This window comes from Streptomyces zaomyceticus (assembly GCF_014656215.1).
In the GTDB taxonomy this organism is placed as follows: Bacteria; Actinomycetota; Actinomycetes; order Streptomycetales; family Streptomycetaceae; genus Streptomyces; species Streptomyces zaomyceticus.
This window is the reverse complement of sequence record NZ_BNBZ01000001.1, coordinates 55,328-112,998: the sequence shown is the minus strand read 5'-3', so window position 1 is coordinate 112,998 and position 57,671 is coordinate 55,328. Positions and strand designations below refer to the sequence as shown.

General features: G+C 72.0%; 46 protein-coding genes (2 of these 46 running past the window's edge). 23 read left to right on the top strand and 23 right to left on the bottom strand.

Features of this window, described 5'->3' with window-relative positions:
- Positions 1–2,220: the 5' portion of an FG-GAP repeat domain-containing protein gene (locus tag IE311_RS00525; RefSeq protein WP_229901648.1), read on the bottom strand. It extends 849 nt beyond the left edge of the window; the window shows 2,220 of its 3,069 coding nt (coding positions 1–2,220); the start codon lies at positions 2,218–2,220; the stop codon falls past the left edge of the window.
- Between the two features lie 342 nt (positions 2,221–2,562).
- Here IE311_RS00525 and IE311_RS00520 point away from each other — a divergent pair, with 342 nt between their 5' ends.
- Positions 2,563–8,862 carry an RHS repeat domain-containing protein gene (locus IE311_RS00520; RefSeq protein WP_229901647.1) on the top strand — a complete coding sequence of 2,100 codons (6,300 nt, stop codon included), beginning with the start codon at positions 2,563–2,565 and terminating at the stop codon, positions 8,860–8,862.
- Positions 8,863–8,948: 86 nt separating this feature from the next.
- Positions 8,949–9,476, top strand: a complete 528-nt coding sequence (locus IE311_RS00515; protein WP_189829484.1) for a hypothetical protein — start codon at positions 8,949–8,951, stop codon at positions 9,474–9,476.
- Between the two features lie 24 nt (positions 9,477–9,500).
- On the opposite strand, the gene IE311_RS00510 is transcribed toward IE311_RS00515, so the two are convergent.
- Positions 9,501–9,926 (bottom strand): MarR family winged helix-turn-helix transcriptional regulator, encoded by a 426-nt coding sequence (locus IE311_RS00510; protein ID WP_189829483.1) that lies wholly within the window; start codon positions 9,924–9,926, stop codon positions 9,501–9,503.
- 104 nt (positions 9,927–10,030) lie between these two features.
- Between IE311_RS00510 and IE311_RS00505 the strand changes: the two genes are divergently transcribed.
- The 5 genes from IE311_RS00505 (at position 10,031) to IE311_RS00485 (ending at position 15,169) form a co-directional block, all read left to right on the top strand.
- Positions 10,031–11,050, top strand: a complete 1,020-nt coding sequence (locus tag IE311_RS00505) for an NADP-dependent oxidoreductase (RefSeq protein ID WP_189829482.1) — start codon at positions 10,031–10,033, stop codon at positions 11,048–11,050.
- Positions 11,051–11,114: 64 nt separating this feature from the next.
- Positions 11,115–11,537 (top strand): organic hydroperoxide resistance protein, encoded by a 423-nt coding sequence (locus IE311_RS00500; protein ID WP_189829481.1) that lies wholly within the window; start codon positions 11,115–11,117, stop codon positions 11,535–11,537.
- A 120-nt stretch (positions 11,538–11,657) separates the two neighbouring features.
- Positions 11,658–13,469, top strand: a complete 1,812-nt coding sequence (locus tag IE311_RS37030) for a serine/threonine-protein kinase (RefSeq protein WP_189829480.1) — start codon at positions 11,658–11,660, stop codon at positions 13,467–13,469.
- Between the two features lie 27 nt (positions 13,470–13,496).
- On the top strand, positions 13,497–14,336 hold the full coding sequence (locus tag IE311_RS00490) for an EI24 domain-containing protein (RefSeq protein WP_189829479.1): 840 nt from the start codon (positions 13,497–13,499) through the stop codon (positions 14,334–14,336).
- A 14-nt stretch (positions 14,337–14,350) separates the two neighbouring features.
- Entirely contained in the window at positions 14,351–15,169 is an 819-nt protein-coding gene (locus IE311_RS00485) for a pectate lyase (protein WP_189829478.1), read from the top strand.
- On the opposite strand, the gene IE311_RS00480 is transcribed toward IE311_RS00485, so the two are convergent.
- Complete coding sequence (locus tag IE311_RS00480; RefSeq protein ID WP_189829477.1) at positions 15,160–16,164, bottom strand: LysR family transcriptional regulator; 1,005 nt, start codon at positions 16,162–16,164, stop codon at positions 15,160–15,162. The two genes, IE311_RS00485 and IE311_RS00480, sit on opposite strands and share 10 nt — an antisense overlap.
- 147 nt (positions 16,165–16,311) lie before the next feature.
- Between IE311_RS00480 and IE311_RS00475 the strand changes: the two genes are divergently transcribed.
- Complete coding sequence (locus tag IE311_RS00475) at positions 16,312–18,501, top strand: M4 family metallopeptidase (protein WP_229901646.1); 2,190 nt, start codon at positions 16,312–16,314, stop codon at positions 18,499–18,501.
- A 174-nt stretch (positions 18,502–18,675) separates the two neighbouring features.
- Here the strand turns inward: IE311_RS00475 and IE311_RS00470 are convergent, their stop codons facing one another.
- Both IE311_RS00470 and IE311_RS00465 read right to left on the bottom strand, forming a co-directional pair.
- Entirely contained in the window at positions 18,676–19,389 is a 714-nt protein-coding gene (locus IE311_RS00470; RefSeq protein ID WP_189829476.1) for a carbon-nitrogen hydrolase family protein, read from the bottom strand.
- Positions 19,390–19,396: 7 nt separating this feature from the next.
- Positions 19,397–20,368 (bottom strand): LysR family transcriptional regulator, encoded by a 972-nt coding sequence (locus IE311_RS00465; protein ID WP_229901645.1) that lies wholly within the window; start codon positions 20,366–20,368, stop codon positions 19,397–19,399.
- Between the two features lie 58 nt (positions 20,369–20,426).
- Here IE311_RS00465 and IE311_RS00460 point away from each other — a divergent pair, with 58 nt between their 5' ends.
- Entirely contained in the window at positions 20,427–21,269 is an 843-nt protein-coding gene (locus IE311_RS00460; protein WP_189829474.1) for an NAD(P)-dependent oxidoreductase, read from the top strand.
- On the opposite strand, the gene IE311_RS00455 is transcribed toward IE311_RS00460, so the two are convergent.
- Entirely contained in the window at positions 21,266–21,874 is a 609-nt protein-coding gene (locus IE311_RS00455) for a TetR/AcrR family transcriptional regulator (RefSeq protein ID WP_189829473.1), read from the bottom strand. The two genes, IE311_RS00460 and IE311_RS00455, sit on opposite strands and share 4 nt — an antisense overlap.
- A 174-nt stretch (positions 21,875–22,048) precedes the next feature.
- Between IE311_RS00455 and IE311_RS00450 the strand changes: the two genes are divergently transcribed.
- The gene (locus tag IE311_RS00450; protein ID WP_189829472.1) at positions 22,049–24,505 is read left to right on the top strand and encodes a beta-glucosidase family protein; all 2,457 of its coding nucleotides are present in this window, start codon (positions 22,049–22,051) and stop codon (positions 24,503–24,505) included.
- A 60-nt stretch (positions 24,506–24,565) separates the two neighbouring features.
- Here the strand turns inward: IE311_RS00450 and IE311_RS00445 are convergent, their stop codons facing one another.
- Positions 24,566–25,483, bottom strand: coding sequence for an SGNH/GDSL hydrolase family protein (locus IE311_RS00445; protein ID WP_189829471.1), 918 nt, complete (start codon positions 25,481–25,483; stop codon positions 24,566–24,568).
- A 258-nt stretch (positions 25,484–25,741) separates the two neighbouring features.
- On the opposite strand from IE311_RS00445, the gene IE311_RS00440 reads away from it, so the two are divergent.
- A complete protein-coding gene (locus IE311_RS00440; RefSeq protein ID WP_189829470.1) occupies positions 25,742–26,236 on the top strand; it encodes a DUF3145 domain-containing protein in 495 nt (164 codons plus the stop codon).
- Positions 26,237–26,287: 51 nt separating this feature from the next.
- The gene (locus tag IE311_RS00435; RefSeq protein ID WP_189829469.1) at positions 26,288–27,802 is read left to right on the top strand and encodes an outer membrane protein assembly factor BamB family protein; all 1,515 of its coding nucleotides are present in this window, start codon (positions 26,288–26,290) and stop codon (positions 27,800–27,802) included.
- 96 nt (positions 27,803–27,898) lie between these two features.
- Here the strand turns inward: IE311_RS00435 and fabF are convergent, their stop codons facing one another.
- The 5 genes from fabF to fasR all read right to left on the bottom strand — a co-directional run bounded on the left by fabF (position 27,899) and on the right by fasR (position 32,786).
- On the bottom strand, positions 27,899–29,161 hold the full coding sequence (gene fabF, locus IE311_RS00430; RefSeq protein ID WP_189829468.1) for a beta-ketoacyl-ACP synthase II: 1,263 nt from the start codon (positions 29,159–29,161) through the stop codon (positions 27,899–27,901).
- A gap of 79 nt (positions 29,162–29,240) precedes the next feature.
- A complete protein-coding gene (locus IE311_RS00425; RefSeq protein WP_030220891.1) occupies positions 29,241–29,489 on the bottom strand; it encodes an acyl carrier protein in 249 nt (82 codons plus the stop codon).
- A gap of 58 nt (positions 29,490–29,547) precedes the next feature.
- On the bottom strand, positions 29,548–30,579 hold the full coding sequence (locus tag IE311_RS00420; protein WP_189829467.1) for a ketoacyl-ACP synthase III: 1,032 nt from the start codon (positions 30,577–30,579) through the stop codon (positions 29,548–29,550).
- Positions 30,580–30,597: 18 nt separating this feature from the next.
- Complete coding sequence (locus IE311_RS00415; protein ID WP_189829466.1) at positions 30,598–31,515, bottom strand: ACP S-malonyltransferase; 918 nt, start codon at positions 31,513–31,515, stop codon at positions 30,598–30,600.
- Positions 31,516–31,604: 89 nt separating this feature from the next.
- Positions 31,605–32,786, bottom strand: a complete 1,182-nt coding sequence (gene fasR, locus IE311_RS00410; RefSeq protein WP_189829465.1) for a fatty acid biosynthesis transcriptional regulator FasR — start codon at positions 32,784–32,786, stop codon at positions 31,605–31,607.
- 105 nt (positions 32,787–32,891) lie between these two features.
- Here fasR and IE311_RS00405 point away from each other — a divergent pair, with 105 nt between their 5' ends.
- The gene (locus tag IE311_RS00405) at positions 32,892–33,590 is read left to right on the top strand and encodes a pirin family protein (RefSeq protein WP_189829464.1); all 699 of its coding nucleotides are present in this window, start codon (positions 32,892–32,894) and stop codon (positions 33,588–33,590) included.
- Between the two features lie 49 nt (positions 33,591–33,639).
- On the opposite strand, the gene IE311_RS00400 is transcribed toward IE311_RS00405, so the two are convergent.
- Positions 33,640–34,809, bottom strand: a complete 1,170-nt coding sequence (locus IE311_RS00400; RefSeq protein WP_189829463.1) for a L,D-transpeptidase family protein — start codon at positions 34,807–34,809, stop codon at positions 33,640–33,642.
- A gap of 207 nt (positions 34,810–35,016) precedes the next feature.
- Here IE311_RS00400 and IE311_RS00395 point away from each other — a divergent pair, with 207 nt between their 5' ends.
- From IE311_RS00395 to IE311_RS00375, 5 genes are read left to right on the top strand one after another with little or no spacing between them, the layout of a single operon-like run.
- On the top strand, positions 35,017–36,192 hold the full coding sequence (locus IE311_RS00395) for a lipid II:glycine glycyltransferase FemX (protein WP_189829462.1): 1,176 nt from the start codon (positions 35,017–35,019) through the stop codon (positions 36,190–36,192).
- A complete protein-coding gene (murJ, locus tag IE311_RS00390) occupies positions 36,189–37,838 on the top strand; it encodes a murein biosynthesis integral membrane protein MurJ (protein WP_189829461.1) in 1,650 nt (549 codons plus the stop codon). The genes IE311_RS00395 and murJ overlap by 4 nt, the downstream gene beginning before the upstream one ends.
- A gap of 51 nt (positions 37,839–37,889) precedes the next feature.
- The gene (locus tag IE311_RS00385) at positions 37,890–38,573 is read left to right on the top strand and encodes a response regulator transcription factor (protein WP_189829460.1); all 684 of its coding nucleotides are present in this window, start codon (positions 37,890–37,892) and stop codon (positions 38,571–38,573) included.
- 8 nt (positions 38,574–38,581) lie between these two features.
- The gene (locus IE311_RS00380; protein ID WP_373313708.1) at positions 38,582–40,093 is read left to right on the top strand and encodes a sensor histidine kinase; all 1,512 of its coding nucleotides are present in this window, start codon (positions 38,582–38,584) and stop codon (positions 40,091–40,093) included.
- A 20-nt stretch (positions 40,094–40,113) separates the two neighbouring features.
- The gene (locus IE311_RS00375; protein WP_189829459.1) at positions 40,114–40,863 is read left to right on the top strand and encodes a hypothetical protein; all 750 of its coding nucleotides are present in this window, start codon (positions 40,114–40,116) and stop codon (positions 40,861–40,863) included.
- A 42-nt stretch (positions 40,864–40,905) separates the two neighbouring features.
- On the opposite strand, the gene IE311_RS00370 is transcribed toward IE311_RS00375, so the two are convergent.
- Positions 40,906–41,736 (bottom strand): serine hydrolase domain-containing protein, encoded by an 831-nt coding sequence (locus tag IE311_RS00370; protein WP_189829458.1) that lies wholly within the window; start codon positions 41,734–41,736, stop codon positions 40,906–40,908.
- A gap of 51 nt (positions 41,737–41,787) precedes the next feature.
- Here IE311_RS00370 and IE311_RS00365 point away from each other — a divergent pair, with 51 nt between their 5' ends.
- The 3 genes from IE311_RS00365 to IE311_RS00355 are packed head-to-tail and all read left to right on the top strand — an operon-like array spanning position 41,788 to position 43,752.
- The gene (locus tag IE311_RS00365) at positions 41,788–42,198 is read left to right on the top strand and encodes a MerR family transcriptional regulator (protein ID WP_435811728.1); all 411 of its coding nucleotides are present in this window, start codon (positions 41,788–41,790) and stop codon (positions 42,196–42,198) included.
- Positions 42,195–43,220: an aldo/keto reductase gene (locus IE311_RS00360; protein ID WP_189829457.1), complete on the top strand. Its 1,026-nt coding sequence runs from the start codon at positions 42,195–42,197 to the stop codon at positions 43,218–43,220. Before IE311_RS00365 ends, IE311_RS00360 begins: the two co-directional genes overlap by 4 nt.
- Positions 43,221–43,257: 37 nt before the next feature.
- On the top strand, positions 43,258–43,752 hold the full coding sequence (locus IE311_RS00355) for an SUKH-3 domain-containing protein (RefSeq protein ID WP_189829456.1): 495 nt from the start codon (positions 43,258–43,260) through the stop codon (positions 43,750–43,752).
- Between the two features lie 73 nt (positions 43,753–43,825).
- Here the strand turns inward: IE311_RS00355 and IE311_RS00350 are convergent, their stop codons facing one another.
- From IE311_RS00350 to IE311_RS00320, 7 genes are all read right to left on the bottom strand, one after another.
- Positions 43,826–45,031 carry an acyltransferase family protein gene (locus IE311_RS00350; RefSeq protein WP_189829455.1) on the bottom strand — a complete coding sequence of 402 codons (1,206 nt, stop codon included), beginning with the start codon at positions 45,029–45,031 and terminating at the stop codon, positions 43,826–43,828.
- Positions 45,028–46,008 carry an alpha/beta hydrolase gene (locus IE311_RS00345; protein ID WP_189829454.1) on the bottom strand — a complete coding sequence of 327 codons (981 nt, stop codon included), beginning with the start codon at positions 46,006–46,008 and terminating at the stop codon, positions 45,028–45,030. Before IE311_RS00345 ends, IE311_RS00350 begins: the two co-directional genes overlap by 4 nt.
- A gap of 182 nt (positions 46,009–46,190) precedes the next feature.
- Positions 46,191–46,871, bottom strand: coding sequence for a response regulator (locus IE311_RS00340; RefSeq protein ID WP_189829453.1), 681 nt, complete (start codon positions 46,869–46,871; stop codon positions 46,191–46,193).
- On the bottom strand, positions 46,868–48,343 hold the full coding sequence (locus tag IE311_RS00335) for a sensor histidine kinase (protein WP_189829452.1): 1,476 nt from the start codon (positions 48,341–48,343) through the stop codon (positions 46,868–46,870). The genes IE311_RS00340 and IE311_RS00335 overlap by 4 nt, the downstream gene beginning before the upstream one ends.
- Positions 48,344–48,616: 273 nt before the next feature.
- Positions 48,617–49,519, bottom strand: coding sequence for a DUF4429 domain-containing protein (locus tag IE311_RS00330; RefSeq protein WP_189829451.1), 903 nt, complete (start codon positions 49,517–49,519; stop codon positions 48,617–48,619).
- A gap of 65 nt (positions 49,520–49,584) precedes the next feature.
- On the bottom strand, positions 49,585–50,802 hold the full coding sequence (locus IE311_RS00325) for an alpha/beta hydrolase (RefSeq protein WP_189829450.1): 1,218 nt from the start codon (positions 50,800–50,802) through the stop codon (positions 49,585–49,587).
- A gap of 314 nt (positions 50,803–51,116) precedes the next feature.
- Positions 51,117–51,776: a TetR/AcrR family transcriptional regulator gene (locus tag IE311_RS00320; RefSeq protein WP_189829449.1), complete on the bottom strand. Its 660-nt coding sequence runs from the start codon at positions 51,774–51,776 to the stop codon at positions 51,117–51,119.
- Positions 51,777–51,893: 117 nt separating this feature from the next.
- Between IE311_RS00320 and IE311_RS00315 the strand changes: the two genes are divergently transcribed.
- Together IE311_RS00315 and IE311_RS00310 are read left to right on the top strand one after the other, a co-directional pair.
- Entirely contained in the window at positions 51,894–53,519 is a 1,626-nt protein-coding gene (locus tag IE311_RS00315; protein WP_189829448.1) for an MFS transporter, read from the top strand.
- Between the two features lie 135 nt (positions 53,520–53,654).
- On the top strand, positions 53,655–54,029 hold the full coding sequence (locus IE311_RS00310) for a peptidase inhibitor family I36 protein (RefSeq protein WP_189829447.1): 375 nt from the start codon (positions 53,655–53,657) through the stop codon (positions 54,027–54,029).
- Here the strand turns inward: IE311_RS00310 and IE311_RS00305 are convergent.
- Both IE311_RS00305 and aceE read right to left on the bottom strand, forming a co-directional pair.
- Positions 54,010–54,804: a potassium channel family protein gene (locus IE311_RS00305; RefSeq protein ID WP_189829446.1), complete on the bottom strand. Its 795-nt coding sequence runs from the start codon at positions 54,802–54,804 to the stop codon at positions 54,010–54,012. The two genes, IE311_RS00310 and IE311_RS00305, sit on opposite strands and share 20 nt — an antisense overlap.
- Before the next feature lie 145 nt (positions 54,805–54,949).
- Positions 54,950–57,671 carry the 3' portion of a pyruvate dehydrogenase (acetyl-transferring), homodimeric type gene (gene aceE / locus IE311_RS00300; protein ID WP_189829445.1) on the bottom strand. It continues 11 nt past the right edge of the window, so only the last 2,722 of its 2,733 coding nucleotides appear in the window; its start codon lies beyond the right edge, outside the window; the stop codon is at positions 54,950–54,952.

Genomic DNA, 57,671 nt, shown 5'->3' with positions numbered 1-57,671 from the left:
GGCGATGCCGTCGCCGTTGAGGTCGCCGTCCTTGTCGCGGGTCTTGGGGCCGTTGGCGTAGAACCAGTAGCGGGTGGTGTCCGAGATGTTGCCGCCCAGGTCGACGGCCCGGACGCTCAGGGCGTGCCTGCCCGTGCTGGGGGGAGTGAGTTTGAGATCGGCCAGGGCGCCGCCGAGGAAGCCGAGTTCGACCTTGCGGATCGTCGGGTCCCAGTCGGTCCAGTACTCGAAGGCGGCGGCCGGTTCGGGGGCCTTGTTCGTCACCCGGAACGTTCCCTCGGAGCGGGCCGTCCCGGTGGTCTCGGGCCAGCCGTCGGAGCCGTCGGGGAACTGACCGGAGGCCACGCTCGGCGGGGAGCTGGGGCGGGTGGCGTCGAAGTTGAAGCGGCAGACGGGGCTCCAGGCGCTGGTGAGTTCGCCGTCCTCCGCCCGCGCGTGCCAGGAGAAGGTGCCGGTGCCGGTGACCCCGGCGTCGGTCAGGAGCTGCTTGAGCTTCGTCTTGAGGATGGGGAGCTTCGCGCCCTTGCCCGTGGGGACCTCCACCACCTGGTTGACCTCGTTGGAGGGGCCGCCGTAGCCGGTGGGCCAGAGGGTGAACCGCGCCTTGACCGTGCCGCCGTCGGGGTCGGAGAAGGTGCCCGCGAGGGTGAGGTCGGTGTTGCCGATGGTCCGCAGGATGTAGGGGCCGCCCAGGCAGCCGTCGGTGTTCGTGTCCGGGGTCGTGTCGAGGCCGGTGGGCGGGTTGGGGTAGGTGTTGTACTCCGTGGAGAGCACGGCCGTCCCCGCGTCGAACTTCTTCCACGCGTAGGTGTCGGTCTCGGACGCGGCGCGGAGCCCGAGGGTGATGTTGTTCCACTTCTTCGTCACCGCGTCGTTCGCCGCGGAGGTGACGTCGAAGGCGATGTTGCCCCCGGGGCAGTCGGGGCCCCAGCCGAGCGACTCGTCCTTGTAGTCCAGCTGCCGTGCCCACATGGAGCTGTTGTCCTGGCTGCTCCAGGTGGTGGACGACGAGATGCCGCCGGTGAGCCAGACTTCGACCCTCTTGTCGGTGCAGGAGTAGGACCAGACGTTCTTGATCCGGAAGGTCGAGCTCTTGATCTTCTTCTTGGTGTTCCAGAGGTTGTTGGAATCCATGCGGAAGAAGGATCGGCCGAGACCGTTGGTGACGTTCTCGTAGCCCACGCGCGCCTGGTTGGTGCCGACGCTTCCGTCCGCGTTGTGCCAGCCGGCACCGTTGTAGTACGCGGTGTTCGGCGTGGCCTTGTAGGCGATGGCCCATGCCTCACGCGCGCCGGGGGCGGCGAAGGTCGGGTCGATGAACACCGGGTAGGTGGTGTTGTCGCCGGTGAGCAGCGGCTGGTCGGGGGCGAGGGTGAGGGAGCTCTTGCCGAGGGACAGGCCCAGGTCGGCCGCCTTCGCGCCGGGGCCGGGCTCGAACGAGTCGGTCGGCGGCGGGGTTCCTCCGGCGGCGGCGAGCGAGGCCCTGCCCGCCCCGGCCGCGGTGGAGCTGTCCCACATGCGGGGGGTCGGAGCGGTGAAGACCTCCTGGCCGGCCGCGTCGACGGCGGTCAGGTTGCCGTGCGTGTCGGCGGAGACCTTCAGGCCGGCCGTGGCCATGGAGAACCGGATGCTCTTGAGGGCCGGGTTCGCGGCGGCCTCCGGCGTCTTGACGACGAGCAGCTGACTGAATCCGACATTGCCCGCGCGCAGCTTCAGGTCGACTCCCGGCAGTACCTCCGGGTATGTCGCGGTGTCGCCTTCGGTCCGCGGCTTCGGCAGCGGAGTCGGCCAACTGAGCGAAAGCTTTCGGCCGTCTCGCATGATGCTGACGGCGGGTCCTGTGCCGCCCGCGGAGAACGAAATGCCGACAGAGGTGGCCTTCGGGCTCACCCGCCCGTCCGCGGTCGGCGCGAGCTCCGTGTCGATGGAGACGAGCTTGTTGTCCTGCCGCGTCCACCGGGGCATCGCGTACTGCTCTTGCGTGAAGCTGCCCGACGGGTTGGCGAAGAGCTGTGACGTCTCGGTGCGATCGGCCAGAACCTCGACGCGGCTGCCGGTCTCCTTGGCCTTGCTGCTCGCGCTCTCCTGTGGCGTCGGTGCAGGTGAGGCGCTTGCGTTGGCTGCGGTTGCCGATGCCGTCGCCGCAGCCGCGGTGGCGGCACCGGCCTGTGCCTGCGGTGTGAGCGCGGTGCCGAGAACGGCGGCCGTGGTGACGGCCACGACGGCGGCCGCGGATCTTCCGGATCTCTTTCGGGTGTTCCGATTCCCCATGATTTCCCCTCCCAGGATTCGGTCGCCACGCACACTAGATCGTTTCTCGGTCAACATGCGGGTTTATGTTCGAGTCGACATTTGGTTGGCTTGAATTGGCCCGTCTCCCTCGAATTCCGCCAGGGATTTCTCCGCTCGGTGCCACCCATGTCGGACATGGCGCAAGCGACTTGACTGACTGAGCGATCATTTCTTTCCTTCTGATCAACCTTGATCGATCCCCTTGTTACTTTCCGTCGGTTAGTGATGTGTATGTGACACATTTGTCCATAGGGGTGGGGAGAAGTACACGTGAGTGGGCTCGAGAAGAGCAGAACCCTCATAGGCAGAAGACGGGCCAAGACAGTCGCCGCACTGACCGCGGGGTTCCTCTCCGCAGGTCTGCTGGGGGGGCCGGTGGCGGCGGCCGTCGCCGAATGGCGGCCCGAAGGCCCGGAGAGGATCGATCCCGTACAGGTCGAGCCGGTCGCTCCCAAGCAGCGGAGTGCCCGTCAGAAGGCGGCGGAGACCACGCAGTGGCGGACGCCGCGCGTGAACTGGCCGGCCCAGGCATCGGCCGACCAGAGCCTCGGCAGGGCGTCCGTCGCGATCCCGCGGGCCGGGAAGAACGCCGTCCTGTCACCGCTCGCCGACCCGGCGGTCTCCGGTGTCCGGGTCTGGAAGCAGAACGCGAAGGCCGCCGAGCGGACGCGCGTGAACGTGCTCGGCCGGGACACGGCGCGGCGCCTCGGCGTCGAAGGGGTCGTGCTCTCCGTGCAGCCCCTGCAGAAGGCGACCGGTGAGGTACGCGTCGAGCTGGACTACGACGCGTTCCGCGATGCCTACGGCGGCGACTGGGCCTCCAGGCTGCGGCTGAGGACGCTGCCCGCCTGTGCGCTGACCACGCCCGAGGCCAAGGGCTGCGGCGTGGGCAGGGAACTGGAGACGGTCAACGACGTCGAGGCGGGGAAGCTCACCGCCCCGGTGACGCTGTCCGCGGCGGCCGGAGAGGCCACCGTACTCGCGGCCACCGCCGCGGCGTCCGGCTCGACCGGCGACTTCAAGGCCACCTCGCTCGCCGCGTCCGCGTCCTGGTCGGCCGGCGGCGCCAACGGTGGTTTCTCCTGGAACTACGGCATCGACGTCCCGGACGTCCCGGGCGACGTGAGCCCGGAGCTCAAGGTGGGCTACGGCTCGCAGTCCGTCGACGGCCGGACGGCCGCCACGAACAACCAGCCGGGCGGCATCGGTGACGGCTGGTCCATGGAGCCCGGCTACATCGAGCGGCAGTACATCCCCTGTACGGAAGACAAGGCGAACAGCAACAACACCACCGCCAAGGTCGGCGACCTCTGCTGGAAGAAGGACAACGCGGTCCTCAACCTCGGCGGCCGCACCAACCAGCTGATCTGGGACACCGCGTCGAGCACGTGGAACCTGGAGACCGACGACGGCACCAAGATCGTCAAGGCCACGTCGTCGGCCGCCGACAACTACGGCGACAACAACGGCGACGACAACGGTGAGTACTGGAAGGTGACGACGCCGGACGGCACCCAGTACTACTTCGGCGCCAACCGGATGGAGGGGTGGGCCACCGGAAAGACGGAGACCCGTTCGACCTGGACGGTCCCCGTCTTCGGCAACCACACGGGCGAGCCCTGCTACAACGCCGCGTTCAAGGACGCCTGGTGCCAGCAGGCCTGGCGCTGGAATCTCGACCTGGTCGTCGACCCGCACGGCGACGCCATGACGTACTACTGGGGCGAGGAGGCCAACTCCTACGGCCGCAACGTCAACCCCGACACCGGCGCCTCCACCGCGACCCCGTACGACCGGAGCGGCTACCTCAAGCGCATCGAGTACGGCCTGCGGGACTCCAACCCCTACGGTCAGCCGGCCGCGAAGGTCGAGTTCACCAACACCGAGCGCTGCCTCACCGGCTGCACGACCTTCGACAAGACCAACGCGAAGAACTGGCCGGACGTCCCCTTCGACCAGTACTGCGCCTCCGGGACCGAGTGCAAGGACCGCTACTCGCCGTCCTTCTGGACCCGGATGAAGCTCTCCACGATCGCCACCTCCGTCTGGTCCGCCGGTGCCTGGAAGCCCGTCGACAGCTGGGCCCTCGACCACGACTTCCCGGTGACGGGCGACAGCTCCACCTCGCGGCCGCTCTGGCTCAAGTCGATCACCCGCAGCGGTCACACCGGCACGGGCCTCGTCAAGCTGCCCCCGGTGACCTTCAACAGCGTCGCGATGCCCAACCGCGTCGAAGGCGCGACCACGGGCGGCGAGCCCGACCCGGTCCCGGCCATGTGGCGCCTGAGGGTCTCCGCCGTCAACACCGAGACGGGCGGCACCATCGGCGTCGGCTACACGCCGACGGACTGCTCGGCCACGAGCGTTCCCTCCCCGACGTCCAACAACCGGCGCTGCTACCCGGTCAAGTGGTCCCCGCCGGACGCCCCGGCCGCGGACTACGAGCCCTACCTCGACTGGTTCCACGCCTACGCCGTCAACCTGATCGTCGAGAACGACAACACCGGCGGGGCGGCCGCGAAGCGCACCGAGTACTCCTACCCCGAGGGCATGGCCTGGGCCAAGGCCAAGGACGACGAGTTCACCACCGCCAAGCACCTCACCTACGGCGACCGCAAGGGCTTCGGTCTCGTCCAGGTGCGGACCGGCGCGTCCCCCTTCCCGCGCACCCTCAAGGAGTACCGCTACTTCCGCGGCATCCCCGGCGCCGCCGTGAAGGACAGCGAAGGCATCGCGGTGACCGACCACGAGGCCTTCGCCGGCATGACCCGCGAGGAGGCCACGTACAACGGTGACGGCGGCCGCCTGGAGTCCACCAGCAGCTTCACCCCGTGGGTGTCGTCGGCGACCGCGACGGAGGACCGCGGCGAAGGCCTTCCCGACCGCCACGCGTACATCACCGGCGGTCAGAAGGAGAAGGCCCGCACCGCCGTCGGCCAGGGCTGGCGCACCACCGAGACGCACCGGAGCTTCGACGCGAACGGCCATGTCCTCACCGAGTCCCGGCTCGGCGACACGGCCGTCAGCGGCGACGAGGAGTGCACCACCACCACCTACGCCTCCGGTGCCCTCCTGGGGCTGCCCTCCGAGGTCAGGACCGTGGCCAAGCCCTGCGGCACGGCGCCCGGCCTGCCCGACGACCTGATCTCCGTGGAGCGCCGCTACTACGACGGGGCCACCGCCCTCACCACCGCGCCGGTCAAGGGTGATGTCACCCGGATCGACGAGCAGGACGCGGCGGGCACCGGCTACGTCACCACGGCGAAGCACAGCTACGACCAGCACGGACGCGAGCTCACCGACACCGACGCGCTCGCGCAGACCACCACCACCGCCTACAGCCCGACCACCGGCATCCCCACCTCGATGACGGTGACCAACCCCCTCGGGCACGCGGCGGTCACGACCTACGACCCGGTGCGCGGTGTCGTCGTCGCGTCCGTCGACGCCAACGGCAAGCGCACGGACGCGGTCCACGACGGACTCGGCCGCGTGCTCAAGGTGTGGCAGCCCGGCTGGACGAAGGCCGACCACGCCACCCAGCCGTCCGCGGAGTACGCGTACAAGATCTCCGCGACCCAGGCCAACGCGGTCACCACCAAGACCCTCAAGCAGGACGGCACCTACCGGACCACGTACGCCCTGTACGACGGTCTGCTGCGCGAGCGCCAGGCGCAGGCCCCGGCCGGCGGCACCCAGCACACGATCATGACGGAGACCCGTTACGACTCGCGGGGCTGGGTCTGGAAGAGCTTCGCGCCGTACTACGCGGACGTCGCCCCGTCCGCGACGCTCTACACGGCGAAGGAGATCCACCAGGTCGACAACGCCACCGAGAACCTCTACGACGGCCTGGGCCGGGTCACCGACGCCGTGTCGCTGTTCCGCGGCGACGAGAAGTGGCGGACCGTCACGGCCTACGGCGGCGACCGGGTCACCGTGACCCCGCCCAAGGGCGGCACCGCCACCACCACCGTGACCGACGCCGCCGGACGCACCACCGAGCTCATCCAGTACGCCGGCGCCGGGAAGACCCAGCCCCAGTCGACGACGTACACCTACGGCAAGTTCGACGAGCCCACGACGGTCACCGACCCGGCGGGCAACGTCTGGACCTACACGTACGACAACCGGGGCCAGAAGACCGAGGTCGACGACCCCGACAAGGGGAAGACCGTCCTCACCTACGACGCCAACGGACAGGTCGTCACCGGCAAGGACGCCAGGAACGTCACCCTGACGACCCTCTACGACAAGCTCGGCCGCAAGACCGAGGTCAAGAACGGCGCCACGACCCTCTCCAAGTGGACCTACGACACCCTCGCCAAGGGGCAGCTCACCAGCAGCACCCGCTACGACGGCACCGTCGCGTACACCATGGCGAACGGCGGATTCGACGACCGCTACCAGCCGACGTCCACCAGCTTGACCGTGCCGACCGCGGTGAGCGGACTCGAAGGCACCTACACCTGGTCGTACGGCTACAGCGCGGAGACCGGCGCACTGCAGTGGACGCTCAACCCGGCGGTCGGGGACATCCCCTCCGAGCGGGTCGTCACCGAGTACAACAGCGACGACCAGCCGTTCCGCACCACGCGGGCGGGAGTCGTACTCGTCGCCAACGTCCAGTACGACGTCTACGGACGCCCCGTCGGCACCGAGTTCGGCCACGACCTCGACAAGAAGGTCTTCCGGACGCAGGCGTACGACGAGCACACCGGCCGGCTCCTCGAGCGGACCACCGACCGGGTGCTGGCCCCGAGGCGCGTCGACCGCTCGCTCTACGCCTACGACGCGGCCGGCAACGTCACCGGGATCACCAGCACCACCGGCCAGGACGCCACCGCGTCCACCGACCGCCAGTGCTTCACCAACGACGCCCTCGGCCGGCTGACCGAGGCGTGGACGGCGAAGACCGACTGCGCCACGGCACCGACCCCGACCGGCGTCGGCGGCCCGGACGCGTACTGGCTCACCTACGGCTACGACAAGCTCGGCAACCGCACCGGACAGAGCGACAAGCTCGCCGGGGCGACGACCGACTTCACCCACCCGGCGGCCAAGGCCGACCGGCCGCACGCCGTCCAGCAGGCCACCGTCACCGGCGGTCCGGACAACGGCCGGGTCAGCACCTTCCAGTACGACGCCACCGGCAACACCACCAACCGCACCATCGGCACCAAGGTGCAGGACCTGACCTGGGACGCCGAGGGACACCTGGCCACCCTCACCGAGGGGACCAAGACCACCAGCTACCTGTACGACGCCGACGGCGACCGGCTCGTCACCCGGAACGCGGACGGCAGCACCGTGCTGTCGCTGCCGAACGGTGACGAACTCAAGCGGGCGGCGACCGGCACCAAGACCGCGACCCGCTACTACACCCACGGCGGCGAGACCGTCGCGGTCCGTACCGGCGCGACCGTCTCCTACCTGGTCGGCGACCACCAGGGCACGGCCATGACCGCCATCGACACCGCCACCCTGGCCGTCACCCACCGCAAGCAGCTGCCCTTCGGCGCACTGCGCACGGCCCAGTCGGGAACCTTCGGCACCCGCGGCTTCGTCGGCGGCACCAACGACCCGACCGGCCTGACGCATCTGGGAGCCCGCGAGTACGACCCGGGCACGGGCCGCTTCCTCTCGGTCGACCCGGTCATCGACTTCGGCGACCCGGCCCAGATGAACGCCTACGCCTACGGCCACAACAACCCGCTGACCAAGTCGGACCCGACGGGCCTCCGCCCCGACGGCCCGGCCGGCGGAGCCTCGTACAACGACACCCGCTGGGGCAACGACCGCGGCATGTCGGTGGGCTACACCTACAAGAGCGGGCAGTGGATCTGGCACCAGACCCCCCGCAAGGACGCCGAATCCCAGCGCAGGTACAAGTCGTACCGAGCGAACCCGTCGCACTACAAGGTCTACCACTACGACGCGAAGGCGGTCGCGGCGGCAAAGGCCCAGGCGGCGAAGCGCGCGGCGGAACGCCAGGCCAAGGCCGACGCGGAGCGTCGGAAGAAGGATGGAATCTGGGGCAACATCAAGAAGGGTAATTTCGGCGCTGCCTGGGACAACGGCAAACAATGGACCAGTGACCACTGGGACGAGATTCAGACCGGTCTGACGATCGTCGGGTTCGGTGCGTGCGTGGTTCTCTCGGCCGGAGCATGCATCGCGGTGGGTGCCGGCATCGCTGCCACCAAGTTCGCAGTGAACTACGGCATGACCGGAGAGGCGGACTGGTCCGGCCTTGGCAAGGATCTGGCCTGGGTCGCCGTCGGTGGAGGCGCCGCGGCGGCATTCGGCCGCTCTGTGGGCGGAGCGGCCACCTGGGGCAAGGCGTACGGAGCCTCGCCGATCAGCAGGGTTCCGACGGCCATCCGCACCAAGGTGCCCGGGGTCCGTGGCGTGGGTGGAAGCCCGAAGTCGTGGACGACGGTCCCCAACCCGAGGGGGGCCGTCAACTGGGGTGAGACCTACGGCAATATGAGCGTGAACGCGGGATTCAACGTTGGATTCTGCAGTGCGGGGAACCTGAGCCTGGGTGCAGCGGCCGGGGCTTGCTAGTCGGTTCCGACAGGTTCGGCCGGCGGCGCATCGTGATGCGCCGCCGGTTGGCCGTGCCGGGCGCGAGTGAATGCGGAGAGCGACCTTTGAAAGCGCGTGCGGAGAAGTTGCAGCGGCGTTCGTTTCCGCTCATTTCGTGGTTCTTCACGTTGGTGCTGGTGGCGTTGACGGTCAAGATCGGTGCCGGGATGAACGGCCGGTCCGACAGGGACGCCTTCGGGGTGATGACGGTCTGTCTTGTCGCTGTCGCTGTCGTCAGGCGTTTCATGGGTTCACGCATATATCTCGTCGACCCGGACGTCCTGATCGTCAACCCACTGGTGACGCATGTCGTCCCCCTGCGCGCGCTCAGGAGCGTCGAGTCGGACGGCGGCCTGACGCTCGTCACCGTGGACGGCGGAGAGATCGGGTCCATCGCCTTCGGCGGTTCCCTGGTCGATTCCTTCGTGGGTACCGCGGATCGGGCGGCCGACCGGATTCGTGCGCGCATGCGGCGGCCGTCGCGACAGGGTGGAGCCCCTTCCGTGGTCAGGCGCTACACCACGGCCTGGATCGCGGACGCCTGCGCACTCGGTGCGGTGGCCTGCGCGGCCATGGCCGTCGCCGCCGGGTGAGGGCCTGGCCCCGCCCCCGCCCGCCTACACCCCCAGCATCCGCCGCAACAGATCCCGCAGCAGCGTCCGCTCCGCCTCCGTCAGTTCTCCGAGGGGTTCGCGGGCGAAGTCCAGGGAGTCGCGGAGGTGGCGGGCCGTCGTGCGGCCCGCTTCCGTCGGGGCCGCCAGTTTCACGCGGCGGTCCGCCGGGTCCGGGCGGCGTTCCACCAGGCCGCGGGCCTCCAGGCGGTCGACGATGCCGGTGATGTTGGACGGCTCGCACTTCAGCTTCTGGGCGATGTGCCGCATCGGCAGCGGCTCCAGCGAGAGCAGGCCGAGGACGCGGGCCTGGGCGCCGGTCAGCGCGTGCTGCGCGGCCGCCTGCTCGTACTCCTCGTAGTAGCGCGCCACGACCGTGCCGATCAGCTCGACGACTTCGAGGGTCAGGGGGTCCGTGCGTGAGGTGGCCATGCCCTCCATCCTACCCAGATACTTGACAACATGAAATATCCAGGCGCATGGTTGTTTCAGTAGCTGAACCTTTTGCGATCCAAAGTTTCCTGGAGGCCGTGCTCATGTCCGTTCTTCCCGCGTCCAGCCGTGAGTGGCACCTTGTCGCCCGTCCGCACGGCTGGCCCACCCCCGCGGACTTCGCCCTCGTCGAGACTCCGGTCACCGAGCCGGCCGAGGGCCGCATCCTCGTCCGCAACCTGCACTTCTCCGTGGACCCGTACATGCGCGGCCGCATGAACGACGTGAAGTCCTACATCCCGCCGTTCAAGCTCGGCCACCCCATGGACGGCGGCGCGGTCGGCGAGGTCGTCGCCTCCAACGCCGAGGGCTTCGCCGTCGGCGACCACGTCCTGCACGGCCTGGGCTGGCGCGAGTACGCCGACGTCCCGGCCCAGCACGCCACCAAGGTCGACCCGGCGCTCGCCCCCCTCTCCGCCTACCTCGGCGTGCTCGGCATGACCGGCCTCACCGCCTACGCGGGTCTCTTCGACGTCGCCTCCTTCAAGGAGGGCGACGCGGTCTTCGTCTCCGGCGCCGCCGGCGCCGTCGGCAGCCAGGTCGGCCAGATGGCCCGCCTCAAGGGCGCCTCCCGCGTCATCGGCTCGGCCGGCTCCGACGAGAAGGTCAAGTTCCTCGTCGAGGAGCTCGGCTTCGACGCCGCCTTCAACTACAAGAACGGCCCGGTCAAGGACCAGCTCCGCGAGGCCGCCCCGGACGGCATCGACGTCTACTTCGACAACGTCGGCGGGGACCACCTCGAAGCCGCGATCTCCTCGCTCAACGTGCACGGCCGCGCCACCATCTGCGGCATGATCGCCCAGTACAACGACACCGAGCCGGTCCCCGGCCCGCGCAACATGGCGATGATCATCGGCAAGCGGCTGCGTCTCCAGGGCGTCCTCGTCGGCGACCACTACGGCCTGCAGCAGCAGTTCGTCGAGGAGGTCGGCGGCTGGCTCGCGTCCGGCGAGCTCAAGCACCGCGAGACCTTCGTCGAGGGCATCGAGAACGGCGTCGACGCCTTCCTCGGACTGCTCCGCGGCGACAACACCGGAAAGATGATCGTCTCGGTGACCCGTTAGTCTTCCCTCAGCCGTCGCGATCGTGGGCGCGAGTCGCGGCGAACCCATGAAGGAAGTACCTCGCATGTCGATCCAGCACACCGACGTCCTCTACACCGCCGTCGCCACCGCCGAGAACGGGCGTGACGGCCGTGTCGCCACCGACGACGGTCAGCTCGACGTCGTCGTCAACCCGCCCAAGGCCATGGGCGGCTCCGGCGCGGGCACCAACCCCGAGCAGCTCTTCGCGGCGGGCTACAGCGCCTGCTTCCAGGGCGCGCTCGGCGTCGTCGCCCGTAACGAGAACGCCGACATCTCCGGCTCGACCGTCACCGCCGAGGTCGGCATCGGCAAGAACGACGACGGCTTCGGCATCATCGTCAAGATCTCGGCGACCATCCCCAACGTGGACGCCGAGACCGCCAAGAGCCTGATCGAGAAGGCGCACCAGGTCTGCCCGTACTCCAAGGCGACCCGCGGCAACATCACGGTCGAGCTCGCCGTCTGAGTCGGGCCCCGGCCGACCCGCTCCGCCCGAGGACCGCATCCCCGCTCCGGGGCTGCGGTCCTCGCGGCTTTCCGGGCCACTGCGGCATCATGGCCCTGTCCGGCGGACAGGGGGAGTCGAGTGGCGTCGTACGACGGGTCGGAGCGTGCCGACCACGGGCTGATCGGCGGTCGCTACCGCCTGGGGGAGCGGCTCGGCAAGGGCGGGACCGGAGTCGTCCGGCGGGCCACCGACGAACTCCTCGGACGCCCGGTCGCGGTCAAGACCCTCATCCTCGACACGGACGCCGACCCCGCGGGCGCGCTCCGCGAGGCCCGTGTCGTCGCCCGCGTCCGGCACCCCCATGTGATCGTCGTCCACGACGTCGTCGAGCACGACGGCCGCCCCGCCCTGGTGATGGAGCTGGTCGACGGCGGTTCGCTCGCCGACCGTCTCGCCGCCCCCGACGGCGCCCTGTCCCCCCGGGAGACCGCCCGCCTCGGCCTCGCCCTCCTCGACGCGCTGTCCGCCGCCCACGCCCACGGCGTCCTGCACCGCGACGTGAAACCGGCCAACGTCCTCCTGGAGAAGGCCACCGGCCGGGCGGTCCTCACCGACTTCGGCATCGCCAGCCTCCCCGGCGCCACCACGCTCAGCGGCACCGGAGTCTTCGTCGGCACCCCCGAGTACACCGCTCCGGAGCGCATGCGGGGCGAGCACGCGGGACCCGCCGCCGACCTGTGGTCGCTCGGCGCCCTGCTGTGCGCGGCGGCGACGGGCGTCTCACCGTTCCGCCGGGACTCGATCGGCGCCGTGCTCCACGCGGTCGTGTACGGGGAGATCCGGCCGCCCGAGCGGCTCGGGCCCCTCCTGCCCGTGGTGCGCGGGCTGCTCGACCGCGACCCCGGGCGACGGCTGGACGCCGAGGGGGCCCGCCGGCTGCTCACCGCGTGCCTGGCCGGGGAGACCGAGGGGAAGGCCGTGGGCCCCGGTCCGGTGCCGGTGCCGGTGGCCGTGGCGGGCGGGCCGTCCGGGACGCCGGTGCACGACACGCCCCGGCTCGGCGCCGCACCGGCGGACACCTCCTGGAGCGACACCCCGCGGAGCGACGCCTCCGCGATCGAGGCCCACCGGACCGACGCCTCCGAGCTCGACACCCCGCGCCTCGACACCCCGCGCCTCGACACCCCGCGCCTCGACACCCCCCGCCTCGACGTCCCCCGCCTCGACGTCCCCGGTCTCGACACCCCCCGCCTCGACACCCCCCGCCTCGACACCCCGGCGGTCCCGGGCCCGGCCGGTGCTTCCGGCGCCCCGGGGCCGCCCGCCCGCGGGGCCCGTCGGGGTGCCCTCGCGCTGCCCCTCGTCGCGGCCGTCGTCGCCGGCTGTGTCGCCGCCGTGACCGTCGCCGTGCTGCTCGCCGTCCGCGACGAGCGCGCGGCGCAGGCGGGGCCCGTCGATCCCACCCGTACGACCGTGCCCGCCCTCGGGCCCCTGCCCGCCGGCTACACGGCCGTCGCCGACGAGCGTGGCTTCGCCCTGGCCGTGCCGGCCGGGGCGACCCGGTCGACCGACGGCGAGCGGATCTTCTACACGACGGGGGACGGAGCCGTCTGGATCGGGATCAGGATCCGGGCGGTCCCCTCCGGCGGGGCGATCGGGGCGATGCGTACCGCCGACGCGAGCGGGCCGCGCACCAACCCGGGGTACCGCGACGGCGCGGTGGGGGAGACCCGGCACAAGGGACTGCCCGCCGCGCGCTGGGAGTTCACCTGGAACGGCTTCACCGCCGCCGAGGGCCCCCGGCACACCGTCGACCTCTGCTGGGAGCAGGCCGGGACCCTGTACGACGTGTGGGCGTCGGCCCCGGTGGCGCGGGCTGCCGAGGCCCGCGCCCATCTCGACCGGGCGCTGGACTCCTTCCGCACCTCGGGCGGGACACCCGCGAGGTGACCCGGGGGCCACCGATAAAGTGGCCCCATGCGCGATCTCGGGGTGGGTTTCAAGTACCTGGTACAGGGCCAGAAGTGGGTCGGCCTGCACGGACGGTGGTTCGGTTTCGGGCTGTTGCCCGGGCTCGTGACCCTGGTGCTCTACACGGGTGCTCTCGTCGGTCTCGGTTACGGCGCCGACGACCTGGTCTCCTGGGTGACCCCGTTCGCCGACGACTGGACCTCTCCCTGGCTCGGGATCTTCCGCGGCACTCTGACGGCCCTGGTCTTCGCCTTCGGGCTCTTCCTCGCGGTGATCACGTTCACCGCCGTGACCCTGCTCGTCGGCCAGCCCTTCTACGAGTCGCTCTCCGAGGAGGTCGACCGCAGCCTGGGCGGCGAGGTGCCCGAGTCCGGGCTCCCGCTCTGGCGCGAGCTGTGGATCTCGGCCCGGGACAGTCTGCGGGTCCTGCTGCGGGTCGCGTTCTACGGCATCCTCCTCTTCGCCTGCGGGTTCATCCCGGTGATCGGGCAGACCGTCGTTCCGGTGATCGGTTTCTGCGTCTCCGGGTTCTTCCTCGCCGAGGAACTGACGGCCGTGGCGTTCCAGCGCCGGGGTGTCGAGCTCAAGGAGCGCCTGACGTTGCTCCGCGGGCGCAGGATGGCCGTCCTCGGCTTCGGCGTTCCGCTTACCCTCGCGTTCCTGGTGCCGTTCGTCGCGGTCTTCCTGATGCCGGGAGCCGTCGCGGGCGCCACCCTGATGGCCCGCGATCTGCGGGGCGAGACGGCCGGTGACGACCGGGACGGGGACTCCCGGGAAAACGACCGGGACGGCGGCAACCTTCTCTCCTCCGGTGGCGACCAGGAGGTGCACCACCTCCCCCACTGAAGAGAGAAGCACCCATGACGTCACACAAGCGGAAGACGGGCCGCCGGCGCGCGATCATCGGCGGCCTGAGCGCCCTCGGCATCACCGGGGCGGCCGTCGTCACCACCACCCTGCTCGCCCCCGCGGGCGCGGCGAGCGCGGTGGCCGCCTGGCCCCAGGCGAAAGGCGGCAAGCCGGTCCCTTCGTCGATCGAGGTCTCCGGCACCTACGACGGCAAGCTCCAGCGCTTCTACGGCACAGGTGAGCTCGGCTCGGACGGTCAGGACGAGAGCCAGAAGCCCCTCTTCGTCCTCAAGGACGGCGCGGTCCTCAAGAACGTGATCATCGGCTCCCCGGCCGCCGACGGGGTCCACTGCCTCGGCAGCTGCACCCTGCAGAACGTCTGGTGGGAGAACGTCGGCGAGGACGCCGCCACCTTCAAGGGCACCTCGGCCTCCGCCGTGTACACGGTCCACGGCGGCGGTGCGAAGAGCGCGTCCGACAAGGTCTTCCAGTTCAACGGCGCGGGCAAGCTGGTCGTGTCGAAGTTCCAGGTCTCCGACTTCGGCAAGCTGGTCCGCTCCTGCGGCAACTGCAAGAAGCAGTACACCCGCACGATCCTGATCAACGACGTCGACATCACCACGCCCGGCAAGTCGATCGTCGGCGTCAACGCCAACTACGGCGACACGGCCAGCCTGCGGAACGTCCGCATCCACGGCGACACCAAGAAGAAGATCAAGCCGTGCACCCGCTTCACCGGCAACAACACCGGTAAGGAGCCGAAGGAGATCGGCACCGGGCCGGACGGCACCAGCTGCCGCTACTCCGCCGGGGACCTCTCCTACGACTGATCCCGGCAGGGCACCCGGTCCTCGCCGTCGTCCCGGACGTCGAGGACCGGGTGCAGTTCCGGCCGCGCGTCCCACCACGCCCGGTAGAAGGCGTTGTTGTCGACGTTCGCCAGATACGCGCGGACCGCCGCCCGGTACAGCAGTTCCGCGTGCCGGGCGGGCACCGCCGCCCTGTTCCAGGCGAGCCGGATGCGTCCCAGGACCGGGTCGCCCTCCAGGGGGCGCAGTACGGTGCCCTCCGCGTGCGGGGCGGTGGGCTGGCTCATCGAGATCGCCCGGCCCGAGGCGATCAGGTCGTAGTGCATCTTCCGGTCGGCCACCCGGTGCCGCAGCGAGGGCGTGAACCCGGCCTTCGCGCAGGCGGCGATCAGCGCCTCGGGGCCGCCGTCGTCGTCCTCCACGAGGGTCATCCAGGACTCCCCGGCCAGCTCGGCCAGCGCGATCCGCTCCTTGCCGGCCAGCGGGTGCGCTGCCGAAAGCCGCACGCAGAACGGCTCCCTGGGGACCAGGGTCCTCGCCGTGGTGCCCTGCGGGAGTGCCACCTCGTGGTCGTTGACCTCCCCGTAGAGCACGGCGTCGTACCGTCCCGCGCCGAGCTGCCGGGTCAGGGTGGTGGCCGAGTGCTCCACGGTCACCGCGATGTCCTGTCCCGCCATGACCTGCTCCAACTGCCCCAGCAGTCCGTCGACGAGGACGAGCAGGATGCAGCCGAGGCGCAGCGGGGTGTGCGGGGCGACGGCCCGCGCCCCGGCGGACAGGGCGTCCATCTCGCCGAGTACGAGCCGGGCCTTGGAGAGCACGAACTCGCCCAGCGGGGTGGGCTCCACACCGTGCCGGCCGCGGAGGAAGAGCTCCCCGCCGGCGACCCGTTCGATCCGGCGGAGCTGCGCCGAGAGAGCCGGCTGCGAGACCCCGAGCCGCCCTGCGGCACGCCCCAGACTGCCCGCTTCCGCTATCCGGCAGACGGCCTCAAGATGCCTCAACTCCAGCTGCATTTCAGCAGCGTACGCAGCACCGAGCGGCCGCACCATAACCCGCGTCTTATGCCGGATGAGATGTCCCGAACAAGTCATGTTCACGCCCATACTCGGCGCGACGATCCGTCTCCCCCACGACGATCCCCACCCTGATCGGAGCAGACGTTGCACCCCAGCAGAATCACGGCGGCCGTGGCCGCCCTGGCGCTCTCGGCGAGCCTCGCGACCGCCCTCGCCGGCACCGCCACCGCGGCCCCGAAGGCGCAGCCCGTACCCCCGGGCCACGGCAAGTCCCTCGCGCTCTCCGCCGCCGACGGCGCCGCGGCCAGCGGTCTCGACGAGCTGCGGCACGGAGCCGACGAGGACCTCGTCCGGACCTCCGTCACCCCCTGGGCGAACGGCCTCTACTACACCTCGTACGAGCGCACCTACCGCGGCCTCCCCGTCGCCGGCGGCGGCGACGCGGTGGTCCTCTCCGACAGCTCCGGCAAGGTCCGGGACGTCACCGGCGCCACCGCGCCCACCATCAAGCTCTCCACCACGGCGAAGGTGACCGCCGCCGCGGCCCTCGCCACCGCCCGCGGCCAGCTGGCCTCGGTGGAGTCCGCGAGCACCCCCGAGCTGACCGTCCTCCTCAAGGGCGGCAAGGCCGTACTGACCTGGCACACCCTGGTCGTCGGCCGCACCGCGAAGGACGCGCCGAGCTCCCTCGACACCTATGTCGACGCCCGTACCGGCTCTGTCGCGCAGGCCACCGACAAGATCCTGCACGCCGACGGCCGCGGCTACCACAACGGCAACGTCACCATCGACACCGCCGCGAGCTCCATGACCGACACCAGCCGCGGCGGCTTCAAGTGCGGCGGCCAGAACGGCAGCGCCTACACGGGCTCCTCGCCGTGGGGCAACAACGGCGCCAACGACCTGGTCACCGCCTGCGTCGACATCATGTACGCGGCCCAGCGCGAGTCCGACATGCTCAAGCAGTGGTTCGGCTACAACGGCATCAACGGCCAGGGCGGCATGGTCCCGGCCCGCGCCGGACTGAGCGAGGTCAACGCGTACTACGACGGTACGAAGACCACGTACGGCCGCAACCAGAACGGCACCAACCAGCTCACCGGCATCGACGTCGTGGCGCACGAGTACGGCCACGAGATCTTCGACCGGACCCCGGGCAGCGCCGGCTCGTCCAACGAGAACGGCGGCATGAACGAGTCGACCGGAGACATCTTCGGCGCGCTCACGGAGCACTTCGCCAACAACCCGAACGACACCCCCGACTACACCGTCGGCGAGAAGCTGAACTTCACCGGCAACAACCAGCCGATCCGCAACATGTACAACCCGTCGCTCATCAACAACAACCCCAACTGCTACACCCAGTTGACCTCCGGCACCGAGGTGCACGCGGCGGCCGGCCCGCAGAACCACTGGTTCTACCTGCTGGCCGAGGGCTCCAACCCGGGCGGCGGCAAGCCCAACAGCCCCATATGTTCCGGCGGTCCGTCCTCCGTGACCGGCATCGGCATCCAGAAGGCCGGCAAGGTCTTCATGGGCGCGCTGCTCATGAAGACCTCCTCCTGGAACCACCTCGCCGCCCGCAAGGCCACGCTGACCAGCGCCAAGAACACCTACGGCAGCGTCGAGTGCAACGCGGTGAAGGCGGCCTGGAACGCGATCGGCGTCCCCGCCCAGTCCGGTGAGACCGACTGCGGCGGCACCACCACCCCGGACTTCTCGCTCGCCCTGAACCCGTCCTCGGGTTCGGTCCAGCCGGGCGCCTCCGTCACCTCCACGGTGAACACCAGCACCACCGGGGGCAGCGCGCAGACCGTCCAGCTCTCCGCGAGCGGTGCCCCGAGCGGCGTCACCGTCTCCTTCAGCCCCACCTCGGTGACCTCGGGCTCCTCGTCCACGATGACCGTCCAGGTCGCGGCGGGCACGGCCAACGGCACCTACCCGATCACCGTCACCGGTACGGGCTCCGCCACCCACACCGTCACCTACCAGCTGTCGGTCGGCACCACGACCCCGCCCACCGGCTGCGACAACACCGAGAACAGCTACCAGGGCAGCCTGACCTCCGGCCAGACCGGGGTCCAGCCCGACGGCTCGTACTACTACTCGGCGACCTCGGGCACCCACGTGGGCTGCCTGCGCGGCCCGGCCGGCAAGGACTTCGACCTGTACCTGCAGAAGTGGAACGGCGCGGGCTGGGTGGACGTGGCCGTGGGCGGCACGGCGACCGCCGACGAGAACACCAGCTACAACGGCACCGCGGGCTACTACCGCTACGTGGTCCACGCGTACAGCGGCTCCGGCGCGTACACGCTGGGCCTGAGCGCCCCGTAAAGGGGTCGGGGCGCCGTCGCGGACCGGGGGTTCCGTGACGGCTTCCCCGGAGCCGGGCGGCCGATGTCCCACGGCCGCCCGGCTCTTCCGCGTACCCGCAGCCGCCCGGCTCTTCCGCGTCCCCGCGCCCGCCCGGCCGCGGCGAGCGCGCCCGGTACTTCCGAATCCGCCCGCTCAGCCGACCTCGGCGAGCACGAACCCCGGCTCCGTGCCGCCCGCGTCGGCGATCCGCTCTCCGCCCGGGCCCCAGGCGCCGGCGGCGCCGCAGCCCACACCGTCCTCGTTGGCCCCGAGGACATTGGCGAGCACCACGTACAGGCCGAAGTCCCGGGCCCGTACGGGATACACCTTCTCGAACGAGTCGTTGTCGGCGGCGAGCACCGAACTCGCCAGATACACAGCGCAGTCGTCGGCCGCCGCACGCTCGGCCAGCTCCGGGAAGCGGTTGTCGTAGCAGGTGGCCGTCGCGAACCGGACGCCGTCGAGCGCGAACCGCCCGTCCGCGGTGCCCGGCGCGAACACCTCCTGCTCGATTCCGTACAGGTGCTGCTTGTCGTAGCGGGCGAGGAGCGAGCCGTCCGGGCCGATGACCAGCGAGGCGACCGCGGGCCGGCCGTCCGCCGTCCGCACCGGCCCGTTGACGACGGCCGCCGCCGACACCGCGCGGCAGGCCTCCCGTACGGGTTCGAGCCGGGAGTCGTCCTCTCCGAGGACCAGCTCGGGGGTGTCCCTGATCAGGGACGGCTCGTACCCGCTGAGGCAGAGCTCGGCGAAGACGACGAGACGGGCGCCCTCGGCACCGGCGGCCCGGACCAGGCCGGCGACGGTCCGCACATTGGCGGCGATGTCCCCGGCGACCGGGGCGAACTGGGTGGCTGCGACGATCATGCCGTCATCATCCCGCCCGGCCGTCGGTCCCTTCCACCCGCCCACCGGCCTGTCCCGCCCGTCGTCCGCCGGGGAACGCGCGGGACTTCCGCATGGTCTCCGCCGTCTCCCGCAGCAGCCCCAGAAAGGCGGTCGCGGCCACGGTCGGGGTCGGCGGGGTCGCCGCGCAGATCCGCCGGTACGGGACGTCGTCCGGGTGGATCGTGACGAGCGTGACCTCCCGGGGGACGGAGGCGGCCGCGAGCGCCGGTACGAGGGTGATGCCGAGACCGGCGGCCACCGCGCCGAGCTTCGCGACCCAGTCGTGCGCGAGAAGTCCGGTGCGCGGGCGGAAGCCGGCGGCGACGGCCGGGCGGAAGAGGGTGTCCTCCAGGCGCTCGGCGCCGACGATCCACTCCTCCTCGGCGAGTTCGGCCAGCCGCACCGCCCGCCGACCCGCGTACGGGTGCGCGCGCTCCAGGGCCACCAGCATCGGCTCGTCCAGGAGGGGGTGGAGCGTCACACCCTCCGGCGGGGGAGTGGCGAGGGCCGGGGCGACCACCGCCAGGTCCTGTTCACCTGCGGCGAGCTGCCCGAGATGCTTCACGGACGGGCCCTCGGTGCGGGTGACGGTCACGCCCGGGTGCCGGGTGCGGAAGGCGGCCTGGGTACGGGGGACGAGGGCCGCGTTGGCGCTGGAGAACGAGCCGAGCCGGAGCAGCCCGCCCTCCAGGGTGCGCAGCGCCTCCAGTTCGGCCCGGGCCGTGACCAGCCGGTCCCGTACGGCCTCGGCGTGCGGCAGCAGCACCCGGCCCGCCTCGGTCGGGCGCACCCCGCGCGGCAGCCGCTCGAACAGCACGGCGCCCGTCTCGTCCTCCAGGGCCTGCACCTGGCGGGAGACGGCGGACTGGGTGTAGCCGAGGACGCGGGCGGCGGCGGTGAAGGACCCCTCGCGGGCGACGGCGAGGAAGACCTCGTACAAGGCATGACCGGAAGGCATGGATCCCATGCTAGACATTCGCTTGTCGCATGGGAGGGCCGCGCCTAGCGTCTGCTCCATGGACAGCACACAGCAGAAGATCGCCTTCCTCGGCCTCGGCTCCATGGGCCTCCCCATGGCCCGCCGACTCCTCGACGCGGGGCACCCCCTGACCGTCTGGAACCGTACGGCCGGCAAGGCCGACGCGCTGGTCGCGGACGGGGCCGTCCGCGCCGCGACCCCCGCCGACGCGGTCCGTGACGCCGACGTCGTCGTCACCATGCTGGCGGACCCGGCCGCCGCGCTCGCCGTCGCGGAGGAACTCCTCCCGGCTCTGCGGCCGGGCACGTACTGGATCGACACCTCGACGATCGGCCCCGACGCCGTCGGAACCCTGACCGCCGGGCTCCCCGAAGGGGTCACCCTGATCGACGCGCCCGTCATGGGCAGTGTGGACCGGGCCGCCGCGGGCGAACTGCTGGTCCTCGCGGGTGGCGACACGGCCCCCGTCGCCGCCGTCCTCGACCGTCTCGGGACGGTCGCCCCGTGCGGCGGCCCCGGCACCGGCGCCGCCCTCAAGCTGGTCCTCATCAACGCCGCCATCGGCGGAGTCGCCCTGGTGGCCGAGGCCCTGACGCTCGCCGGATCGCTCGGTCTGCCCCGGGAGCTGGCCCTGCGGAGCCTCGCCGAGGGTCCCCTCTCCGGAGCCGTCGCCCGCGCCACCGCGACCGGCTCGCACTTCCCGGTCGCCCTCGCGGCCAAGGACGTCGCCCTCGCCACGGCGGCGGCGGAACTCCCGGTCCTGGAGGCCGTCCACGCGGCGCTGAGCGGGGACGCCTCGCTGCGGGACCAGGACCTGTCCGCCCTCGCCCACCGGGTCGTCCCCCCTCGGATCGGGCGGGACCCGGAAGGGACGGCCTAGTTCCCGCCGCCGGCCCCCGCCCCCGACCTCTTGTCCCCGTCCCCGCCGCCGTGCAGCAGGTGCAGGAAGTCACGGAAGGCGGCCGGCATGTCGACCGCCGCGGGGTCCAGGAGCCACTGGTACTGGAGCCCGTCCATCACGGCCGTCAGGAGCGGCGCCGCCCGTTCCGGGCTGAGCCCGCCCGGCAGCCGGTCGCCGAACTCCAGCCGCAGCACCTGCGCCATGTTCGCCCGCACCTGCGCGTACCGGTCGGTGAAGAAGGCCCGCGCCGGGTGCTCGTCCGTCACGCTCTCGCCGAGCAGCGCGGAGAAGGTCTGCACGATGCCGGGCCGCATCGCGTTGTACTCGACGAGGGATTCGACCAGGTCGAGCCGCCAGCCCTCACGATCCCGTCCGCCGCTGGTGTCCCAGCGGTCGCGCTCCTCCAGGACGGCGACGAGCAGTGCCTCCTTCGTGGGGAAGTAGTGCAGCAGTCCCTGCTGGGTGAGGCCGACCCGCTCGGCGACGGAGCCGAGGGTGGCGCCCCGGTAGCCGCGCTCGGCGATGACCTCGAGGGCGGCGCGGAGGATGTCCGCCCGCCGCTCCTCGCTTCTGGCCCGCACCATCGCCGTGGCCCCCTTCCCGGTCGGCTTCCCCGCCGTCGTTCGCTCGTCGCTTCCGACAGGACCGTACCCCCTCCGTAAAATAACAAAAAGATAACATCACCTACCGGTCTACAGGTGAAGGGGTGCACGATGGGGCGCATCGGGGTCAGCAGTACGTCAACGAGGAGGTACGCCATGACGGAGACCGGTGCGGACACGGCACGGGCGGAGGCGGACGCGGCGCGGGAGGAGGCCGTCGAGGCGGCGCTCGCCAAGCTCGACCTGGACGGCAAGACCCGACTGCTCGGCGGCCAGGACATGTGGTCCCTGCCCGCCCTGCCGGAGATCGGTCTGCGGTCCCTGGTCATGTCCGACGGTCCGATCGGCGTCCGCGGTGTCCGCTGGACCGCCGACGACCCGTCCGTCGCCCTGCCGTCCCCGACCGCGCTCGCCGCCGCCTGGGACCCGGCGCTCGCCCGCCGCGCCGGCCGTCTCCTCGCACAGGAGGCCCGCCGCAAGGGGGTCCACGTCCTGCTCGCGCCCACGGTCAACCTGCACCGCACCCCGCTCGGCGGGCGCCACTTCGAGGCCTACAGCGAGGACCCGTATCTCACCGGCGAGATCGGCACCGGCTACGTCCGGGGCGTTCAGGACGGCGGTGTCGGCACCACCGTCAAGCACTTCGTGGCCAACGACGCCGAGACCGACCGCTTCACCGTCGACAACAGGATCGACGCCCGCCCGCTCCGCGAGCTCTACCTCGCCCCCTTCGAGGCCATCGTCGAGAACGCCCGCCCCTGGGGCATCATGACCGCGTACAACCAGGTCAACGGCGTGACGATGACCGAGCACCACCACCTCGTCAACGAGGTGCTGCGCGGCGAGTGGGGCTTCGACGGCGTCAACGTCTCCGACTGGATGGCCGCCCGCTCCACCACCGGCGACATCGAGGGCGGCCTCGACGTCGCCATGCCCGGCCCCGTCACCGTCTACGGCGAGGCCCTCGCCGCCGCCGTCCGGGCCGGCGAGGTCGAGGAGTCCGCGGTCGACACGGCCGTACGCAACGTCCTGCGGCTCGCCGCCCGCGTCGGCGCCCTCGAAGGAGCCCCGCCGGCCGTCACCGAACTCCCCGCCCCCGTCGACGGGGACGCCCTCGCCCGCGAGATCGCCCACCGCGGCTTCGTCCTCGTACGCAACGAGAACGGAGTCCTCCCGCTGCGGCCCGGGACCGTCGCCCTCTCCGGCGCCGCCGCCCGCGACGCCCGCGTGCTCGGCGGCGGCTCCGCCCAGGTCTTCCCCGACCACGTCGTCTCCCCGCTCGACGGCCTCACCGCCGCGCTCCCCGAGGGCGCGCTCACCTTCACCGTCGGAGCCGACCCCAGCGAGGAGCTCGCCCCCGCCGATCAGGGATTCACCCTCCGCGCCCGCTGCCGCGACGCCGAGGGCCGGCTCCTCGGCGAGGGCTCGCTGCCCAACGGCCAGGTCCAGTGGATCGGCGACGACCTGCCGGCCGGCGTCACCCACCAGGCCCTCGCCTCCATCGAGGTCATCGGCACCTTCACCCCGCGCGAGTCCGGCGAACACTCCTTCGGCACCCGCGGTCTCGGCGCGTACGCCCTCGCCGTCGGCGGCGAGACCCTCTTCGAGGGCGTCCAGACCATGGGCCCCGAGAGCGACCCCTTCGAGGCCTTCTTCGGCTCCCCGATCGAGCGCGCCAAGGTCGCGCTCACCGCCGGCGAGACCGTCGAGGTGTCCCTGCTGCACACCCTGGACAAGGAGTTCGCGGCCCCGCTGCCGGCCGTCATGTTCTCCTTCGTCCACCTCGGTCCGCGCCGTGACCCCGACGAACTGATCGCCGAGGCCGTCGAGGCCGCCCGCGCCGCCGACACCGCCGTCGTGGTCATCGCCACCACCGAACGCGTCGAGTCCGAGGGCTTCGACCGCAAGGACCTCGCCCTCCCGGGCCGTCAGGACGAGCTCGTACGGGCCGTGGCCGCCGCCAACCCGCGCACCGTCGTCGTGGTCAACGCCGGCTCCCCCGTCGAACTGCCCTGGCGCGAGGACGTGGCCGCGATCCTGCTCGGCTGGTTCCCCGGCCAGGAGGGCGGCGCGGCCCTCGCCGACGTCCTCACCGGCGCCGAGGAGCCCGGCGGCCGGCTCCCCACCACCTGGCCCGTCGCCCTCGCCGACGTCCCCGTCACCGACGTCACCCCGGTCGAGGGCGAACTCGCCTACAGCGAGGGGATCCTCATCGGCTACCGCGCCTGGGACCGGCGGGGGACGGCTCCCGCGTACGCCTTCGGTCACGGCCTCGGCTACACGACCTGGTCGTACGACTCCCTGGAGGTCACCCCGGCGTCGGCGAAGGTCCGGATCACCAACACCGGTGACCGGCCCGGCCGCGAGACCGTCCAGATCTACCTGGCGCCGCGGACCGGCGGTCCCGACCGCCCAGACCGTTGGCTGGCCGGCTTCGCGAGTGTCCAGGCCGGACCCGGTGAGACCGTCGAGACCGAGATCACGGTGCCCCGCCGCGCCTTCGAGATCTGGGACGGGGCGAAGAACGACTGGACCCTCGTCCCCGGCGGCTACGAGGTGCGGGCCGCCCGCTCCCTGGCCGACGTCCGGCTGACCGCCACCCTGGAGATCTGAGTCCGCGAGGACCCTCACGACCGGCCCCGGGGCGGCACCTGACAACCGCCCCGGGGTCCTTCACTCCTTCGTGATCCGCCGGTACGCGAGCTCCGCGAGCCGCGCCTGGCCGTCCCTGCTCGGATGGAACCAGTCCCAGGGGCTCAACTGCCCGCCGTCGAAGCGGAAACCGAAGACCGCCCCGCCGTCGTACCGGCAGAGCTCGTCCTTCGCGCACACCTCCGAGAGCACCCGGTTGTACGCCACCACCCGGTCCTGCACCTCGGCGCGTCGCCGCTCCGCCGCGGCGCCCAGGTTCTCCGCGTCCGCCAGCATCGAGCCGCAGATCCCCAGCTTCCACACCTCGAGACCCATCGGGCTGACCCGCCCCGTCGACCACAGGTGCATCAGGGACGGCACGCTCGTCACGTACACCTGCGCCTTCGGAGCGCCCTTCCGCAGCCGGGCCAGCGCCGTCTCGAAGTGCGTCCGGAAGTCGTCGACCGGCGTCATCAGGGCGGGGGTGGGCCGGCAGGCGTCGTTCGCGCCCATCATCACCGTCACCAGCTCGGGCCGCCGGGCCGCGGCCCCCGCCATCTGCTCCGGAAGCTCCACCATCCGCGCCCCCGTCCGCGCCAGGTTCCAGCTGCGTCCCGCCACCTTCTCCGGGCCGAGGAGACGCATCGCGAGGCTGTTCACGGCGGTGTCCGTGCCGGTCGCCCAGGACACCTCGGGGCAGTCGGCCAGGACCGAACAGGCGTCGAAGGCGCGGGTGACGGAGTCGCCGACGGCGGCGACGGAGCCGGGGGAGACGTCCCACGGGGACGTCGGCTCCGGCGTCGGCTTCGGGGTCGGCTTCTGGGCGGGGTTCCGCGACGGTCCCGCCGAGGAGGTCTTCGCCGAGGGCTCCCCGGCGCCGCAGCCGGCCAGTGCCCCCGCGCACAACAGGGCGGCCGTCGCGGCGGCGACAGTGGTACGGAATCGGCGTCGGCCGCGCATCCTCGGCCCCTCCTTCGGCGTCCTGGCGGGTGAAAGCTTCGTGTTCACCGCCCCCCGGACCGACCGTACGTCACACCGATGACGGTGCGGCACGGTAGCTTTTCCCCCGTCGAACCAGAGGCGCCTTTGCCGACCGGCTCCGGTAAATTACATCACGTCACATGCTGTCCCCTTTTTGAGGGTTTGCGATGTCTTGCTCCTGATGCTGTTTACTGAGGCCGCTGGGAAGGCGAACCTCGTCCCACACTGGAGGTCCCGGTGACGACACGTGGAGTCCTTTACGTTCACTCCGCACCGCGCGCGCTGTGCCCGCACGTCGAATGGGCGGTCGCGGGCGTCCTCGGTGCGAGGGTCCAGCTCGACTGGATCCGCCAGCCGGCGTCCCCCGGCACCTGGAGAGCCGAGTTCTCCTGGCGGGGCCGCACCGGCACCGCCTCCGAGCTCGCCTCCGCCCTGCGCGGCTGGCAGATGCTCCGCTTCGAGGTCACTGCGGAGCCCTGCCCCACCGCCGAGGGCGAGCGCTACAGCGCCACCCCCGACCTGGGCATTTTCCATGCCGTCACCGGCATGCACGGGGACATCCTCGTCCCCGAGGACCGGCTGAGGGCCGCCCTCGCGCGCTCCGCGCAGGGCGAGACCCAGCTGGAGGCCGAGATCGCCAAGCTGCTCGGAAAGCCCTGGGACGACGAACTGGAGCCCTTCCGGTACGCGGGCGAGGGCGCCCCCGTCCGCTGGCTGCACCAGGTCGTCTGACGCGGGTAGATTCCGCTGGGGCGCGCAGGGGGTGCGCCGGGTGGGAGAGAAGTGACGCGTGAACGCTCGGCGCCGGTCACGGCCGCCGTTCTGCTGTCGGGCGCCGCGTTCGGCGCGGCGGCGGTCTTCCTGGGGGCCGGTGTCGTCGCCGGTTCCTGGCCGAGGGGCTGGGCGGCGCTCGTGTGCGCCCTGGTCCTGGTGGCGCTCGGGGTGACGGGGCTCGTCGCCGGGCGGCGGAACCGTACGACTCCGCAGGACACCGGCCCCGCCCCCGCCAAGAACGACACGGGCGCGGCCCGGGGACGGTCCTCCGCGCTGGTGGCGGGGATCGTCTGGCTGCTCGCGCTCGCCGCCGCCGGGACCTGGGGCGTCGTGGGGGCGGACGATGACGACGACGAGGACAGGGCGTCCGACAAGCCCGCCGCCACGGCCTCCCCGTCCCCGTCCGCCGCGAAGGCCTCGGTCGTGTGGTCGGTGCCCGCGGCCGCCGCGCAGCAGGACGAAGGGGTCGGCGCCTGGGCCCTCGGCGACACCGTCGCGCAGGGCCGGATCGACGGACTCTTCGCGTACGGCTCCGCCGACGGAGCCGTCCGGTGGAGCATTCCGGCACCGACCCGCGAGGCCCTCTGCGGGATGTCCCAGGACACCGAACAGGGCATCGGCCTGGTCGCGCACGGCCGGCACGAGAAGCCCTGCTCGACCCTCCTCGCCGTCCGCACCTCCGACGGCAAGGTCCTGTGGCGCACGAGCGTCACCGGCGAGGGCCTCCTCACCCGGGGCCTCGCCGTCGGCGGCGGAACCGCCGTCACCTCCGAGGACGGCGCCGTACGGGCCCGCTCCTCCGAGACCGGCGTACAGCGCTGGCAGCGGGTGCTCGCCCGGGGCTGCGCGGTCCGCGCGGTGGACGCCGACGCCACCCGCACCCTCGTCGTCGAACAGTGCGGCAGGAGCGCACGGCTCGTCGCCCTGGACACCCGTACCGGCGCACAGCGGTGGCTCAGGGAGCTGCCCGTCGAGTCCCACGCCGTGGCGACGGTGGTCTCCGTCTCCCCGGTGATCCTCGGCGTCCACGAGGACGACAAGCGCGGCACCCGGGCCTTCCTCGGCTTCGACGACCACGGCACCCCGACGGTGACGATCCCGCTCTCCGGACCCGAAGGACAGCTCTCCGCCCCCGGGAACGTGGGCGACGGGCGCACTTCCCGGATCGTCGTCCGTGACGGACTCCTGGTCACCCTGGCCGAACGCGACCGGCTCGTGCCCAGCAAGGTCGTCGCCTACTCCCTCGAGGACGGCCGCAAGGCCTGGGAGTACGGCTCCGAGCAGCAGGCGGCGGCCCTGGGGGCGGGACCCGACGGCCACGTCGCGCTCCTGGAGGACTACAGGGGCACCCGCGTCGTCCTCCTCGACCCGGCCACGGGCAGACCGGGCCGCGTGATCGAACCGGAGCACCGGAACGACCGGCTCTCCATCCACCCGGAGCTCGTCGCCGCCCCCGACGGCCGGTACGTCGTCCTCAACCACATCGTGATGCACGGGGAACCGTCGGTCTTCGCCCTGCGCTGACCGGCCGGAACACGCCCTGCGCCGACCCGCCGGAACACGACGGAGGCCCACCCCCGGGAAGGGGGTGGGCCTCCGTCGTGCGTCGGACGGGTGGCGTCAGATCGTGCGGAACGCCAGGACCACGTTGTGGCCGCCGAAGCCGAACGAGTTGTTGATCGCGGCGATCGTGCCCTGCGGGAGTGCGCGGGGCTCGTCACGGACGATGTCCGCGTCGACGTCCGCGTCCAGGTCGTCGATGTTGATCGTCGGCGGGGCCAGACGGTGGTGGAGCGCCAGGACCGTCGCGACGGTCTCGATGCCGCCCGCGCCGCCGAGGAGGTGGCCGGTCATCGACTTCGTCGCGGAGATCGCGACATGGTCCAGGTCGTCGCCCAGGACCTTCCGCAGCGCCTTGATCTCGGCGACGTCGCCCTGCGGCGTCGACGTGGCGTGGGCGTTGAGGTGGACGACCTCGGACGGCTTGAGGTCCGTCGAGTCGAGCAGGTTCTGCATCGCGGCGGCGATGCCCCGGCCGGTCGGCTCGGGCTGCGCGATGTGGTGGCTGTCGGCCGACAGGCCCTGACCGAGGACCTCGCAGTAGATGCGCGCGCCGCGCGCCTTCGCGTGCTCCTCGGACTCCAGGATCACGACGCCCGCGCCCTCGCCGAGGACGAAGCCGTCGCGGCCGGTGTCGTAGGGACGCGAGGCCTTCGTCGGCTCGTCGTTGCTCTTGGACATCGCCATCATGTTGGCGAAGGCGGCGATCGGCAGCGGGTGGATCGCGGCCTCGGTACCGCCGGCGACGACCACGTCGGCACGGCCGGTACGGATCATCTCGACGGCGTAGCCGATCGCCTCGGCCCCCGACGCACAGGCGGAGACCGGGGTGTGGACGCCCGCCCGGGCGTTCACCTCCAGACCCACGTTGGCGGAGGGGCTGTTCGGCATGAGCATGGGCACGGTGTGCGGGGAGACGCGGCGAACGCCCTTCTCCTTCAGCACGTCGTACTGGTCGAGCAGGGTGGTGACACCGCCGATGCCGGAGGCGATGACGGAACCGAGCCGCTCGGGCACGATCTTGTCGTCCTCGCCGGCGGGGGCGGTGTAGCCCGCGTCGGCCCAGGCCTCGCGGGCCGCGATCAGCGCGAACTGCGCCGAGCGGTCCAGCTTGCGGGCGAGCGGGCGGGGCAGGACGTCACCGGGGTCGACGGCGGCCGTCGCGGCGATCTGCACGGGCAGTTCGGCGAAGCGCTCGCCCTCCAGGGGCCTGACGCCGGAGCGCCCCGCGAGAAGACCTTCCCAGGTCGACGCGGAGTCGCCACCCAGCGGTGTGGTTGCGCCGATACCGGTAACGACCACGGTGCGATTGGTCGAGCTCACAGGAATTCGTTCTCCATGTGTGTGATGGTCGGAATACGGCGCCACCGCCGGGTGGCGGACCGAGTCAGCGAGGGCCGAATCAGGCCTGGTGCTTCAGGATGTAGTCGGCAGCGTCGCCGACCGTCTTGAGGTTCTTGACGTCCTCGTCCGGGATCTTGACGTCGAAGCGCTCTTCGGCGGCGACGACGACCTCGACCATGGAGAGCGAGTCGACGTCCAGGTCGTCGGTGAACGACTTGCCCAGCTCGACGTCCTCGACCGGGATGCCGGCGATCTCGTTGACGATCTCGGCGAGGCCTTCGACGATCTGGTCCTGGGTGGCGGCCATGGTGGCGCTCCTTCTTGTGATTGCTTGGGTAAGGGGGCTTCCGGATGATCCGGAGTGCCTAGGGGAGGGTAACGACCGTCGCGGCGAAGACGAGACCCGCCCCGAAACCGATGATGAGCGCGGTGTCGCCGCTCTTCGCCTGGCCGGTCTCCAGGAGCCGTTCCATGGCGAGCGGAATCGAGGCGGCCGACGTGTTGCCGGTGGTCTCGATGTCCCGGGCGACCGTGACGTGCTCCGGCAGCTTCAGTGTCTTCACCATCGAGTCGATGATCCGCATGTTCGCCTGGTGCGGGATGAAGACGTCCAGGTCGTCCGCCGAGATACCGGCGGCGTCCAGGGCCTGCTGGGCGACCTTCGCCATCTCGAAGACGGCCCAGCGGAAGACCGCCTGACCCTCCTGCGTGATGGCGGGGAACTTGATCTCGCCCTGCTCGTTGAGCGGCAGCTTCGTGACGTCGCCGACGTGGAACTCGTTCCACGGGACGGTCTGCTTGATCGTCTCGGACTTGTCGCCCTCGGAGCCCCAGACGGTGGGGCCGATGTGCGGCTCGTCCGAGGGACCGACGACCACGGCGCCGGCGCCGTCGCCGAACAGGAAGGCCGTCGCGCGGTCCTCCAGATCCGTCAGGTCGCTGAGCCGCTCGACACCGATCACGAGGACGTACTCGGCGGAACCCTCGACGACCATGCCCTTGGCGAGCGTCAGGCCGTAGCCGAAGCCCGCGCAGCCGGCGGAGATGTCGAACGCGGCCGGCTTCCCGGCACCGATCTTGTCGGCGATCTCGGTGGCGACGGCCGGGGTCTGCTTGAAGTGCGAGACCGTCGAGACGATCACGGCGCCGACCTGCTCCGGGGTGATCCCGGCGTCGGCGATGGCCTTGCCCGAGGCCTCCACCGACATGGCGGCGACGGTCTCCTCGGGAGAGGCCCAGTGACGGGTGGCGATACCGGAGCGCGAGCGGATCCACTCGTCGGACGAGTCGATCTTCTCGAGGATCACCTCGTTCGGCACGACCCGGGTGGGGCGGTAGCCGCCGACACCGAGGATCCGCGCGTACGGGGCGCCCTTGCTGGGCTTGATCTTCGACATGCTTCTCGACACTCCTTGTCAGACGGCCGCGTGCTCAGCGATGAGCGTACGGGCCGCGTCCAGGTCGTCGGGAGTCTTCAGGGCCACCGTGGCAACACCCGGCAACGCGCGCTTGGCGATGCCCGTGAGCGTGCCGCCGGGGCAGACCTCGATCAGCGCCGTCGCGCCGAGGGCCTGGAAGGTCTCCATGCACAGGTCCCAGCGGACCGGGTTCGCGACCTGGCCGACGAGACGCGACACGACCTCGGCGCCGTCGGTGACGACCTGCCCGTCCTTGTTGGAGACGTAGCGGGTGGCCGGGGCGGCCGGGGAGAGCTCCTTCGCCGCCTCCTCCAGCTTCGCCACGGCCGGGGCCATGTGGTGCGTGTGGAAGGCGCCCGCCACCTTGAGCGCGACGACCCGGCGGACACCCTCGGGCTTGTCCGCCTCGAGGGCGGCCAGCTGCTCCATGGTGCCGGCGGCGACGATCTGGCCGGCGCCGTTCACGTTGGCCGGGGTCAGACCGAGCTTCTCCAGGTGCGCGACGGTCGTCTCCGGGTCGCCGCCGAGCAGCGCCGACATGCCGGTCGGGGTGATCGCGGCGGCCTCGGCCATCGCGAGCCCACGGGTCCGTACGAGGCGCAGTGCGGCGGTGTCGTCGAGGACGCCCGCGAACGCGGCGGCGGTGAACTCGCCGACGCTGTGGCCGGCGACGACGCCGGGGGAGACCTCGCCGAGCGCGGCGGCGGACAGCAGTCCGGCGGCGACGAGGAGGGGCTGGGCCACGGCGGTGTCACGGATCTCGTCCGCGTCCGCCTTCGTGCCGTAGTGGGCGAGGTCGAGCCCGATGGCCTCGGACCACGCCGCGATGCGGTCGGCGGCACCGGGGAGTTCGAGCCAGGGGGTCAGGAAGCCGGGCGTCTGGGCGCCTTGGCCGGGAGCGACGAGTACGAGCACCCTCACACTCTCTCTTGGGGACGGCTTCGAGCGCCCGTGAGGACAGGGACGAAGAACCGTCGGGGGAATTGTTGGTGTTCGACAAAAGTCTAGGACTGCGGATCTCCGTCGGCCAAGCGTCCCAGGATGAGGGCGATCCGCAGCGTGAAGGCCGAACGGACATCGGAGGGTGACCAGCCGGTGACGTCGGTCACACGTCGAAGCCGGTAGCGCACGGTGTTCGGGTGGACGAAGAGCATCCGGGCCGCGCCTTCCAGGCTGCTGGCCTGCTCCAGATAGACACTGAGAGTTTCCAGAAGCGCCGAGCCCGCTTCTTCCAGTGGTCTGTAGATCTCCTCCACCAGCTGTTCGCGCGCCGACGGGTCGGAGGCGATGGCGCGCTCCGGCAGAAGATCGTCCGCGAGTACGGGGCGGGGGGCGTCCTGCCAGGCGGTGCACGCCTTCAGGCCCGCCGCGGCGGCCTGGGCGGAGCGGGTCGCGGCGAGGAGGTCGGGCACCACCGGGCCGGCCACGACCGGGCCCGCGGCATACGGGCCGATCAGCGCCTTCGCCACGGCCAGCGGGTTGTCGTTGCCGCCGGCGATGACGACCAGCCGGTCACCGAGGACACCGGTGAGGACCTGGAGCTTGGCGTGGCGGGCCGCTCGGCGGATCGCCTCCACCGTCAGCTCGCTGTCGCCGTCGGGGGCCGTGCCGAGGATCACGCACACATGGTCCGGGGAGTTCCAGCCGAGGGCCGCCGCGCGCGAGACTGCGCCCTCGTCGGCCTCGCCGGAGAGGACCGCGTTCACGACCAGCGACTCCAGGCGCGCGTCCCAGGCGCCCCGGGCCTCGGCGGCCTGCGCGTACACCTGGGCGGTCGCGAAGGCGATCTCCCGCGCGTAGACGAGGAGCGCCTCGCGGAGGATGGACTCGTCGCCGGGGGCGGCGACCTCGTCGATCGCCGTCTCCATGACCTCGATGGTGGTGCGCACCATCTCGACGGTCTGGCGCAGGGTGATCGCGCGGGTCAGCTCGCGGGGCGCGGTGCCGAAGACGTCCGTGGAGATGGCCTGGGGGGTTTCCGGGTGCCGGAACCACTCGGTGAACGCGGCGATACCGGCCTGGGCGACCAGGCCGATCCACGACCGGTTCTCGGGCGGCATCGCCCGGTACCACGGCAGCGTCTCGTCCATCCGGGCAATGGCGTTGGCCGCGAGTCGCCCGGAGGACTGTTCGAGGCGCTTCAGGGTCGCTGCGTGCGAGTGAGGGGCGTTCGTGGGTTCTGGCACGGGGACAAGACTGCCTTATCGGGACGGCGGCGTGCGGGGTCGGGGCCGTATCGCCTCGGGCGGGGGGCCGGGCCCGCCCCGGCGGGCCGCACTACCGTAGGGCGCGTGATACGCATCCAGCGCGCCGGTGAGCGGTACCCCGGGGGCGACCCGTCGGCCGGGATCGAGACCCGGCACGCCCTGTCCTTCGGGCCCCACTACGACCCCGACAACCTCCGCTTCGGCGCCCTGCTCGCCTGCAACGAGGAGCGGCTGGCGCCCGGCGCGGGCTTCGACGAGCACCCGCACAGCCACACCGAGATCGTCACCTGGGTCGTCGAGGGGGAACTCACCCACCACGACACCGCCGGCCACACCACGGTCGTCCGGCCCGGCGATCTCCAGCGGCTGAGCTCCGCCGGAGGAGTCCGGCACGTCGAGCGCAACGACGCCGACGTGCCGCTCGTCTTCGTGCAGATGTGGCTCGCGCCGCTGTCGCCGGGCGGGGAGCCCTCGTACGAGGTGGTGCGGGAGGTCGGGGACGGTGTCCCGTACGAGCTCCCGCGGGCGGACGCGCGACTGCACGTCCACCGCCCGGCGGCGGGCGGGAGCGTCGCCGTACCGGCCGCCGACCTCGCCTACGTCCATGTCGTCCGGGGGACGGTCCGGCTCGACGACGGGTCGCCCGGTACGGGATCCGGCGAGGAGCTCGCCGCCGGCGACGCGGCCCGGCTCACCGACGCCGGGGACCGCACGCTCGTCGCCACTGCCGATGCGGAGGTCCTGATCTGGGAGATGCGGGACTGGCGCAGGGCGCTCGGCTGAACGAACCCGGGCCGGGCGCCCTCGCGCCGGGCCGCACTCCGTCCGGCCTTCAGGCGAGCGCGCTCTTCTTCCTCCACTGCTCCCAGCTCAGGTTCCACGCCCCGTAGCCGTTGCCCTCGGCGACCGTGCCCTTGGTGTCCCTGCCGGTGATCTCGAAGGGGTCGCCGACGTTCACCGCGCCGTAGAAGGAGGCGGCGTTCGCGTCGCTCATGCCGATGCAGCCGGAGCTCATGTTGGCGTTGCCGAAGTACCGGGCGTTCCACGGGGCCGCGTGCGCGTACATCCCCGACCAGGTCAGCCGCATCGAGAAGTCGACGTCCTTGTCGTAGGCGTCCCCGAGGCCGACCGTCTCCGAGTTCATGTTGATGGTGCCCTCCTTCGCCATCAGCACGGCGGTGCCCCGCCACGACCGCTTGTCGCCGCCCGGAGTGCCGCCGGAGACCGGGATCGTGCGGACCGTGCGGCCCTCCTTGCTCAGGGTCAGCCTGTGGTTGTCCAGGTCCACCTTGACGATCTGCGCCGCGCCGATCGTGAAGCCGGTGCGGTAGTCCCGCACGAACCAACCGCCGCCCGAGTCCGTGCCGTTCAGGTTCGCCTCCAGGGTGACCTTCGTGCCGGGCTTCCAGTACGTACGGGGGCGCCAGTCCGCCCTGTCCCGGCCCGAGTAGTCCTTCACCCAGCCCCAGGAACCCTCGGTCGCGTTCGAGGTGGTCACCTTGAGCTGCTTCTCCACCTCCGCCTTCTTCGTCACCGGCAGGTCGAAGACGATCGAGACGGGGTGGCCGATGCCGACGGTGGTGTTCTTCCCGGGCGCGAGGGTCAGCTTGTTGACCGCGGCCGCCTCGGCCGTGTCGAAGGTCGACCGGCTCCTCGACTCCTTGCCGTCGGCCGTACGGGAGGTGACCTCCACCGTGTACGTCGTCCCCGGCACCGCGTTGCGGTCCGACACCCACCGCGCCCCGCCCGCGCCCGCCCGGCCGGTGAGGGCCCCGCCGTCCGCGTCCACGACCTTCACCGAGGCGATCGTGCCGCCCGTCGCGGTCACCGTCACCGGCCGGCCGGCCGCCGGGTCCACGACCTTCACCTTCGCCGGCGGAGTCTTCGAGGCCGGAGCCCCCTCCTCCGAGGGACCGCTCGCCGCCTGCGCCGTGCAGGCCGTGAGGGAGACGCTCAGCGCCACTGCCGCGAGAACGGGACGGGGTGCGCGTATTCGCAGCACGGAAGACCTCCGCAAAGGTGAGGAACGGGTGGGATGTTTCGGACTCTAGGTCGCTCCCGCCGCCCCGCGGAGCCCTGCGGCCCATATGACGAGCCCTGCGACCGAACGGTCATCGTCCGGTCACATTCGCCGCGCGCACCCGTCGAATTCGGCTGTGAGCCTGCTGTGCGCCCCACCACCGAGGGGCGGAACAAGGAGGCTCCCGTTGTGTCAGCCCTGCTCGTGACGGCCGCACCCGCTGAGCGCCGTGCCCTGCGGCTCGGTCCCGTGTCCCCCGAGGTCTACCGCGCCTTCCTCGCGTCCCGCCCCGGCGCGGACGGACCCAGCTTCCTCCAAGTCCCGGCCTGGGCACAGGTGAAGGACGGCTGGCAGCACCAACTGGTCGGGTGGGGGCCGGAGTCCGGTGCACTGACCGGTGTCGCCCTGGTCCTCCTGCGGCCCTTCCCCGGCACCCGGAAGTACTTCGCCTACCTTCCCGAGGGGCCCGTCGCCGACTGGGCCGCCCCCGACGTCGACGGGTGGCTCGCCCCGCTGCTCGGACATCTGCGCGCCTCCGGCGCCTTCGCCGTGCGGATCGGCCCCGGGCCCGCCTACCGGCGGTGGAACGCCGCCACCGTCAAGGCTGCAGGCGGCCCCGGCCGCCGTCTCTCCGACGTCCTCGCCGACGAGGTCGACCCGCTCGGGACCGTCGTCGCCGAGCGGCTCCGCGCCCGCGGCTGGCGGCGCTGCGGCGGCGAGTCCGAGGACGGCGCCGACGCCCAGCCCCGGCACGTCTTCCAGGTGCCCCTCACCGGGCGGACCTCCGACGACCTGTGGACCGGCCTCAACCAGGAGTGGCGGCGCAACGTCCGCAAGGCCCGCAAGTCCGGGGTCGAGATCACCGTCGGGTCCGCCGCCGACCTCCCCGAGTTCTACCGACTGCTGCGCATCACCGAGGAACGCGACGGCTTCCGGCTCGGCCGCTCCCTCGCGTACTACGAGCGCCAGTACGCCGTCCTCAACGCCGAGCACCCCGGCCGCATGAAGCTCTACCTCGCCCGCCACGAGGGCGAGATACTCGCCGCCCACACCATGGTCACCGTGGGCGGACGCGTCTGGTACCAGACCGGCGCCTCCGCCGACCACCGCCGCGAGGTCCGCCCCTCCAACGCCCTCCAGTGGCGCATGCTGCTCGACGCCCACGCGCAGGGCGCCGCCGTCTACGACCTGCGCGGGGTACCCTCCACCCTCGATCCGGGCGACCGCGCCCACGGGCTCCTCCGCTGGAAGCTCGGCACGGGCGGACAGGTCGTCGAGACGCTGGGGGAGTGGGAGACACCGATGCAGGGCACGACCAACCAAGCGCTGTACCGCGCCTTTCAGGCGTACATGGCCCGCCGATGACGGCCACCCTCGCCGCCGGGCGCCCCCGGGCGAAGTCCAGGCCGTCCGCGCTGCGCAGCGGCGCGCTGATGGCCGCCGGATCGCTGGTCTCCCGCGCCACCGGCTTCGTCCGCGCCGCGGTCGTCGCCGCCGCGCTCGGCGCCGCGGCCGTCGCCGACGGCTACGCGGTCGGCAACTCCGTCCCCACGATCGTCTACATGCTCCTCCTCGGCGGCGCCCTCAACGCCGTCTTCGTCCCCGAGCTGGTCAAGGCGGCCAAGGAGCACGAGGACGGCGGCGTCGCCTACACCGACCGGCTGCTCACCCTCTGCGCGCTCGCCCTCGTCGCCCTCACGGCCGTCGCGGTCCTCGCGGCACCGCTGATCGTCGACACGTACACCGACTACACCGGCGACCAGCGGGAGATGACGGTCGCGTTCGCGCGCGCCTGCCTGCCGCAGATCTTCTTCCTCGGGCTCTTCACCCTCCTCGGGCAGGTCCTCAACGCCCGGGGCCGCTTCGGCGCCATGATGTGGACCCCCGTCCTCAACAACGTGGTCGTCGTCGCCGTCTTCGCCCTGTTCCTGGTGGTGGGCGACGGCGGCGCGCTGACCCCCGGGGAGACCGCCCTGCTCGGCTGGGGCACGACCGCCGGCATCGCCCTCCAGGCCCTCGCCCTCGTGCCCTCGCTGCGCGCCGCCCGCTTCCGCTGGCGCCCCCGCTTCGACTGGCGCGGCAGCGGCCTCGCCGAACCGCTGCGCTCGGCCGGCTGGCTGGTGCTCCTCGTCCTCACCAACCAGGGCGCGTACTGGGTGACCACCCTCCTCGCCACCTCGGCGGGCGGCACGGTGAGCGGTGGCGGACTCGCCGCGTACAACAACGCCTATCTGCTGTGGACCGTCCCGCACGGCATCATCACCGTCTCCCTCGTCACCGCGCTGCTGCCCCGGATGAGCGGCGCGGCAGCCGACGGCGACCTCGCCGCGGTCCGCCGGGACGTCGCGTACGCGCAGCGGACCAGCGCGGCGGCCGTCGTCCCCGCCGCCTGCGCGCTCCTCGCCCTCGCCGTACCGCTGATGACCGTGGTCTTCCGGTACGGGGCGACCACCGACGACGACATCCGCGCGATGTCCTGGATCCTGATGGCCTTCGCACCCGGCCTCGTCGCCCTCTCCGGGCAGTACGTGTGCACCCGCGCCTTCTACGCGCTGCGGGACACCCGCACCCCCTTCCTGCTCAACCTGGTGATCGCCGGGCTCAACGCGGCGCTCTCGGTCGCCGCGTACCAGTACCTGCCCACGCGGTGGGCCGTCGCCGGCATGGCGGCCGGATACTCGCTCGCCCTCTGGGCGGGCTGGGGCCTCACGGCGTACGTGCTGGGGAAGCGGCTCAAGGCCGGCGGCCCGGGGACGACGACCCCGGACCGCTCCGCCGGCTCGCTCTCCGCGCTCCTGCGGCTGATGTCCGCGGCCGTCCCCGCCGCCGGCTACGGGCTGCTCGTCACCGATCTCGCCGGACCGGCCGGGGCCGTGCCCGCCGGAGTCGTCGGCGCACTGACCGTCCTCACCGTCTTCGCCGTCCTCGCCCGTCCCCTCCGCCTCACCGAGCTGCGGTCCCTCCTCGCGGCCGGAAGCGGCCGGCTGCGCGGTCTCGCCCGCCGCGCCTGAGCCCCACCCCCTCCTGCCGGAGGGGCCCGTCGACCTTGGGATACTCCACAGATGCCCCGCGTGCTGCTGATAGAAGACGACCCCTCCGTCCGTGAAGGGGTCGAGCTCGGGCTCCGGCGCCGCGGGCACGAGGTGCGCACCGCCGCGACCGGGGAGGCCGGGCTCGAAGCCCTCGGGGAGTTCCGGCCCGATCTGCTGCTCCTCGACCTGATGCTGCCCGGCATGAACGGCGTCCAGGTCTGCCGCCGCGTCCGGGAGAGCAGCCAGCTGCCGATCATCATGCTGACCGCCCGCGGCGACGACTTCGACGTCGTCATCGGTCTGGAGGCGGGCGCCGACGACTACATCGTCAAACCCGCCCGCACCGAGGTCATCGAAGCCCGCATCCGGGCCGTGCTGCGGCGCATCGAGGAGCCGAGCAGCGGCCGGTCCGCCGTCGAGTTCCACGGGGAGCTGGCCATCGACCGGGCGGGGCTCACCGTCGCCAAGTCGGGCGAACGCGTCGGCCTCGCCCCCTCCGAGCTGAAGCTGCTGCTCCATCTCACCGCCGCCCCCGAGCAGGTGTTCAGCAGGCAACAGCTCCTCGAACACGTCTGGGAGCACAGCTACCACGGCGACGCCCGGCTGGTCGACGCCTGCGTCCGACGGCTGCGGAACAAGATCGAGGACACCCCGGGCGACCCCCGCTACATCCAGACCCTGCGGGGCTTCGGCTACCGCTTCGGACCGCTGTGAAGGCCTGCGTGGCCCCCGACGAGGACGCCGAGCAGGAGACGGCGAAGGGGCACGGCCGCACCTCCCGGCGGAAGGGCCGCAGCCCACGGCTGCGCCCGCATCCCTTCGGGCTCCGCACCCGGCTCGTCCTCGCCTTCCTGCTCGTCGCCGCCGTCGGCTGCGGCACCACCGCCGCCCTCACCTACCGGGCCGCCCGCAACGCCATCCTGGAGCAGGCCCAGGACACCGCCGTCTCCGCCTTCCGCGAGCAGGTCGAGAACCTCAACACCACGCTGCCCGTCAACCCGGGCATGCTGCGGTCCTCGCTCCTGATGATCGCCCGCCAGGGCAAGCCCCGCCCCTGGCGCGTCTACGCCGAGTACGGCACCCTCCGCGTCTCCTCCACCGACCGGCCCTCCTCCTCCGTCATCACCCCGGAGCTGCGGGCCCGCGCCGCCGACCAGAACATCCCGCACGGCAGCTTCCAGCGGGTGGTCAAGGACGGTGTCCCGTACCTCACCATGGCCGTCCCCGCCGTCTTCCTGGCCCGGTCGGCCGAGGGCCCGCCCCAGCGCACCGGTCTGGTCATCTACGCCGTGATGGCCCTCGACGAGGAGGAGGCGAACGTGGAGGCGATGGTCGCGGCCGCCCGCGACGGCGCCCTCCCCGCGCTCGCCGTCGCCCTGATCCCCGCGCTGATCGCCGCGCGGGGAGTGCTCCGCCCGGTGCGGGAGCTGCGCCACGCGGCCCACAGCATGGGGCGCGGCCGGCTCGACACCCGTATCCACGCCAAGGGCAGCGACGAACTCGCCGACCTCGCGCGGACGTTCAACGAGTCCGCCGCCGAGCTGGAACGTTCCGTCGCGGAACTCCGCAACGCCGAGGCCCGCGCCCGCCGCTTCGCCTCCGACGTCTCGCACGAACTCCGCACCCCGCTCGCCGGGATGCTCGCGGTGACCGAGGTCCTCGACGAGGACGCCGAGGGCCTCGACAGCGACACCGCCCGCGCCGTGCGCCTGATCAGCGCCGAGACCGGCAAGCTCGCCGTCCTCGTCGAGGACCTGATGGAGATCTCGCGCTTCGACGCCCGCGCCGCCGAGCTCCACACGGACGAGGTCGACGCCGCCGACTGCGTACGCAAGACTCTCCAGCACCGGCACTGGACCGACCCGGCACAGGTCGTCCCGTACCTCACGGAGGGGATCAGGGCCCGGCTCGACCCCCGCCGCTTCGACGTCGTCGTCGCCAACCTCGTCGGCAACGCGCTGCGGCACGGAGGGACGCCGGTGACGGTACGGCTGTACGCGGAAGGGGATCAGCTCGTGACGGAGGTCGCCGACCGGGGGCCGGGCATTCACCCGGACGTCCTGCCGCACGTCTTCGACCGCTTCTACAAGGCGGACCAGGCCCGCACCCGCTCGGCGGGCAGTGGTCTCGGCCTCGCGATCACCCAGGAGAACGTGCGGTTGCACGGAGGCACCGTCACGGCCGCCGACCACCCCGGGGGCGGGGCGGTCTTCACGGTACGGATGCCGCTGTGAACGGCGGCGGGGACGGGTCCGTGAACCGCCCCCGGACGGCCGACGGGACGAACCGCCCCCGGACGGCCGACGGGACGAGCCATCGCCGGCCCGGTGCCGTGGTGCCCGACCGGCCCGGTGCCGTGGTCCGCCGGGCCCGTCCCGTGAACCGCCGCCGGGCCGCCGCCTTCGCAGCCCTGTTGGCCCTGACGGCCCTGCCCGGCTGCGGCATACAGAAGACCGACGTCGTCGAGGCGGGCGGGGCCGCGACCGTCATCGTCGGCCCGATCCCCGAGGAACGGATCGTGCTCTACTTCCTCGGCCCCGACGGCAAGTCGATGCCGGTGGCCCGCGACCCCAGGAACCCGGACCCGTTCCCCGCCTCCCCGTCGACCTCGGGAGGCTCGGGAGCCGAGCACGTCCCCCTCGACGAGTTCGGCCCGGACTACAAGATCGACCCCGACCAGCTGTTCGGCTCGCGACCGGGCACCGACAAGATCCTCGCCATGCTCCTGGCGGGCCCCCGGCGCGACGAGACCGCCGCGGGCATCACCACCGCCCTGCCGCCGATCTCCGCCGGGGCGCCGCACGTCGCGCCGGACCCCAACACGGCCGGCGCGGCGCGCCGGCAGTTCCGTCTCCGGGCCCCCTTCCCCGTCAAGGAACTGACGGAGGCGGCCGTCCGCCAGCTGGTGTGCACGACCGCCTACGCGGAGCAGCCGGCCGGCCTGGTCGACGTGTCGGTCAGCGGCCCCGACGGGAACCTGCCCGCCCTCCGCTGCGACGAGTAGGACGGGTGCGACGAGGAGGACGGGCCGCAAGGGCCCGGTCGGTCAGGACGACCGCAGGTCCGTGAGCACCGCGTCCGTGAACGGCGGCCAGGCCTCGACCGCCCACGCCCCGAAGGGCCGGTCGGTGAGCGCCACGCACGCGGCCCGCGCGTCCGGGTCGATCCACAGGAACGTGCCGGACTGCCCGAAGTGCCCGAAGGTGCGCGGCGAGGACAGGGCACCCGTCCAGTGCGGGGACTTGCCGTCGCGGATCTCGAAGCCGAGGCCCCAGTCGTTCGGCCGCTGGTGCCCGTAACCGGGCAGGATGCCGGTCAGGCCGGGGTACGTGACGGTCATCGCCTCCAGGACCGTGCGCGGATCGAGCAGCCGCGGGGCCTGAACCTCGGCGGCGAACCGCACCAGGTCGTCCACGGTCGAGGCGCCGTCCTTGGCGGGCGAGCCCTCCAGCGTCGTCGACGTCATGCCGAGCGGCTCCAGGACCGCCTGGTGGAGATAGTCGGCGAAGGGGATGTCGGTCACCTTGGCGAGATGGTCGCCGAGCGCCTCGAAACCGGCGTTGGAGTAGATCCTGCGCGTGCCCGGCGCGGCCATGACCCGGTTCTCGTCGAAGGCCAGCCCCGAGGTGTGGGCGAGGAGATGGCGGACGGTCGAGCCCTCGGGCCCGGCGGGCTCGTCGAGGTCGATCGCCCCCTCCTCGTACGCGACGAGGACGGCGTACGCCGCGAGCGGCTTGGTGACCGAGGCGAGCGGGAAGCGCCGCCCGGTGGGGCCGTACGACCCGGCCAGGGTGCCGTCCGCACGGACCACGGCGGCGGCCGCGGTGGGGACGGGCCAGTTCTCGATCGACGCCAGGCTCGGCACGCTGCTCTGCATGGGGCCGAGCCTACTTGCTTCGAGTGCACTCCAACGTTTTAGCGTGGGGTCATGAGCGTGATGGCGAGCACGAGCACGAGCGGTACCCGGACGCACTACACCATCAGCGAGGTCGCCTCCCTGACCGGCCTCTCGGCGCACACCCTGCGCTGGTACGAGCGGATCGGCCTCATGCCGCACGTCGACCGGTCGCACACCGGCCAGCGCCGGTTCACCGACCGGGACCTGAACTGGCTGGCCTTCGTCGGCAAGCTGCGGCTGACCGGGATGCCGGTCGCCGACATGGTCCGGTACGCCGAGCTGGTCCGCGAGGGCGACCACACCCGGGACGCACGGCGGGAGCTCCTGGAGACCACCAGGCGGGACGTGCTCTCCCGGATCACCGAGCTCCAGGACACGCTCGCCGTGCTCGACATCAAGATCGGCCATTACGGGACCGCAAGCGGAGGAACATCTTCATGACCAGCGTGAGCAGGATCGACACCGTACGCCTCGGCGGCCAGGACGGCCCCGAGGTCGGCGTCCAGGGCTTCGGCGCCATGGGCATCAGCGAGTTCTACGGCGAGACCGACGAGGCCGCCGCCCGCGACACCCTCGACGCGGCCCTGGAGGCCGGCGTCACCCTGATCGACACCGCCGACATCTACGGCAGCGGCGCCAACGAGGAGTTCCTGGCCCCGTTCCTCGCCGCCCACCGCGACGAGGTCACCCTCGCCACCAAGTTCGCCATAGAGCGGCGCGCCGACGACCCCGCGTACCGGGCCGTCCGCAACGACCCCGCGTACATCAGGAAGGCCGCGGAGGACAGTCTGCGCCGCCTCGGCATCGAGACCATCGACCTCTACTACATGCACCGCCGCGACCCCGGGATCCCCTTCGCCGAGTCCGTCGGCGCGATGGCCGAACTCGTCCGTGAGGGCAAGGTCCGGTACCTGGGCCTGAGCGAGGTCACCGGGCCCGAACTCCGCGAGGCCCACGCCGTGCACCCGATCACCGCGCTCCAGTCGGAGTGGTCGCTCTTCTCCCGGGACGTGGAGCGCAGCGCCGTCGGCGCCGCGGCCGAACTCGGCGTCACCTTCGTGCCCTACTCGCCGCTCGGGCGCGGCTTCCTCACCGGAGCGTTCGCGGACGCCGCGAAGGACCTGTCGGGCGGCGACTTCCGCCAGTACCAGCCCCGGTTCACCGGCGAGAACGCGGAACGGAACGCCGCCCTGCTCGACCCGGTCCGCAAGATCGCCGCCGCGCACGGCGCGACCCCCGCGCAGATCGCGCTCGCCTGGGTGCAGCAGCGGGCCTCCGTGCACGGCCTGACGGTCGTCCCGATCCCCGGCACCCGCAAGCGCTCCCGCCTGGAGGAGAACGCGGCCGCCACCCGCGTCACCCTCACCGCGGCCGAACTCGCGGAGCTGGAGCCCATCGCGGGCCTGGTGGCGGGCGACCGCTACCCGGACATGCGCTTCACCTCGGTGGAGCGTGAGGCCTGAAGCGCCTCACGAGGGTGCGGGGAGCGCGATGGCGAGCATGACATCGGACCAGGTCGAGGCCGTTCTGACCGAGGCGGGCTGGCACCCGGGGCGCGACATCGGTGCGCGGCTGCCGGAACTCCTCCGGGTCGTGACCGATCGCTTCGCCGAAGAAGGGCACCCCGTCGAGGCGTTCCCGGCCGCCCGGGACTTCGTACGCGAGTTCGGCGGACTGCGGTTGGCCGTCCCGGGCACCCCGCCGGACGCCGTCGGCCTCAGCCCGCACTGGATCTACGAGGAGAGCGGCGAGGACGTTGCCGAACTTGCCGGAAACCTGGGCCGGCGCCTCTTCCCCGTCGGGTACGAGGTGTTCGACGGGGCGATGGTCCTCGTCGACGAGACCGGACGCTTCTTCCTCATGCACCACACCGGCCCCTACTTCCTGGGCACGGGCGCCTACGAGGCCCTCGGGTGTCTGCTGCGCGGTCCCCAGCGGGAGGCACGGGATTTCTTCGTCCGACGCGGGCCCGACGTGGGCCCGATGCGGGCCTGACGCCCACCTGACGCCCACCTGACGCCCGTCGGCTGCCCCCATCGGGGACGAGGGGTCCGCCCCGCCGTCCCGGTCACGCCAGTCCCAGGGCGAAGACCGCGAAGCCCGCCGCGAGCAGCCCCGCCAGGGTGCGGCGGGCCGGTCCGGTCCTCGTCCAGGGGGACTCGAAGCCCCGGGCGAACCGGCCGATCAGCACGAGCAGTCCGGCGAAGACCGGCATCCACGCCAGCCGGGCCAGGATCCAGCCGACCGAGTCCGGCGCACCCACCAGGCCCGGAACCTCCCCGACGTACGAGGCGGGGATCGCGGCCGTGAGCATGGCCGTCTGGTGCCAGCACAGGATCGTCATCGCCGAGAGGTTGACGACCACGACCGGCGCCCAGAGCGCGGGCCGCTTCAGAAGCCTGCCCAGCCGGTCCCTGAGCAGGATCGCCGCACCGCTCTGCGCGGCGGCGAGGGCCAGGACCAGCAGCGACGGCGGGTGCGAGTTGGTGCGGGCCTCACCGGGGACGCCGACCATCGACGCCGGGTAGCCGAAGGCCAGGAGCAGCGCGGCGAAGAGCGCGGCCCCACCGAGAAGGAGCGCCCAGGCGTGCCGCCGGGTGACCCGGCCCTCGCCCCACGAGACGCCGAGCTGATACGCGAAGAGCCAGCCGGGCAGGATGTTCAGCAGGCTCAGCCAGGACGGCACGGCGTCGGCGTACGGCCCGTACCGCAGGAAGTCGACGACGGCGACCGAGCCGAGCAGCGGGGCCGCCGCCCACACCCCGAGGCGCCGGGCCGCCCGTACGCACAGTGGGGTCAGCGCGGTGACCACCGTGTACACCCCGACGAACCAGAGCGGCTGGATCACCAGCGTGGACGCCGTCCGCAGGGTGTCCACGGGCACCCCCACCCCGAAGTGCAGCACGGGCAGGAGCGCCGCCCAGACCGCGGTGACCCCGAGGACCGGGCGGCCGAGCCGCGCGAGGCGGCCCTTCAGCCACTCGCCCGTGGAGCCCTTCCTGCGCCGGTGGGAGAGCACCGAGGCGTAGCCGCCGACCAGGAAGAAGATCCCCAGCATCTGGAGGATCCAGCTGACCGGCGCGAGACCGGCGAAGGCACCCAGCGGGCTGGCGTTGTGGATCGCCCCGTCGGAGGAGAGCGTGAAGCCGCCGAGCAGCCAGTGCCCGGTGGGCACCGCGAGCAGGGCCAGGGCGCGCAGCCCGTCGATCGCCCGGTCGCGATGGGCCGGGGTGCCGGACTCGATCTTCCGGACGGTCGCCGTCAGCGTGCTCATCGGACGTCTCCCCCGGCGATCGCGGCGAACGTGCGGAGGGAGGAGGTGCCGGGCGCGAAGTAGCCACCGTGGCCGGTGGCGTCCTCGGCCGGGATCCGGCGGGCTCCGAAGGCCGGGTCGGTGGGGTCGGCGCCGTGCCCCAGACCCCCGACCTCGACGTTCGGGATCCGGTCGATCCAGTCGGTGGGATCCTTCGCCGCCCAGACGCGGGCCGAAGTGCCGAGCTCGTTCACGTTCTCGGCGCGCATCCCCGGGGAGCCGAGGACCACCAGGTCCTTGGCCTTCAGATCGCGGGCGGCGAGGCCGCAGACCACGGAGCCGTAGCTGTGGCAGAACACGGACGGCTCGGCCGTGCCGACGGCCGCGAGACCGTCCACGAATCGGGTGAGCCGGTCCGCCCCGGCCTCGGCGAGCCGACCGGTCGCCGCGTCCAGGCCGACGCCGACCGGGGTCGTGTATCCGGCCCAGGCGACGACCGCCGTACGTCCGCCGGTCGCCCCGCGCAGGGAGGCCGCCATGTCCGTGAGCGGCCGCAGGTGGTCCGTGTCGATGTCGGAGCCGGGCACGATCACCGCGATGTGCTCGGCCCGCGCGAGATCCCCGTACACCAGGGCCACCTGACCCCGGCCGCGGGTGTCGTGGGCGAGGACCCGGGCCCCGTCGAACGCCCCCTGCGTGGAGCGGGCGTTGGCCTCGTAGCGCAGCTCCAGCGGCGCCCCGTCGAGGTTCCCGACGACCGTCGGGTGCGTCCGGGCCAGCTCCCGCTGCCGTACGGGGCTCAGCCCGGCGAAGAACCGCGCCACCCCGGCCGGGTCCATCCGCTCCGGGTCCGGCAGCCCCGCGGCCCGCCACGCCGCCGTCCCGACCGGCGCGCCCGTCACGGCCTCCTGGCTGTCACCGGACGCCCACCCGGCCGTCCCGCCGATCACGACGGTCACCAGGGCCGCGGTGATCAGGGTCCTCGACATACGGCGCATGGGGTCGCCCTCCCTCTTCGACTGCTCGCTCGTTCGCTGGCGAGAGGAAGGTAGGAAGACGACGGGTGACGGCACGTCACACCGGGGAGCCAACTCCGGGCCCATACCGGGGTAGGGGGTGGAGGAGCAGGCAACACCAGGGCGGGGGTGGGGTTTTCCCCCGGGGGACAGCTACCGGGGGATCAGGTCGTACCCGGGGTCACCAGGCCCGACTCGTACGCGAAGACCACCGCCTGCGCCCGGTCGCGCAGGTCCAGCTTGGCCAGGACCCGGCCGATGTGGGTCTTGACCGTCTGCTCGGCGAGGACCAGGCGGTCGGCGATCTCCTGGTTCGACAGGCCCCGGGCGATGAGTTCGAGGACCTCGGTCTCGCGCGGGGTGAGACCGTTCAGCCGCAGCGCCGTGGTGTCCTTGCGCGGCGCGGGCCGGGAGGCGGCGAAGTCGGCGATGAGACGCCGGGTCACGGAGGGGGCCAGCAGAGCCTCGCCCGCGGCCACCACCCGTACCGCCGCGATCAGGTCGGCCGGCGGCGCGTCCTTCAGGAGGAAGCCGGACGCGCCGGCGCGCAGCGCCTCGTACACGTAGTCGTCCACGTCGAAGGTGGTCAGCATCAGCACCTTCGGCCGGTGGGTGACCCCGGCCGGCGGGTGGAGGATCTCCCGCGCGGCGGCGAGCCCGTCCAGCTCCGGCATCCGTACGTCCATGAGGACCACGTCCGGGTGCGTCGAGCGGGCCACGTCGACGCCCTGCCGCCCGTCCGGGGCCTCGCCCACGACGTCGATGTCGGGCTGGGCGGCGAGCAGCGCGGCGAATCCGGCCCGCACCATGGCCTGGTCGTCGACGATGATCACGCGGATGGTCACTCGGAGTCCTTGGCGGTCGGGGTCGGGCTCGGGCTCGGGGTCGCGGTCGGGTTCGGGTTCGGGGGAGGGTCCGGTGTCGGGTCCGGTGTCGGTTCCGGGTGTGCCGCCACGGCGGCCGGGACCGGCCCCTGTGTCAGCGGCAGCCGCGCGGCGACCCGGAAGCCGCCGTCCGGCAGCGGCCCGGTGTCGAGCGAGCCGCCCGTCAACCGTACGCGCTCCCGCATGCCGACGAGCCCGTGCCCGGTACCGGACGCGCCCCGCTCGACCGCGGAACGCGCCTCCTCGGTGGGCCCGTTGACGACGAGGATCGTCAGCCATCCCCCGTCCGCCCGGATCGACACCCGGGTCGACGCCCCCGGCGCGTGCCGGACGACGTTCGCGAGGGCCTCCTGCACGATCCGGTACGCGGACAGGTCCACCGCCTGCGGTACGTCCCCGAGGTCGGCGGCGAGCCGCAGCTCGGCCGGCACCCCCGCCCGTACCGTCGCCTCGACGAGCTGCTGGACCCGGTCGAGCCCCGGCTGCGGGGCCCGCTCGCCCTCGCTGCCGTCACTGCGCAGCACGGACAGCAGCCGTCGCATCTCGGCCAGGGACTCGCGCGCGCTCGCCGCGATCGAGGTGAACTCCTCGCGGGCCGCGTCCGGGAGTTCAGGGATGCGGTACGGCGCCGAGTCGGCCTGGACGGTGATCACGGACATGTGGTGGGCCACCACGTCGTGGAGTTCGCGGGCGATCCTGGCCCGCTCCTCCAGGAGCGTGCGGCGGGCCCGTTCGGCCTCGCTGATGGTCTCCTGCTCCACCAGGCGCCGCTGGGCGTCGCCACGCGCGCGTACCGCCGAGGTGAGGAGCAGCAGCACCCCGCTCAGGACGAGCAGCAGGGTGTGGACGCTGGTGTACCCGGCCGGCCGGAAGGCCTCCAGGGCGTATCCGGCGACGCCCGTCGCGAGCCAGACACCGAACAGCGCCCGACGGGACTCGCGCAGGCCCAGCGCGACCATCAGCGCGCAGTAGCCGACCACGGCCGGCGGGGTCCAGGGCCACAGGTGGGCGCGCGTGCCGTCGGCGGCGAGCATCACGAGGGCGCCGAGCACATCGGCGGCGAAGACGATCCACCAGGCCTGGAGGGGACGGACGACGGCGAGCAGCAGCGGCGCGGTCTGCGCGGTGCCGATGGCCCCGGCGAGGGCGCCGTTGACGCCGTAGTCCCCGGCGAGGAGATGGACCGTGGTGGGGAGGAGCGAGGCGACGAAGGCCAGGGCGACGACGTACGGGAGCAGCCGCACCCACCGCGAGGAGGCATCGGCGAGCAGGGGCGCCCCCGGGGTGCTGGGCGTGGTGAGCGCGGTCCCGAGTCCCTGGAACATCTCGCGCGTCCGGGCGCTGAGCCCACTGAGCCCACTGAGCTGTCCGCGCCGGTCCTGCTGACCCTGCTGTCGGGGGGAGGGCGGCTCGTGCCGCGGTTCGGTAGCCATGACCCGCCCAGAGTAGGCAGCGACCCGGCCCCCCGACGTCATACCGGGGACCGGGCTGCGACCTGATACCGGAGTATGACGTCGGCGGGCGGGCCGGGCCTCGGGTGGTGACATCGCCCCAGGCTACGGGCGTCGCGCGGTGCGAGTTCCGTCAGCCGTCAGCCGTCAGCCGTCAGCCGTCAGCCGTCAGCCGTCAGCCGTCAGCCGTCAGCCGTCAGCCGTCAGCCGTCAGCCGTGGGCGCCGCGGGTCCGCTGCGTGTGTCTGCCGCGCGGTCACAGCTCCGCGAGGAGCTCCGCCTTCTTCGCCGAGAACTCCTCGTCCGTCACCAGTCCCGCCTGGTGCAGTTCACCCAGGTGCCGAATCCTTTCGGCGACGGCACCGGGAGTGGCGACGCGCGCGGGCACGCGATCCGAGCTCCGGATCGCCGCGAGGACCGCCGCCGCGAAGGGGAGGGACAGGTGCACCGGCCCGTAGCCGAGGCCGAAGACGACGGAGGCGGGGTCCCGGTCGGCCTGGGAGGCCCGGGGTTCGCCGCCCCGGGGCACCAGACGCAGATGCCCGTCGAGGACGTCCGGCGAGCGCCATTCGACCCCGCAGAGGTCCCGTACCTGGAAGAACTGGTCACCCGCCTTCCACTTCTCGGAGGACGCACCCGTCCACGACCAGCGGAACGAGACCTCCGACTGCCCGTCGAAGCTCGCCTTCCCGTCGTACGCCTTGAAGGACTGCGGACCCAGCGGCGGTGACACCAGGAAGCGGTCGGCGGGCGTCACGTCCGAGGAGCCCACGGGGTCCGTCGGGTCCTCCGCGTACGGCGAGCCCGCCGTGCGTGCGGCCAGGACCGTCCGCAGTTCGTCCCGGTAGTACTCGGCGAGCGTCTCCCGGTCCGCCGGGAGCACCAGGCGGTACGGATCGCAGTTCTCCGCCAGCTGTCCCGCGGCCGCCTCCATCAGTGGATCGGCACCCGGCCTGGGCACGGCGTGCAGCACGACGGTGCCCCGCTTGCCGGGCGTGAGCGTCACCGACGCCAGCGCCTCGTGCGGTACTCGTCGTTCGCGCAGCACGTTGAAGAGTCTTGGCGCACGGTTCCCCCGATCGAAGCGGATGACGAGGGCGTCGCTCTCGAACTCCCAGGTGGCATGAATTCCGGCCAGCACATCACCCATACGCCTCATCGTAAGCGGCGCGTGCCCGTGCGTCGCCCCTCCGAAAGGTCCCGAAATTACGTGATCTACGCGCGTCAGCGCCCTTCCGCGCCGGATATTCCGTCGTGGCAAGCGCTGTCGGCACGTGCGCAGACGAGGTTCCCGTAGGAGCCGACGCCTATCGCGGCGAAGTTGCCGAGGCTCTCCGTGCCAGGCTCGAAATAGCCGCTGTGGCCGATCGCGCCCCGCGCCGAGAGCAGTCGGGCGCCGAACTCCGGGGCCACCGGGTCGGCCCCGTGCCCGACGCCGGCCAGCTCCAGGTGCGGCACGTCCTCGATCCAGTCGTCGGCGTCCCGCATCGCCCACACGCGCGCGGGCGTGGCGAGGTCGCTCGCCCGCTCCACCCGCATCCCGGGGCTTCCCGCCACGGCCAGGTCCGTCACCCGGGCGGGCAGCCGCGGCGCCGCGACCCCGCAGAGCACGGAGCCGTAGCTGTGGCAGAACAGCGCCACGCGCGCGTCCCCGGGCAGCGCCTCGGTCAGTCCCACGAGCCGTTCGGCGCCGCCCTCGGCGAGCCGGCCGGTCATGGCGTCGACGCCGACCCCGACGGGCGCGGTGTAGTCGGCCCAGGCGATCACGGCGACCCTGGTGCCGGGGGAGGCCCGCCGCTCGGCGGCGTAGAGGGCCTCGGCCATGCCGACGGGTGCCCTGTACCGGCCGTGGGTCTTCTGGAAGGTGAGGAGATTGGTGTCGACCCCGGGCACGATCACCGAGACCCGTCCGGCCCGCTCCAGATCCCCGAGGACCTCGGCGGCCCGCCCCGTACCGGTGGGATCGAAAGCGAGGATCTGCCGGCCGGGCCGCAGCAGCGAGCCGAAGCGGTCGAGCCGGCGCCGCGCCTCGTGGCGGCCCTCGGCGGAGAGCCGGGAGTCGTGGATTCTGTTCCGCTCGGTCGTGAGCGCACGGCCGAGGGTGATCCGGTTGGCGCGGTAGCGCAGGGCCACCGGCGCGCCGTTGAGATTGCCGACGACGAGCGGATGCCGTTCGGCCAGACCGGCGGCACGTGCCTGGCCGAGACCGGCGAAGAAGGCGGCGACGCCCTGGGCGGGCGTGGTCGGACCCGGCAGCGGACGGTGGTCGATCCGGTCGCGCGCCCAGGCGGCGAGCGCGGTCTCACGGGAGGGGCCGCCGGGCTCGGCGCGGTGCCGGATCGACGTCCACCCGGTGGTTGCGAGCAGCACGAAGACGACGGCGAGCGCGAGCAGGGTGCGCACGACGATCAGCGCGGGGGAGGCGGCGTCGACTGAGGTCACGGGCCGCCACCCTACGGGGCGCGGGTGAAGTTTCGAGGATCAGGTTTCGCGAGGCGGCGCCGCGACCCGGCGGAGCCGGTTCGGCGGGCAGCGGCGCCGTGACCTGGCAGAGCCGGTTCCACGGGCCGAGGCCGCGGCCTCGGGGGGCCGGTTCACGGGCCGGAGGCGGAGCTTCGGCCGTGACCGGTTCCACAGGTTGCCGGTTCCACACGGCGTCGGTTCGACAGGGCACTGGTTCTGGGGCACCGGTTCTGCGGGGCGACGGTTCTGGTGAGCGCCGGCGATGGCGTGCGGGGCTTCGGCGGGAGCCGGTTCTACAGGGCTCCGTGGCCGCTCTCGCCGGAGCGGGCCCGCCAGCTCGGGGCGAGGGCCGGGCCGAGGTGGTCGAGATACTCCTCGGTGAGGGAGCGGATGGCCTCCAGGCTCTGGTCCGTACCCCGGCCCCACAGCTGGCCCGTCACCCGCATCACGCCGCTGAACGCCGCCACCGCGATCCTGGGGCGTGGGTCCACGTCCATGTCGAGGCCCTCGCGGCCGGCGATGATCCCGGCGATCGTCTCCTCCATCTCGGTGGAGCGGCGCAGATGGACGGCGAGCAGCGCGGGTGTCGACTCGATCGTCTGGAGACTGCGCAGATACAGCTCGACCGGCACCACCTCGACGATGGCGTCCCCGATGGTGTCCCAGGCGCAGAGCACGGCGTTGCGCATCGCGTCGAAGGGGCCTTCGCCCGGCGGCCGCTGCCGCAGGGCCTCGAGGAAACGCTCCTCCACCATCTGCTGGACGGCGAAGGCCACCTCCTCCTTGGAGGAGAAGTACCGGAAGAAGGTGCGCTGCGAGACCTCGACGGCGTCGACGATCTCGTCGACGGTCGTCCGCTCGTACCCCTGGGTCGTGAAGAACTCGAGGGCCACCCGGGTCAAGGTGTCGCGCGTGCGTTGCTTCTTCCGCTCACGCAGGCCGGGCAGGGTCACGTCGGAGTCCTCTTTTCAGGCATTTCGTCCAGCTCAGCGTACCTGTGAGCTACGTGACAGTTACCGACGTGTGAATGGCTTTGTCAATTGTCAGTGACTGTCAATATCCTCGTTCGCATGACTAGTCAGACCACAGTGGAAAAGGCCCCGCAGGGTCAGGGGGGCGTCCGGGAACCCGTCCCGGTCCCGGCGAAGGGACTGCGCGGCCACCCCTGGCTGACCCTGTTCGCCGTGGCCGCGGGCGTGATGATGGTCGCGCTCGACGGCACGATCGTCGCCATCGCCAACCCCGCCATCAAGGACGACCTCGGAGCCTCCCTCGCCCAGGTCCAGTGGATCACCAACGGCTATCTGCTCGCGCTCGCCGTCGCCCTGATCACCGCCGGCAAGCTCGGTGACCGCTTCGGCCACCGGCAGACCTTCCTCATCGGCATCGCCGGCTTCGCCCTCGCCTCCGGAGCGATCGGCCTCTCCGACTCCATCGGGGCCGTGATCGCCTTCCGTGTCCTCCAGGGCCTCTTCGGCGCTCTGCTGATGCCGGCCGCGCTCGGCCTGCTGCGCGCCACCTTCCCCGCCGAGAAGCTGAACATGGCCATCGGCATCTGGGGCATGGTCATCGGCGCGTCCACCGCCGGCGGCCCGATCGTCGGCGGTCTGCTCGTCGAGCACGTCAGCTGGCAGTCCGTCTTCTTCATCAACGTGCCGGTGGGCGTCCTCGCCCTCGTCCTCGGCCTGATCATCCTCAAGGACCACCGCGCCGAGAACGCGCCGCGTTCCTTCGACGTCTTCGGCATCGTGCTGCTCTCCGGCGCCATGGCCTCCCTCGTCTGGAGCCTCATCAAGGCCGGCGAGTCCTGGGGCTGGTCGAGCGGCAGGACCTGGGGCTGTCTGCTCGGCGCGGTGCTGCTCTTCGTGGTCTTCGCCGTGTGGGAGACCAAGGTCAAGGAGCCGCTCATCCCGCTGGCCATGTTCCGCTCCGTGCCGCTCTCGGCCGGTGTGGTGCTGATGGTCCTGATGGCCTTCGCCTTCATGGGCGGCCTGTTCTTCGTGACCTTCTACCTCCAGGGCGTGAAGGGGCTCAGCCCGGTCGACAGCGGTCTGCACCTGCTGCCGCTGACCGCGATGATGATCGTCTCCTCGCCGCTGGCGGGTGCGCTGATCACCAAGTTCGGCCCGCGGGTGCCGCTGGTCGGCGGCATGGTCTGCACGGCCGTCGCGATGTTCGGCATGATCACGCTCTCCTCCGGGACCGGCACCTTCGTGATGTCCCTCTGGTTCGCCCTGCTCGGTCTCGGGCTCGCCCCGGTCATGGTCGGTGCCACCGAGGTCATCGTCGGCAACGCGCCGCTCGAGCTCTCCGGCGTGGCCGGCGGCCTGCAGCAGGCCGCGATGCAGGTCGGCGGCGCGCTCGGTACGGCGGTGCTCGGTGCCGTCATGTCCTCCAAGGTCGCCGACTCCTTCGAGCCCAACTGGGTCGCCGCCGGCATCCCGACCCCGGCCGACCCGCGGCTGGAGCAGGCCGCCGAGTTCGGCATGGCCCCGCCGGAGCTGGCCCAGGCGCCGGGGATGACCCCCGATGTCCTGGAGCGGATCACCGGCGTCATCCACGACACCTTCCTCGACGGCATGGGCCTGGCCTTCACCGTCGCCGGTGTCGTCGCCGTCGTCGCGGCGCTGGTCGCCACGCTCACCAAGCGCGGCGAGAACGCGGAGGCGGGCGGCATGGGCGGCGGTCACATCTGAGGTACTGAGCTCTGTCGGGGTTCCCGTAGGGGGCCGTCACCCGTTCGCGTGAACGGGGGCGGCCCCTCTTCCGTCGGCGGGTGACCTCCGCCATGCTTTTGATTACAGAGAGTAATCAAGCGGGGGTTCATCAGCATGTACGTGTATACGAAGACCGCACTCGTCGTCGCGGCCGTCCTGAGCGCTTGCCTCGCGGCCCCGGCGGCGGCCGTACCGACCGCGACCGCGCTCGGGGCCTGCGGGCCGGGGCGGCTCTGCCTCTGGCCCAAGCCCGACTTCAAGGGCAGGGCGCAGAGCCACGAACTGGCCACGACCGACGTCGACAGCTGTGTCGCGCTGCCGCCGGGCACCTCGGCCCAGTCCCTCGCCAACCGCACGGGACGGCCGGTCACGACGTACCAGTCGGCCGAGTGCGCGGAGGCGGGGGAGTTCGAGACCTACCCGGGGCGTGGGACCTGGGTGCCGCAGACGCCCTACGAGGTCAGAGCGTTCAAGATCTGGGAGCGATAGGGGCGGGGACGCCCGGCGCGCCGTCGGGCGCGGTGACCGGACCGGAGGCCGGGGCGGGGGATTCCGCTGTGGGCGAGAGCCGGGCGACCTCGGCGCGCAGTTCGCGGACCTCCCGGGTCAGCGCCTCCAGGAGCTCGGTCTGCCGGCGCTCCACCGCGTCGTCCCGCTCGAAGCGGGAGATGAACCAGGCCGCGATGTTGGCGGTGACGACACCGAGCAGGGCGATGCCCGAGAGCATCAGGCCCACCGCGAGGACCCGGCCGAGGCCCGTGGTCGGGGCGTGGTCGCCGTAGCCGACCGTGGTCATCGTGGTGAAGGACCACCAGACCGCGTCCCCGAGCGTCTTGATGTTGCCGTTCGGGGCGTCCCGCTCGACGTGCAGCACGGCCAGCGAGCCGAACATCATCAGCCCGACGACCGCGCCCGCCACATAGGTGGTGAGCGTTATCTGCGGGGCCATCCGGGCCCGCCGGCCCACCAGGAGGAGCGTGGAGACGACCCGCAGCAGCCGCAGCGGCTGCACCATCGGCAGCAGGACCGCGAGCAGATCGAGGGGGTGGGAGCGGATGAAGGCCCAGCGCGCCGGCGCGAGCACCAGCCGGACCAGATAGTCGACGGCGAAGGCCGCCCAGACCGCCCACTCGACATGGGTGCACAGCCGGTGCACCCAGGGTGCGGCGCCGGGAGCCACGATCGGCACGGCGTAGGCGACGCCGAACGCCACGGCCAGCACGAGCAGCGGCATCTGTGTGCGTTCTTCCCAGCGATCCTTCATGCGGGGAATCGTAGAGAACGCCGAAGGGCGGCGAGACCGTGGTCCCACCGCCCCTCACCAGGCACTCCGTGCTACCGGGCAGCCGCCCCGGGCGCCGTCCGGTGTCGCCGGAGAACCGCCCGGGGCCACCTGTCGGGCTGCCGGATCAGGCGTCGCCGCCCGCGGCGCCCGGGTCGGCGGCCGCCACGTCGAGCAGCTGGTAGCGGTCCACGGCCTGCTTGAGGACCGAGCGCTCGACCTTGCCCTCACGCGCGAGCTCGGTCAGCACCGCCAGCACGATCGACGGGGCGTCGATGTGGAAGTAGCGACGGGCCGCGCCCCGCGTGTCCGCGAAGCCGAAGCCGTCCGCGCCCAGCGAGCTGTACGTGCCCGGCACCCAGCGGGAGATCTGGTCCGGCACCGCGCGCATCCAGTCCGAGACCGCCACGAACGGACCCTGGGAGCCCCGGAGCTTGCGCGTCACGTACGGGACGCGCTGCTCCTCGTCCGGGTGGAGCAGGTTGTGCTCCTCGACGGCCACGGCCTCACGCCGCAGCTCGGTCCAGGAGGTCGCGGACCAGACGTCGGCCCGGACGTTCCACTCCTCGGCGAGGATCCGCTGTGCCTCGATCGCCCACGGGACGGCGACACCGGAGGCCATGATCTGCGCCGGGATCGTGCCCGCCTCGGCCGGCTTGAAGCGGTGGATGCCCTGGAGGATGCCCTCGACGTCGACGTTCTCGGGCTCGGCCGGGTGCTGGATCGGCTCGTTGTAGACCGTCAGGTAGTAGAAGACGTCCTCGGCCTCGGAGCCGTACATACGGCGCAGACCGTCCTTGACGATGTGCGCGATCTCGAAGCCGAACGCCGGGTCGTAGGCGATGCAGGCCGGGTTGGTCGAGGCCAGCAGGTGCGAGTGGCCGTCCGCGTGCTGGAGGCCCTCGCCGGTCAGCGTCGTACGGCCGGCGGTGGCGCCGAGCACGAAGCCGCGGGCCAGCTGGTCGGCCATCTGCCAGAACTGGTCGCCGGTCCGCTGGAAACCGAACATCGAGTAGAAGACGTACACCGGGATCAGCGGCTCGCCGTGCGTGGCGTACGCCGAACCGGCGGCGATCAGCGAGGCCGTGCAGCCGGCCTCGGAGATGCCGTCGTGCAGCATCTGGCCGGTCGGCGACTCCTTGTAGGCGAGGAGGAGTTCGCGGTCCACCGCCTCGTACTGCTGGCCCAGCGGGTTGTAGATCTTGGCGCTCGGGAAGAAGGCGTCCATGCCGAAGGTGCGGTACTCGTCGGGGGCGATCAGCACGAAGCGCTTGCCGATCTCCTTGTCCCGCATGAGGTCCTTCAGGATGCGGACGAAGGCCATCGTGGTGGCGATCGACTGCTGCCCGGAGCCCTTCTTGGCGGCCGCGTAGGTCTTGTCGTCGGGGAGGACCAGCGGCTTCGCCCGCACGACGCGGGTCGGGACGTACCCGCCCAGCGACTTGCGGCGGTCGTGCATGTACTGGATCTCCTCGGAGTTCCGGCCCGGGTGGTAGTACGGCGGGAGGCCGTCCTCCAACTGCCGGTCGGTCACCGGGATGTGCAGCCGGTCGCGGAAGCGCTTGAGGTCGTCGACCGTCAGCTTCTTCATCTGGTGGGTCGCGTTGCGGCCCTCGAAGTTCGGGCCGAGCGTCCAGCCCTTGACGGTCTGGGCGAGGATCACGGTCGGCTGGCCCGCGTGGGCCTTCGCCGCCGCGTACGCCGCGTAGATCTTCTTGTGGTCGTGACCGCCGCGGCCCAGGTGCAGGACCTGCTGGTCCGACATGCCCTCGACCATCGCCCGCAGCCGGTGGTCGTCGCCGAAGAAGTGGTCGCGGATGTAGGCGCCGGTCTCCGTGGCGTACGTCTGGAACTGGCCGTCGGGGGTGGTGTTCAGCCTGTTGACCAGGATGCCGTCGCGGTCCTGCGCGAGCAGCGGGTCCCAGGAGCGGTCCCAGATCAGCTTGATGACGTTCCAGCCGTTGCCCCGGAAGATCGACTCCAGTTCCTGGATGATCTTGCCGTTGCCGCGCACCGGGCCGTCGAGCCGCTGGAGGTTGCAGTTGACGACGAAGGTGAGGTTGTCCAGGCCTTCGCGGGCGGCGATGGAGAGCTGGCCGAGCGACTCGACCTCGTCCATCTCGCCGTCGCCGAGGAACGCCCAGACGTGTGACGCGGAGGTGTCGGCGATCCCGCGCGCCTCCATGTAGCGGTTCATCCGGGCCTGGTAGATCGCGCCGAGCGGGCCGAGGCCCATCGACACGGTCGGGAACTCCCAGAAGTCCGGCATCAGCCGAGGGTGCGGGTAGGACGAGAGCCCGTTCGGGAACTTCGACCTCTCCTGGCGGAAGCCGTCGAGCTGCGTGTCGTTCAGCCGGTCCAGGAGGTACGCGCGGGCGTAGATGCCGGGGGAGGCGTGCCCCTGGAAGAAGATCTGGTCGCCGCCGTCGCCCTCGTCCTTGCCGCGGAAGAAGTGGTTGAAGCCGACGTCGTACAACGAGGCCGAGGAGGCGAAGGTCGCGATGTGGCCGCCGACGCCGATGCCCGGACGCTGGGCGCGCGAGACCATGACGGCCGCGTTCCACCGGGTGGCGTTGAGGACCTTGCGCTCGATCTCCTCGTTGCCGGGGAAGAAGGGCTCGTCCTTGGTGGCGATGGTGTTGACGTAGTCCGTGCTGCGCATCTCGGGCACGGCCACACGCTTCTCGCGGGCCCGCTCGATCAGTCGGAGCATGAGGTAGCGGGCCCGCTCACGGCCCCGCTCGTCGACGGCCGCGTCGAGGGAGTCGAGCCATTCCTGGGTCTCTTCCGGGTCGAAATCCGGGACCTGGCTGGGAAGGCCGCCAATGATGATCGGGTTGCGATCGGAT

Excerpts from the sequence above, each read along its gene's own strand:
- IE311_RS00350 (WP_189829455.1), bottom strand. The coding sequence starts at position 45,031 with ATGAGCACGCTGACGGCGACCGTCCGGAAGATCGAGTCCGGCACCCCG.
- IE311_RS00360 (WP_189829457.1), top strand. The coding sequence starts at position 42,195 with ATGACCAGCGTGAGCAGGATCGACACCGTACGCCTCGGCGGCCAGGAC.
- murJ (WP_189829461.1), top strand. The coding sequence starts at position 36,189 with ATGACGGCCACCCTCGCCGCCGGGCGCCCCCGGGCGAAGTCCAGGCCG.
- IE311_RS00510 (WP_189829483.1), bottom strand. The coding sequence starts at position 9,926 with ATGGCCACCTCACGCACGGACCCCCTGACCCTCGAAGTCGTCGAGCTG.
- IE311_RS00305 (WP_189829446.1), bottom strand. The coding sequence starts at position 54,804 with ATGAAGGATCGCTGGGAAGAACGCACACAGATGCCGCTGCTCGTGCTG.
- IE311_RS00330 (WP_189829451.1), bottom strand. The coding sequence starts at position 49,519 with ATGAGGCGTATGGGTGATGTGCTGGCCGGAATTCATGCCACCTGGGAG.
- IE311_RS00310 (WP_189829447.1), top strand. The coding sequence starts at position 53,655 with ATGTACGTGTATACGAAGACCGCACTCGTCGTCGCGGCCGTCCTGAGC.
- IE311_RS00485 (WP_189829478.1), top strand. The coding sequence starts at position 14,351 with ATGACGTCACACAAGCGGAAGACGGGCCGCCGGCGCGCGATCATCGGC.
- IE311_RS00480 (WP_189829477.1), bottom strand. The coding sequence starts at position 16,164 with ATGCAGCTGGAGTTGAGGCATCTTGAGGCCGTCTGCCGGATAGCGGAA.
- IE311_RS00445 (WP_189829471.1), bottom strand. The coding sequence starts at position 25,483 with ATGCGCGGCCGACGCCGATTCCGTACCACTGTCGCCGCCGCGACGGCC.
- IE311_RS00385 (WP_189829460.1), top strand. The coding sequence starts at position 37,890 with ATGCCCCGCGTGCTGCTGATAGAAGACGACCCCTCCGTCCGTGAAGGG.
- IE311_RS00315 (WP_189829448.1), top strand. The coding sequence starts at position 51,894 with ATGACTAGTCAGACCACAGTGGAAAAGGCCCCGCAGGGTCAGGGGGGC.
- IE311_RS00365 (WP_435811728.1), top strand. The coding sequence starts at position 41,788 with ATGAGCGTGATGGCGAGCACGAGCACGAGCGGTACCCGGACGCACTAC.
- IE311_RS00425 (WP_030220891.1), bottom strand. The coding sequence starts at position 29,489 with ATGGCCGCCACCCAGGACCAGATCGTCGAAGGCCTCGCCGAGATCGTC.
- IE311_RS00455 (WP_189829473.1), bottom strand. The coding sequence starts at position 21,874 with ATGGTGCGGGCCAGAAGCGAGGAGCGGCGGGCGGACATCCTCCGCGCC.
- IE311_RS00420 (WP_189829467.1), bottom strand. The coding sequence starts at position 30,579 with ATGTCGAAGATCAAGCCCAGCAAGGGCGCCCCGTACGCGCGGATCCTC.
- IE311_RS00370 (WP_189829458.1), bottom strand. The coding sequence starts at position 41,736 with ATGCAGAGCAGCGTGCCGAGCCTGGCGTCGATCGAGAACTGGCCCGTC.
- IE311_RS00505 (WP_189829482.1), top strand. The coding sequence starts at position 10,031 with ATGTCCGTTCTTCCCGCGTCCAGCCGTGAGTGGCACCTTGTCGCCCGT.
- IE311_RS00460 (WP_189829474.1), top strand. The coding sequence starts at position 20,427 with ATGGACAGCACACAGCAGAAGATCGCCTTCCTCGGCCTCGGCTCCATG.
- IE311_RS00465 (WP_229901645.1), bottom strand. The coding sequence starts at position 20,368 with ATGCCTTCCGGTCATGCCTTGTACGAGGTCTTCCTCGCCGTCGCCCGC.
- IE311_RS00490 (WP_189829479.1), top strand. The coding sequence starts at position 13,497 with ATGCGCGATCTCGGGGTGGGTTTCAAGTACCTGGTACAGGGCCAGAAG.
- IE311_RS00500 (WP_189829481.1), top strand. The coding sequence starts at position 11,115 with ATGTCGATCCAGCACACCGACGTCCTCTACACCGCCGTCGCCACCGCC.
- IE311_RS00345 (WP_189829454.1), bottom strand. The coding sequence starts at position 46,008 with ATGCGCCGTATGTCGAGGACCCTGATCACCGCGGCCCTGGTGACCGTC.
- IE311_RS00335 (WP_189829452.1), bottom strand. The coding sequence starts at position 48,343 with ATGGCTACCGAACCGCGGCACGAGCCGCCCTCCCCCCGACAGCAGGGT.
- IE311_RS00450 (WP_189829472.1), top strand. The coding sequence starts at position 22,049 with ATGACGGAGACCGGTGCGGACACGGCACGGGCGGAGGCGGACGCGGCG.
- IE311_RS00355 (WP_189829456.1), top strand. The coding sequence starts at position 43,258 with ATGACATCGGACCAGGTCGAGGCCGTTCTGACCGAGGCGGGCTGGCAC.
- IE311_RS00470 (WP_189829476.1), bottom strand. The coding sequence starts at position 19,389 with ATGATCGTCGCAGCCACCCAGTTCGCCCCGGTCGCCGGGGACATCGCC.